Below are 57671 nucleotides of genomic sequence, written 5' to 3'. Positions count from 1 at the left end.
TACCAACAACGTGCCTTGATAATCGTTAATGGCAGTAGTTAAAATTTGAATGTTCTGGATATCTAAGTTGTTGGTAGGCTCGTCTAACACTATAATGTCGGGTGCTTTATTACTAATTGTGAGGCAACAAAGCATTAAGCGCATTTTCTCACCCCCACTTAAGGCAATACAAGGTTTGTCCCAATCATCTTTAATAAACAAAAATCGGTTGAGCCGGATTTTAATTTCGTGTTCCTGTAAGCCAGAAGAATTAAATTGCTGAGCCTGCTCGTAAACCTTTAGGTTGTTATTAATTAAAGAATAATCCTGATCGATGTACACAGTTTTATTGTAAGCTCTTTGTACCGTACCAGCTCGAGGTTCATTTTCACCTAAAATTATCCGGATTAGAGTAGTTTTACCCGAACCATTTAATCCTGTTAGGGCGATGCGCTCCCCACTGGTAATCTGGAAAGTTAAGGCTGGTTGCCAAAGCAGTTGCCCGCCGAAGCTGTAATTTATTTCTTTGGCGGTAAATAATATTTTACCCTTGTGCAAGGTAGATTGGTCGAAGCCGAACTTCATTTTATCGGTAACAGGCAGTTCTTTACGTAATTCATGTAGCTCCTGCGAAATGGCGCCCACTTTTTCAGCATGAATTCCTTTTAATCGCGAGGTGCTGTTTTCTGCGTTATTTTTCATGACGTTCAGCATGATTTTAGGCATACCGGCCTTTACCTGTTTTTTCTTGCCGCGGGCGTCCAGCTTTTGTTGCCGTTCGGCGGTTTCCCGCTCTAGTTCTTTGGCTTTGCGCAAAGCTTTTTCTTTGCTGCGTACCTCCTGGTTCAAGGCCTGGCTTTCCATGTTTTTCTGTTCGACGTAAAAATCATAATTGCCGCCGTATACCGAAATTCCGCGTTTACTTAATTCCATTACCACATCAAGTAGATATAGCAATTTACGGTCGTGGCTTACTACCAGCATGGTGCTGGAACTGGACTGAATAAAGTTGCACAGCAATTGCCGACCGGCAGTGTCCAGGTGGTTGCTGGGTTCGTCGAGTAAAACCAGTTCGGGTTGATGGATGGATATGCCAGCCAGGAAAACTTTGGTTTTTTGACCACCGCTAAGGGTATGCATTTTTTGCTTTAAATTAAAGGCTTCCAGTCCCCAATACGCCAGAGCTTCGGTACAACGCTCTTCCAGAGTCCAGTCGTCGTTTAGTAATTCTAAGTTTACTCCCGTTACATTTCCCTCCAGAATCTGGTAAAATGCTTTTAATTTACCTTCAATCTGCAAAGCCTGGCTAATGGTGAGATGATTATACTGCCCGAAAAGCTGGGGAATGTAATACGGCGTAGCTAAAGTTTGTACTACCCCAGCTGAAGACGGTAGATTGCCCGCGATAATTTTTAGCAAGGTAGATTTCCCAGTTCCATTATTGCCAATTAAGGCGGCTTTATCGTGTTGGGTAAGGGTAAGATTTATGTTATCGAACAGTAAATCTTTATTCGGATGAATATAAGTGAGATTCTGAATAGTAAGCATTATTTCTTTCTTTAAAAAATTGAAAAATCCAGGAAACCGCTCAGCAGTTGCCTATCTATTTTTCCGGAAAGAAATTGGGAATCACATAAAAAAGTGTTTTCTGTTTACGTCTGCAAATATAAAAAAATCTTTTTAGGTGTTAAATATTTGAAGTAGTGCAGCTAAGGAACTGATTTTCTTACATGCGGCCAATAACTTTTAATTTGCTAAAATAAAATGTTGAAAATTTTAAATAATGACTACTATTTAGGGGCCTAATATTTTTCAGAAAGGCTTAAATAACAATTTGTTCTCAATTATTTTTTACAAATAATTGAGCTGCTAACAGTTGGGGGCGGTTACTGGCCGACGAGTTGGTGAGAGCCACAAGTTGCTGATAATATTGTTTGGCTTTTTTGGTATCGCCTAATTCTTCGGCCGCCAGGCCGGCGCCGTATAAGCCATTAAATCGGTGGCGGTGTTTTTGTAAATCAGCTTCGTAAGCCTTAAGAGCATTACCATAGTTACTTATTTCCAGAAACATATCGCCTAATAGTTCTCTGGCCGGAATAATTTCGCCGGGGGTAACGGGATGTTTTGCCGTGGCATCTTCCATTTCCGCTGCTTCGGTCATTAACGCAATGGCCTCCTCTTTTTTACCTTCTCCTAATTTAATCCAGCCTTTAGAAGCTTTAATTTGAATTAATACGAGATTGCTTTTGTAGTCTTCTTTAGCTTGTACCAACCTACCGTGAATTTGTTCCAATTGCTCCAGCTCTGCGCGAGCCTGGTTAAGTTTACGAATATGAACAGCGCCCAGCAAACGGGCAAAGTGAATATTTGCTTTTTCCCAAAGAAATTTTTCCCAGGGCAAGTTAGTAGGCTCCAGGTTTAATTGACCAGCGGCTTTCCAATCTTTCCGTTCTAGGGCGTACCGGGCCGGCATGGCAGCAAAGCAATAGGCAACCTTAAAATTAATGGGAGATACTTCATTCAGGGTTTGTAAGTATCGAATCTGCTCCATGGCTTTTGTATCATTTGCTTTCTGCAAGTAAGCGTAGGTCAGGTAATCTAAGCCATGTAGTTCTTCATCCCAGTGCCCCTTCATACCGGAACTTTCAGCGTAACATTGTGCTGCCGAAACCGATTTAATATTTGATTCAATGGCTTCGTCCCAAAGGCCCAATCGCGTGAAAATGTGAGACGGCATGTGTTGCGCGTGAGCCGAGGCAGTTGCAATGGAGGCATATTTTCGGGCAGCCGGTAAAGCCAATTCGGCCAGTTCCGGATAATCATTAATGTGAATAAGATAATGTACCACACCCGGGTGATTAGGCTTATTCGCAAGTATCTGGTTTAAAATATAACCGGCTTTCTTTTGTTTATGGAAGGTTTTATCTTTTGGATCGGCGGCGGCTCCCAAAGCCAGCGCATAAAAAATGGCTGCTTCGCTATCCAGAGGATATTTCTCAAAAATTTTCCGGGAAGCTTTTTCGTATTTAAGTAACCGCGTGCGGTGGTCGAGGGTATTCCATTGGTCGTAGATGGAAGCAATGGCTTCCAGGTAATCTGCTTCCCGCGAAGATTTATCATTTACAATGGTGCGCGCCAGAGCAATAATTTTCTCTCCCTTTTGTAAATCAACCGGACTGGGTGGGGTCCACAGCGGATGAAAGTTACACATAGCCGCTCCCCAATAAGCCATTACGCACTCCGGATCGGTATCCATTACCCGTGCAAATACTTTCTCGGCCTCAGTATATTCAAAAGAATGCAGCAGGGCAATAGCCAAATTAAAATCCTTTTTTACTTTCTCAGAACAACTCAGGCTAAATGCTACGGACCCAAACTGATCTGATCCGGAACCGCACAAAGTAACTTCACCCCTAGCCAAGGGAAGGTATTGTAATTCTTTTTCCAACTGATCTTGATTTTTCGCCCGGGAACAAGCCAGAAGCAGGAATAAAGTAAGTACCAACGACAGGAATCGAATGAGCGTACAAGAATTCATGGCGGATTGGAGTTAAGAGTTTATAACAATATTGCACCAAACAGTTCGCAAGCGCCTAATTACTAATAGTTCGCCCGGTAGTAGTTTTGTTAAATAAAAGGTATTCTCGTTTTTATCTTTTTTATATAGTTAGTAGTCTGGAAGTACTTATGGTTAACTCTTAAAACTTTTTATTTCAAGAAAATATATTTTCTTTCCCTTATTCTTCGGCTGCATAAGCCGCATGTTGGTGGTTGTAAGGTGCCTTATCCGTCAGAACCGTTTCTAGTATTTCTGAATTTTCTTAGGCTCCAATTTATAAATAAAAGAAGACACCTGAAGCTATATTAAATATAGTAACATAACTGCCTAGTTGTTACTATTCAAAAATCATAAAACTACCTTTTAAAATCAATCCTTCTTAAAGCAGTATGAAAATGCACACTCTTATATGAGCCTAGTAAATTAATTAAAACTAAAAATGGTTTTGATGGTGGTAGCAAATAAGTCTTCCAGGATTCTGGCCTAACACTGGAACTCTTAATCTATTACATATTCCTCATGCTGCTTAGACCACCAATCGAACCTAGTAACTGGCGTTATTGGTTAAATCTTTAAATGCCCTGATAAATTGCATAAATTCTTCCTTAGTCTGGCTATCTTTTATTTCTCCTGTCTCACTTATCTTTCCCTTTATTCCTGGAATAAGCAATGTTGTTTCATCGGTAAACCTGGCCACTACTGTTTTCATTAACAATTGTAGCTCTTCGTGTCCTTTTTGGCCGTGGGCAGAAGCCGTAATCAGGCCAGTGGGTTTTTCACTAAATATGGTTGTGGCAACGCACCACTCAATAACATTTTTCAGACCGCTGGGAATGCTAAACACATATTCGGGCGTGCAAATTACCAAGCCATCTGCCTTTTCAATTGCTTCCCGAAACTCTACAATAGCCTTTGGTGGACTGTTTGCTGATAACTGCGGATCAAAATGAGGTAGGGATTTTAATTCATGAAATACGGTTACGTTGAATTCATTTTGCGTGAGCCTGGCAAACTGATCTATTAATTTCTCATTTGCTGAGTTTTCACTCGCACTGCCTATAATTATAAATATATTTTTCTTAGTTGCCATTGCTTGTTTGTCAAAGATTAGCAAAACTATTTAACTATAAATTAATTAGGGTATCTAACTCGCTCGGCAGGGACTAAAATAAGTTACTTTCTTGAAAAGGATCTTTTCGTCGGTTAAAGTAATTTGAGTATGAAAACTGCGAATATAGGCCTAATCTATGCAGTATATAAGGCAAAAAAATTCTATTTGGTTAATTGCTTAAGAGCCGAAATGCGTTCGGCTAATAGGGTTAAATCAGATTCGTTGTTGGGACAAACCAGAAGAGCTTTTTGGCAACTTATTATGTTACCAGCCATTGTCAGGAAATGAATGAAAAAGTAAAATCAGGTACATGCTTTAAGCACTTCGGCAATGGTTATTTCTAAAAAACTTGAACCCAATTCCAATAATTTAGCAAATACCAGATTTGGTAAAAAAGATAAAAGTAATTTTCACCTATCCGCTTATAGCATATTACCTAATAATACGGGAAATGCTATAAGGCAGATAGGTTCTGAATCATTTTTTATCCGCTTCTTGCCGGGCTTTTTGGAAGAACAATAGATGATAAGGCAAGGCGTTGCCCCAGTAGGCCCAGGTATGCGCTCCCGGTCGCTCGATGTATTCGTGGGGTACTTTTTCGATTACTAGGCGCCGGTGCAACTCGCGGTTACTTTCAATTAAAAAATCGTCTACGCCGCAATCAAACAATATTTTTACCGGACTGGCTTTGATCTGAGGTACCATGTTTACCACCGAATTTTGAATAAACTGACCGTAGTTCTGGCTTTTCGGGCCGAGTAAAGCTTCGATACTCTTTGTTAAATCGCCACCCTGAATAGAAGCAATATCTAACGCGCCGCTCATGCTACCCGCGGCTAAATACATATCCGGATGTCGCGTCGACAAGTACAAAGCTCCGTGGCCTCCCATGCTTAAACCCGAAATAAACCGACCTTCCCGGGCAGTAATCGCCCGGTATTTCGCTTCTACGACCTGCACCAGTTCTTGGGTGATAAAAGTTTCGTACCGGCTGTTTTTATCTATAGGGCTATCCAGGTACCAACTACTAAAGCCGCCATCGGGAGTAACAATAATGGTTTGGTATTGATCGGCCATACTGGTGAGTACGCTTTTATCGGGCACTTTAGTTAACCAATCCCGAAAATCACCGCTGTAACCGTGCAACAAGTAAAGTACCGGGTAAGTCGCCTTTTTTTGCTTTTTGTAACTATCAGGTACTACTATCCCGGCGTGCAGCTTTTGATTCATGGCCGTGCTGGTTATTTCCAAGGTATCAACCTGAGCGGCTTGGGTGGTGTAAAAAGTAAAAAGAGTAAGTAATAAAAGCAGGTATTTGGTATGCATAAATAATAAAAATTTAAAAAATGGATTCCGGATGAATTTACGAAAAGGCTATACTATAAAAAGCCGGTAAATTTTTAAAATTTACCGGCTTTTTAGTTAGGTTAACAAAACAAGAATCTTATTTCGGTAATACCTTCATGGTGCCTTGCATGCTGTAAAAGTGGCCGGGTACCGAACATTCGTAGGTGTAATTACCGGGCTTTTCGGGCGCGGTAAAGTAAATGGTTTCGGTAGATTGTGGCTGCAGCAAATTTGTGTGATACAATACCTTGTTGGTGTTCGGAATGTAGTTTTTCTGCTGACCTTCTAAACCTAATTTCATGGCCAAATTACCTACCTCAATGGCAGTTCCGGGTAACACTACCACAAAGTTGTGCAACATATCGTCGTCGTTCTGGAATACTACCCGGATTTTGCTGCCGGCTTTTACCTGAAATTGCGATGGTTCAAATTTAAGGCCGGGTTTGGTGCCCAGGTTAATGGTGTAATCAGCATTCCCGTTCCAATCAGCTGGCATTTCAGTTACACGTTTGGCAGCCATTTTGGTACCGACTGCATTGCCAGATGTTACGGAAGCAGCCGTGCTAGCTTTATTAGTTGCTTTAGCGCTTCCAGCCGCTTTACCCGCTGCCGCCATCATAGCGGCATGGTCGTGGGATGGGGCAGCCGCTTGGGCAATATTCAGTTTAGCACCATCCGGCAAATTGTTCAGAGTGTAATAGCCAACAGTGTGCAGCAAAGGCTGACCAGACTTAGAGCGAACACCATCCGAATTAATTTCGTGAATGTAGCCTAAACGCAGATCATCTACTACCAGGCGCGCTTTCATGCCGTCTTCCGAAACCACCACACCTCTTATTGAATTTTCTTTGTTATTGATAACGGGGCTACCGTAAGTCGCGTGGTATTTATAGTTAAAACCAGTTACCTTATAAGAAGCCAGATTAGAAGCGGTAGCTTTATCTACGGGTTGGGTAAACTCAATTTCGAAACCATCGGGCATGGCGTGAATGGTTTTCATTTCGAAAGGCGTTCGGCCGGTCCAGACCAATCGCTGTAAGCTGTATAATTCTTTACCGGTCGATGACCAACCGCGACTGGTCATACCCACAAACATGGAGCCATCGTTGCCCCATACCTGCCGTAAAATACCCGATGAAAATCCTTCGCGGAACCCGAAAGCTACACCTTGGTATTCGCCTTTTACTTTTTCCAGGTCTACGCGCATAATTTTGCTTTGGCCCTGGTCGCCTACAAAAATCTGGTTCTGGAACGGACCAAATTTACCGTTGGTATTGTCGTTTAAGAAAGCTGAGGTAGAAATACCAAAAATGCCGTGCGGCATCCAGATGGCCGGGGCTTTTAACTCCGGTACCCGCTTGGCTACATCGTACAATGGTTCGCCAGTATTAGGTACATCCTGCGGTTTTAACTTTAAAGGGGAGCCAGGTAAGCCCGACCAGTTTAAACTTTCGGCGTTACCTAAAAAGTCACCTTTTTCTACGTGCGAAATCCGGCCGGAACCTACCCAGTCGCCTTGGTTTTCGGTGTAGAAGAAATCGCCGGCTGCGTTAAATCCATAACCCGCCGGAGAACGCATGCCCGCCGCAAAAGGTGTCATTTTACCGTCAGGCGTAATTTCTAAAGTCCAGCCACGCCAAGGCACCAAACTTACCCCGTGGCCTAAGCTGTTGCTCCAGCCCACATTAAGCGTTACCAACATATTGCCGTTGGGCAAAAAAGTAGGGCCGTAAGAATATTCGTGGTAATTGCCGGATAAAGGCCAGGAATAGACTTTATCGTACGAATCGGCTTTACCGTCACCGTCGTTATCGCGTAAACGGGTAATTTCGCTGCGTTGCGTAACGTAAATATCGCCGTCTTTATAAGCTAAGCCTAATGGCTCGTGCAGGCCGGAAGCAAAGCGTTTGTAAGTAGGCCGATCTTCGCCCGCAACGGTTGGGTTCGACACTTTCCAAACTTCACCGCGGCGGGTACAGATTGCCAGGCTACCGTCTGGTAAAGTAGCCATCCCACCTACTTCCAAAATAACATCTTCCGGAACTGGCAGCGAAATCAGGGTATAATAGTCATCTTCTTTGGCCGGTGCGGCCTCTACTTTGGCTAAGCCTTTGGGAGCAGGAGCCGGTTGTTTGCTGCCTGTAGCTGGGTTTACCTTAGTTTGCGCCCAACCGATGTTTTGTAAAAATAAAAGCCCGGCCGCTACTAGGGTAACTTTGGCCAGTGAGTTAATTTTATTTACTTTTTTCATGATACTGTTATCTTTCCGAAGTTCTCTTTATCTACCACACAATAGCATATTTTACTACTCCTGCTGCGTCTTTGGCTTTTACAGGCAAGAGCATTTCTTCGGTATTCTGGGCCGTTTTCCGAATAACGGGTTTTTCTTTTTTATCTAATTGTACGAAGTATTCTTTATCCCCAATGGCATATAAGCCATTCGGTAGCTTGGTAATGCTGCTGCCTTCGGCCACCCGGCACCAGATCGCCTGGGTTTCCTGACCCGGAGTTACGGTAAAAGTATGGGTTAACTTACGGCCATTATCTTCAGGTTCTACGGTTTCGCTTACGTTGGCATTACCCAGCGTATATTTAAAAACCGGCCGACCCGCTTTGCTTACATCGTAACCTAAATTGTTGTAGGCAGCGTTAGAATCGGGCCAGGCGGCATTCTGGTCGGCTAAAAACGTGAGCGATGGTTTAGCCGGGAATTGCGTGACGCTACCCATAGGTACTTCTAACTGGGTTTCGCCCCGGCCGTACCACATCGGTGTAGTTTCTAAAAAATCGCCTCGCCAAACTTGCAGGAACTGGCCCCGGCTTAAATCAACGGCGTAATTGGCGCCACCGGGTTCTCCTACCGATATCACATGAGTTCTTTTTTTACCCATATGCTCCAGAAAACCGCGTTGCATTACTGGTTCATCGGCTACCTTCACGGTTATTGCTCCTACTGGTTCCACTACTTTTAAGGGGGCTTTTAGAGTAGTTAAAGCTACCCCCGGTCCACTTACGGTAAGTATGATATCGTTACGGCGGGCGTACCAGTACGACGAGCTTTTAAAATAAAATAAAGTTAAAGGATAAGTACCGGCTGCCAGGTTTACCGTACCAGAAGCTACTCCGGTTTTGCCCGTTACGGTTAAAACTTTTTTATCGCCAATGGTTAGTTCGCCGGCTCCGTTGATGTAGTTCGGATTTGTATCCATCGGAATCCAGGCCAGATTTAAGTTAAAATTATAATCGCCGGAAGTAGGCACTTGAATAGTACTCGTAATTTTCCCGGCAAATTGGTCGCGGGTAGCGGGAGCCAAATGCGCCAGCACGTCAATGTCCATCTCCGATTTAGGCACATTGGTGTTAAAATCCGATAAAGCTTTAATGTTGTCGTAAGACGTTAATTTTAAATCTAGCAGCTTTACTTCTTCGGTGCCGTAGGCCTGATACTTAATATTGCGGATAGCTACCGCTCCGTGATCGCCCTGAATCATTAAAGGGCCCAATGGTTTTTCATCTTCGAAAGCAGCGGCGCGGGTAGGGCCGGTTACTTCTATATTTTTTTGCACTAATACCCCATTTTGGTATACTTCTATAAACCGGGCATTCTCAATTTTTTGACCTTGCGCGTTAAAGCGTGGTGCCCGGAAAATTATTTTGTAATGCTGCCACAAACCCGGCGCTTTGCTTACGTTTACCAACGGTGGGTGGCCTTCGTAGCCTTCCCGGCCTGGTCCGCGTTTTTCGTCCCAACGCTGGTAAATAGCGCCGGCATCCGAATACTTTGGATCGGTTTCGCCCCAGGAATCAAACATTTGCACTTCGTAGCGGCCTTGCAAATACACGCCGGCGTTAGAACCTTTTGCCATCATAAAGTCTAATTCCAACTCTATGTCGCCGTGCTCCATGGTAGTAAATAAATGACCGTTATTGCTTTTGCCCAGTGTATTTACCAGAATGCCGGTACCAGCTGTAATTTTACCGTTACCGCCTTTTATCGGGTCAAAAAAAACGTCTTTGGCTAACTTCCAGTTGTTGGTTACTGGCTTAAAAGCGCTGAGATCGGTTAAAGGAATAGCGGTAAGAGCAGCAGCAGGCGCATTGGATTGAGCAATTCCTTCGGACTGGCAAAAAAGAAAGCACAAAAGGATAAGCGTTACTTTTAAATTACTTTTAAATTTCATGTGATAAAGTAAAGAAAACAAAATAGTTAATGGAACAAATATAGTTATTGTTTTTAGAACAATAAGATTAGAAAATTTTAAAAGTTATCGTTCGTACAGCCGTTGCATTAGCTTAGTTTTAGTGAATTTGTATTATAGTTTAGGCCTTATTTTTTGCGTATTACAACTATGGCGCGGAAGTTACTTCCGTGACTTGCTTGCAATGTAAGCTAGCAAAATTGGAAAAAAATCTTGTTCGCATAGCAGCGGTTGTAGTTGTAATTGTTTAGTGAAGTTGTTTCATTGTTCAGGTTCTGTTCTTTTTGTCTTGACACAAAAAGAACCAAAAAAGTCAAGACGATTTTAAACTCGCTGCCGCTCAAACACAAAATCGTCAGGTTCTGCACTTCGCTTAGGTTGTTTGTTGCATTGTTCATTGTAAAATTCTACTAAATAACTAGACGCTAGACATTAATATTTAGTATATAATGTCTGACTAATTATTGAATGAAAGTAATAGCTGATAACGAAGCTAACTTATCATTCGGTTTTTCGCGCTTTACAAGAATGAAATAAAGGTCGTGCTTGCCCATAATAGGTTTATCAAGGGTGCCGGTTACTTGCTTCGGTCCTTTGTTGCCACCATTTGCATTAAAGGCCGTTCGGCTGATTACTGGTCCGGCGTAAGAGCCAATCCGTAGTTCTATCTCGCCATCTTTATCCGGTGCGGAATAATCGTAAGTAAATCCTTTAATGCCTGTTAAATCAATATTTTTTAGCAAAATAAAAGATTTATGATTACCGGTGCTCAGGTTATTGCCAAACCGCCCAAAACCAGTATAAGCATCGGCATCAATGGCTCTTACTTTCGCGTTACGGAGGGTTACTACTTCAGTGCCAGTAAGCGGCCCTACGGCTTTACCGCCTTTGTCGGTGTAAGTAGCTATTAAGGTATATTGGCCGCGGGGTTCGTCTGCTTTGTGTTCTTTTAAGGTCATGGTGCCTTTTGCCGGTAGATTAGTTTTTTGCTTTTTAGCATCGGTGAGCGAGAAAATATAATTCACCATTTCCTGGGCATCTTTCTCGTTAATTTGTGGGTGCGCGCTCATGACGTGTTCGGTACCCCAGTTACCACCGCCACCATTAATTATTTTTTTTGCTAACATATCTAAGGCGCCGCTTTGTTTTTTGTAGCGGGTGGCCACAGCCACAAAAGCCGGCCCTACCGAAACTTTATCCACGGTATGGCAAGCTTTGCAGTCGCTGTTAGCTACAAGGGTTTTACCTAAAGAGTTATTTTCGATGGTAGTAACTACCTGATGTCCCGCTACTGGTTCTTTGTTTGTAGTGCTTGGCTGCGGATTATAATCGAAATACACTTTTACTTTTTTGGGATCAATGGTTTTGTCTTCTTTGTCTTTTACCTGAACGTTGTAAGTAAAAGGCTTATTCTCCCAGTAAAAAGATTTGTTGCTGGTAGTAGCAATGTTTACTTCGGGCAAGGCATTACCTACTTTTACGGTTACTGTATCGGTAGCGGATGCTCCGGAATTATCGGTAACTTTTAAAATAGCTTGGTAAATACCGGGTTGGGTGTAGGTATACGTAGGATTTGGGGTAGAAGCTCCTGCGGATTTGCCATCGAATAACCACTGGTACGTTAATTTATCGTTATCGTCCAAGTCGCGGGTACCACGGCTGGCAAATTTCACGCGCAGTGGAGCTGAGCCAGTTACCTCAGTTAATTGCGGTCCCATGCGCGGGTCGGAGGTTAAGTAAGAACGCGCACTCGCTTGTGCTATCGCGGCTGAGTCGGTGGCAAAAGCATTGGCGATAGGTGGCCGGTTGTTGGTGTTGTACTCAATTTTGACTAAACGGGCATCTTCGTTATCGGCCCCGTAAACCGAACCGTATTCCAGCATGTACATTACGCCATCTTTCCCGAAAGCCAGATCAATTGGCCGGCGAAAATCGCCGTTTAAAGTCATAAAAGGTTCGGCGCGCACAAAGTTTTCGCTATTATCAAACCGTAGAGCCATTACCCAGTTCCGCATCCAGTCCATCACGAACAAGGTGCCATCGTAAAATTCCGGAAACTTATTTTTAGAAATAGAATTTTTGTCGTAGGTGTAAAATTCGCCGGCCATGGCGCTGCGGCCTCCTATGCCTAATTCCGGAAATTCTTTGGAAGCATCGTACGGGTACCAGATCATAGCTGGTACGGCAGGAGGTAATTGATTTAGACCCGTATTGTTGGGAGAGTTGTTAATAGGGGCTTTGGCATCGTAAAGCGGTCCCGCTTTTTTGGTAGCAAAATCCCATTCGGGGTAAGCGATGTTATTACCCACAAAATACGGCCAGCCGTAATTGCCCGGTTTTTTAGCTTGGTTAAATTCATCGTAGCCTTTGGGGCCGCGCAAGCTATCTACGCCTGCATCTGGACCAATTTCGCCCCAATATAGCACCGACGATTTTGGATTTAAGGCGATGCGATACGGGTTGCGGCAACCCATTACGTAAATTTCAGGCTTGGTTTTAGGCGTGCCTTTCGGGAATAAGTTGCCGTCCGGAATAGTATAAGAACCATCCGGCTCTGGGTGGATGCGCAAAATTTTACCTTTAAAATCGTTGGTGTTGGAAGCAGATCGCTGGGCATCTTCGCTAAAATGTTCCGGTTCCGGGCGTTCATCAATAGGCGCATACCCTAAAGATGGGAAAGGCGTAGTGCCATCGCCGGTAGATAAATACAAGTTGCCTTCTTTATCCCAGGCCAGAGAGCCACCGTGGTGGGCGCCGCTTTTTTCCTGTACCGGTACCTGCAACAATACTTTCTCCGAAGCCGCATCCAGGGTATTATCCGGTTTTAAAGCAAAACGTGATAAATTAAATAAATAAGGTTCTTCGGCTTTAGGCGGGCTGTAGTAAACGTAAAGTTGTTTGTTCGTGGCAAAGTTAGGGTCCAAAGTTAAACCGATTAAACCGGTACCGCCTTTCTGCACGACTTCAAATTTATGTACCTGGGCTACTTGCTTAGTTTGTGGATCGTACATGGATAATTTACCCGCAAATTCCGTATAAAATATCCGTCCGTCCGGTGCAACGGCTAATTCCATAGGCACTGCCAAGTCATTTACCAGAATAGTTTTTACAAAACGGTTTTCTTCGGGCACTACCACGGCGTACGATTTACTGTAATCCAAAGGTTTGCCGCTGCCCATGGCGTACTTAATGCCGCCTAATAAATGATTTAAAAATAAAGGATCGCTGTAGCTTTCGGGAGTGTGGCCGCAGCCGGTATAAAAGGCGCGTCCACCATCAAACTCGTGGTACCACACAATCGGATGGTTGGCGCCATTAGTACCGCCTTCGTAGGAATTTTCATCTAACGAAGCTAAGACTTTAATACCGGGGTAAAAAGAACGGTAATTATACCACTCATCGGTACGTTCCCATTTATCGGGCAGACCGGCAGTTGCCTGGTGCGTTTTATCGGTAACTTCTACAATAGCTTTCCGTTCGCCGGGTTGTAATGGATGGCTCGAAAAATGGGCGCCCATTAACTTATCGTACCAGGGCCATTCGTATTCGGTATCGGCGGCAGAGTGAATACCTAGATAACCACCGCCCGCCTGAATGTAGCGTTCGAAAGCGGCCTGCTGTTCCGGGTTTAATACGTTACCAGTAGTACAGTTGAAAATTACTGTCTGATACTGTTTTAAACTGTCATCGGTGAAATAGTCGGCGTTGCGGGTAGTATCTACCTGCCATTTATTTTCTATTCCCATTTGATAAATAGCCTTATTGGCGTACGGAATAGAAGTATGTTTCCAGCCCATCGTGCGGGAAAAAACCAGTACGCGTGGGGTTGCTTTTGCCAGATCCGTCGTTTGCTGTTGCTTACCGTTTAGACAGGAATTTAAGACCAGACTTACCAGCAATACACTACATAAACGAAGTCCACGGGTGAGGATAGGTGTAAAGTTGATCATGCGGTTAGATATTGTTCCAGATATGTTTTGAGATTTTTAAATGTACTATTTTTTAAGGAATTTTAACTATTACTATTATTCTATTTAAAACTTAAAATGATTTGGTATAAGCTAGTATAAATTACTATAAGCATAACTTACCGTGCTAGTACAAGTACTAAGCAGGAAGTAATTTTTTATGACTAAACTTAATCCACTTACATGAAAATTCTTTCAGCGGCACAAACCCGGGCGGCAGATGCTTTTACGGCTGAACAGGAAAACATTCCTTCTCTTGCTTTAATGGAGCGGGCAGCATCCGCATTTGTTGGTTGGTTCGAAAATAAATTTTATACCAATAGAGTGCAACCGATTTTAATTTTCTGTGGCCCCGGCAATAACGGGGGCGATGGTTTAGCTATTGCCAGGCTATTGTATCAGCACCACTATCCAGTGCAGGTTTTTATTTTACCCGCTGCCCATACGTATGCTCCTGATTTTACGGCTAACCTGCAACGCTTACCCGATGAAATAATTAAAACATATTTGCATACCAAAACAGACTGTCCAGAAATTTCAGATAAGACAATTGTTGTAGATGCGCTTTTCGGAACGGGTCTCAATCGCCCACTTACTGGGTTTATAACCGAACTTATTACGCAAATAAATTCCAGTTCCGCTACCGTTGTAGCAGTTGATATGCCCTCAGGGCTATTCACTGATGCTCACAATAAATTAACAGATTGTATTGTGCAAGCGGACTATACTTTATCTTTTGAATTACCTAAAATAGCTTTTCTTTTACCGGGTAATGCGCGGTACGTAGGCGACTGGACAATAGTACCAATTGGCTTAAATGCCGAATTTATTTCTCAGATTGAATCTCCTTACTTTTTTATTTCTTCGGATATACCCGCAACTATTTTAAAGCCCCGTCCTAAGTATTCCCATAAAGGCACTTTTGGCCATGCTCTGCTTATTAGTGGGAGTTACGGTAAAATAGGCGCTACGGTGTTATCGGCTAAGGCTTGTTTGCGGAGCGGAGTAGGCCTATTAACGGTACATTGCCCAGCCGCTGGCTATACTATTTTACAAACGGCAGTACCGGAAGCCATGACTCTTACTGATAAAGAAGCTGATTTTATCTCCGAACTCCCGGACTTAAGCATTTACAATGCTATTGGTATTGGGCCTGGCTTAGGTAAACACCCTGCTACCCGCCAAATGGTAAAACATTTACTAAATACTACGCAGGTGCCGCTAGTTATAGACGCCGATGCTCTAAACATTATTGCCGAAGATGAAAATTTAAAAAATGCACTGCCACCCAACAGTATTCTAACACCCCATCCTAAAGAATTTGAGCGCTTAACCGGCAAAGCCGAAAACGATTATCACCGTTTGGACTTGTTAAAAGAATTTTGCCAAAAACACTCGTGTTATGTAGTTTTAAAAGGAGCACATTCCTGTATAGGTACTCCGGCAGGTGCATACTATTTTAATGGTACGGGTAATCCGGGTATGGCTACCGGCGGCACTGGTGATGTATTAACCGGCATAATTACAGCTTTAATAGCGCAGCAATACTCAGCTTTAGATGCTTGCATTTTAGGGGTGTACCTACACGGTTCGGCTGGCGATATTGCAAAAATGGAGATGGGAGAACAAGCTTTACTCGCATCCGATTTAATTCAAAACTTAGGTAAGGCTTTCCTAAAGTGCTCCTATCTGACTAAATAAGTAAAAAGACACCGGTAATAAGATATTAGATGTTAGAATTTGTCTTTAAGAAATTAAATATTAGTGCCTTTCTACAATACTCTTGATAATAAATATAAAAATTAAGTTTACTCAGTAACTTAATATTATTGAAGAATGAAGGCCGCTATTTGAATTACGAAATGCTAGAGCTAACTGCCAGGTATACCAGAAAAAACTGAAGTAGCATCATACCATCGGCAAGGATTAGAAAATAATAATCGCTGCGTTTTTCGTGGCTAAACCAAACCACTAAAGCTGCTATTACCGCCGATAGTTCTAAACTTAATAAAACATTTCCTTTTTCGGTAAAATAAGTAAGTACCGCAAAAATCAATAGCAGAAATAAGGAGAAAACTTTGGTTAACCGCACCCCAAATAAGCCCGGAAAGGTAAGTGTGCTGGTTATGCGGTCTTTTTCAAAATCCCGGATATCGAACAAAAGCGTAAGAGCAAACAAGAAACTAAACCGTCGCAGCAATAGAACACCGGTTTCTAAGGTAAATATCGGCAGGTTCACTGTTTGCAAGGGTAATATAACGGTTACGCAACTCCAGACATACGCAATTAAAAATACTTTTACTAGAGGAACATTCCGGAGTGGCATAAACGTACCATTTTTTTGCGGAATTATTCGCAAAGAGTACAACAGAGAAATAATTACTAAATGGGCTATAAACCAAACATGATCGGTTTGGCCGTGACGGATAAACAAGTAAAATGAAATTATCCCTGCCAAGCTAATACTTTCCAATAAAAGGGAACGGTGGTGAACCAGCCATAACTTCCTCTCCGAAATGACTATGTTTTGGTTAAACTTATAAGGCAACAAGCCATCCAAATTATAAATAAGAAAGGTAGCTAAAAATGCTAACCATGCTAACCATAGCTGTACAGGAAGTTGTAATAATAAATACGTTTGCCATACTAAACTAAAAGCGCAGGCAGCTATGAACAGATTACTGAACAAAATACCGCGTCCTACGTTCCGGAAAAAAGTTAGCATATACCGATTGAATACGGATTATTTTAATAATGAAATAGCAAATAAAAATAGTAATTGCTGAAGTTCCTGTCGTAAATTAAAATGTTTAATCCCCTTAAACCAATTAACACGAAACTGCTTTGAAGTTATAAAAAATAAAACCGGTTATTCTTTAAGAACAACCGGTTTTATTTTTTATAACTTCTCCCTAAAAACAATAATTTAAAACTGTTCAGGTTATTTAAAAGATGAAATATTATTTCTCGGTAAGCTCAGGTTTGTTCCGGAAAGTAGTATTATATAACTCAATACTTTTATTGATTATTCCATAAGCCTGTTCCCTGCCTAAAAATTGCTCTACTACTACTTCTTTGTTTTCCAGCTTTTTATAATCTTCAAAAAAGCGACGAATTTCGAGCAAGGTGTGAGGCGGTAATTCCGAAATATCATTAAAGTGGTTAACCGACATGTCATTTTTTGCTACCGCAATAATTTTATCGTCCTCTTCATTATTGTCGATCATTTGCATGACCCCAATTACTTTGGCTTCGATAATACACATGGGGTGTACGTCTATGGAGCAAATCACCAAAATATCCAATGGGTCACTATCGTCGCAATACGTTTGCGGAATAAAACCGTAGTTGGCCGGGTAATGAACTGACGAAAACAATACTCGGTCCAACTTTAACAAACCACTATCTTTATCTAATTCGTATTTAGCTTTGGAGCCCTTCGGAATTTCAATTATTCCAGTAACTACTTCCGGCGCATTATCGCCGAATCTTACACTATGCCAAGGGTTATTTTTTCTAGTCATTTATTATATCTATTTAAAAGTAAATATCTGTACAAAACTCCGCAAAAGTACGATTTATCGCGGATGGGTATATTATTTAACTTACAACTATCTTTCAGTTCAATTTATTGGTAGCGTAAAACGGGTAATAATGGTTACTTTAAATTTGCCCTTCACTGGATAAAAAAGCAAGTATATGCAATAACACAAACCCTGAAACTTTTTTAATTAAGTAGTTATGTTCATTCTATTAATCAGGAGCAGTATCTATTTTAACCGAGGTAAATCTAAATAACCTATCTTTACGCTACACAAAACAGGTTTTAAATGGTTTAGTATATAAAAATTTGCATATTTATAATAGATGAATTACAGAGAATTTATGTTAGTTTTTATTGGGGGTGGATCTGGCAGTTTGGTACGTTATAGCTTAAGTAAGTTAATTAGTAATTATTATCCTTTTTCATTTCCCTTAGCTACTTTGGTAATTAATATTTTAGCCAGTTTAGTTTTAGGTCTTTTTATAGGCTTAACTGCTAAAGATCTTCCAAACTCAAATTTAAAATTATTAATTGCTGTAGGCTTTTGCGGCGGATTTAGTACTTTTTCAACCTTTAGTAACGAAACATTGCAATTATTTCGCTCTGGTCAAAGTAATTTAGCCTTACTTAATATTGTGTTAAGCTTACTACTTTGTATTGGAGTTACCTATTTAGGTTTTCTTCTTACTAAATAGTTTTACAACTATAAGTAAAAAAGTAAATCAACTATAAATTATTAACTTATCGACTTAATTTTTTGATTAAGCCAGTATAAATAAGAAAGGCTCCAGTAGTGGAGCCTTTCTTATTTATAAGAAAAACTAAACATTATCTGCTGGCAGCTAATGCTTCTGCTCCACCTACTATTTCGAGAATTTCGGTAGTAATTGCGGCCTGACGAGAACGGTTGTACGTTAATTTTAATTGCTTTAATAATTCACCGGCATTATCCGTAGCTTTGTCCATCGCCGTCATACGGGCGCCGTGTTCCGAAGCATTAGATTCTAATACTGCTTTGTAAAATTGAATCTTGAGCGACTTTGGAATTAACTCCTCAATAATTTGCTCTTTAGATGGCTCAAAAATATAATCAATATTAGTAGCAGCACTAGAAGAAGCAGCCAGAGCTTGCTCCTGAATAGGTAAAAATTGCTCTACCCGAATTATTTGAGTAGCTACGTTTTTAAATTCGTTATATACAATATCTACCTGGTCGTATTCACCACTACGGAAAGCATCCATTGCATATTCTGCTGCTACCCTAACCGTATCAAACGAAAGTTGGGCAAAAACATGCGTATAGTTTCCGATTAATCGGGAGCCACGTTTAGTTAAAAAATCATGGCCACGCTTGCCAATAGCTAAAAAGTCTACCCGACCAGCTGCCATTTGCCGGCTATAACGCTCCTCTACTAAATTATTTACTGCTTTAAGAACATTACTATTAAAAGCACCGGCTAAGCCCCGGTCAGAAGTAACTACAACCACTAACACCCGGTTAATTTCCCGGCGGGTAGAATATACGTTAGCGGTAGAATCGTCTGTTAATCGGGATAAATTAGTTAAAATGTTACTTAGCCTCTGCGCATATGGCCGCATCCGTATAATATTGTCCTGAGCGCGGCGCAATTTAGCCGCAGCCACCATTTTCATGGCTTTGGTAATTTGCTGAGTCGAGGATACGGAAACTATCCGATTACGTACTTCTTTTAAACTGGCCATTTAGTTTGTAAAGTTTTGTAAAAAGATAAAGACTCAAAGGCATTATAATCTCTTCCTTGGCTCTATCTTGTTTATATAAAAATTAGAGTTTATCTGCTGCTAGCAGCAGATAAACTCTAATTTAATTTACTATTTTTTATATTTTGCTGATACTTCTTTCGCTACTTGTTTAATAGCACTAATAGCAGTGTCCTCTAACTTACCGGCACGTAACAAATCTAGCGCATCTTTATGATTTAATTCCATACTGCGTAAGAACTCTGCTTCAAAAGTTCTTACTTCATTTACCGGAACATCATCAATTAAACCGTTGGTGCAGCAATAAATAATAGCTACTTGTTGCGCTACTGGCACTGGGGAGTACTGTGGCTGCTTTAATACTTCCAGGTTCCGACGACCCCGATCAATCGTTAATTTAGTGGACGCGTCCAGATCCGAGCCAAATTTAGCAAATGCCTCTAATTCCCGGAACTGAGCCTGATCCAGCTTTAGAGTACCGGCAACTTTCCTCATTGATTTAATCTGCGCATTACCTCCTACTCGTGATACCGAAATACCTACGTTAATGGCCGGGCGAATACCAGAGTTAAATAAGTTAGTTTCCAGGAATATCTGACCATCTGTAATTGAAATTACGTTAGTTGGGATGTAAGCCGAAACGTCACCTGCTTGGGTTTCAATTAATGGTAAAGCGGTTAACGATCCCCCTCCTTTTACCAAATGCTTAATAGAATCTGGCAAATCGTTCATATTCCGGGCAATTTCATCGGAAGCATTAATTTTTGCGGCCCGCTCTAACAAACGAGAGTGCAAATAAAATACATCACCGGGATAAGCCTCACGTCCCGGGGGACGACGTAACAATAAGGATACTTCGCGGTAAGCTACTGCTTGTTTCGATAAATCGTCATAAACTACCAATGCCGGACGACCCGTATCGCGGAAGAATTCACCAATAGCGGCACCGGTAAATGGCGCAAAGAACTGCATTGGTGCCGGATCAGAAGCTGAAGCAGATACTACTACAGTATAATCCATAGCACCACCCTGCGTTAAAGCGTTTACTACTTGGGCTACTGTAGAAGCCTTTTGGCCAACCGCCACGTAAATACAATAAACTGGCTCGCCACGGTGATAAAATTCTTTTTGATTGATAATAGTATCAATAGCTACGGCAGATTTGCCTGTTTGACGGTCACCAATGATCAACTCCCGTTGTCCGCGTCCGATTGGAATCATGGAATCAATCGCTTTGATACCCGTTTGCAAGGGTTCGTTTACTGGTTGACGATAAATTACCCCAGGAGCTTTTCTTTCCAAAGGCATATCGTACAAAGGACCGGCAATAGGACCTTTTCCATCTATTGGCTGACCTAAAGTATTTACTACCCGGCCTACCATGGCATCGCCTACCTGAATACTGGCAATTTTGTTGGTGCGTTTTACCGTTGCACCTTCTTTTATTTCGTTGTAGTCGCCGAGCATTACGGCTCCTACGTTATCTTCTTCTAAGTTTAGAACGAGAGCTTGCAGACCATTAGCAAATTCCAATAACTCGCCCGATTGGGCTTTGGATAAGCCGTAAATACGAGCAACCCCGTCGCCTACTTGCAAAACGGTTCCTACTTCCTCTAATTCGGCTTCGGTACGGAAATTGGATAACTGTTCTCTTAATATCGCTGATACTTCATCAGGTCTAACTTCTGCCATAATTATAATGTACTAGTGTAAGAATTATCTTTTAATTGATTTTTTAAGCGCAACAAATTGGTACGAATAGAATCATCAATTTGTATATCGCCAATTCGTAAAACAAATCCGCCGATGATACCTGGATTTATTTTTTCTTCCAAAATAACGGTATTCATACCGGTACGGTTAATCACTAATTGCTTAAATTCTTCCCGCAATGCAGGAGTTAATGAAGTAGCGGTAGTAATTTGCGCTTTTTGTACCCTTTTTAACAAATTGTACTGCGATAAAAATTCCGTGGCAACACTTCCAAGTACTGCTTCCCGGTTTTTTTCGGTAATAATAGTAAAGAACGATAAGGTTAATTCGTTTACTTTACCTGTAAATATTGCTTTTAATACCGTTAACTTCTTGTCATGCTTCACAATTGGGTTCCGGAGCATCAAACCCAAGTCGCGGCTAGATGCTAAAGTTTTCGAAAATAGCAGTATATCCTGGTAAACTTCTTCCAAGATACCCTTCTCTTGCGCTAATTCAATTAATGATTTAGCATAACGTGAAGCAATTCTATAGTCGGACATAATTAAGTTATTGGTTGCGAGTTATTGGTTGCTGGTTATAATTTAACTAAGTTGATGTTTAGCAACTATCACCACACTATTACCAATTAATTAAGTTTTAAATCTTTTAAATAATCTTGTACGAGAGCCTGTTGGGAATTCGTATCACGAAGTTCGTGCTTTAAAATTCTTTCCGCAATCTCAATAGAAACCGTAGCGGCAACATTTTTAACTTCTGCTAAAGCAGCCTTTTTCTCGTTTTCAATTTCATCTTTTGCCTGGGCAAAAATGCGGGTACTTTCGGCGGAAGCACGGTTTTTGGCATCTTCCACAATCGCCCTTCCGTTATCAACAGCTTCTTTTAAAATACGGTCGCGCTCTACTCTAGCTTCCTGCAATAATTTTTCGTTATCTGCTTTTAAGGCTTGCATTTCTAATTTAGCTCTTTCTGCCATGCTAAGAGCCGATTCGATAGATTGTTCCCGCTCACGCAAAGAAGCCATAATTGGCCGCCAGGCAAATTTAGAAAGTAAAAACAGAACAAGAACAAAAGTAATGGTCTGCCAAAAAATAAGTCCGATACCAGGGGTTACTAATTCCATGAGGTAATAAAAATCTTTAAAAGTAGTGGTTTAAACCAAAAAGCTAAATCCTTACTTAATTCTATAATTTAAATGTTTCAATTTATAGTCATTCAATTTCCAGCTGCCCGCGCTAAAAGGCATGCCCTGGAAGCCGGGCAGCCGGAAATAAAAGGCCTTAACCTTTGAATGAAATAAGCAGACAAACTACCACACCAAACAGTGCCACACCTTCAATAAGAGCAGCCGCGATAATCATCGCAGTTTGGATACGAGCAGTAGCTTCTGGCTGACGGGCGATAGATTCCATGGCTGAACCACCGATTCTACCAATACCTAAACCGGCACCTAAAGCAACTAAACCAGCACCGATACCGGCACCCATAATTGCTAAACCCGTACCTTCAGAAAGGCCTTGTACAACTTGAAGCAACAATGCTAACAACATAGAGATAAATTATATAGTGAAAAAAAGTAAAAAAATTCTTAATTAGTATTAATGTCCGCCGTGTCCCATGTCATCGGCGTGGTCGTGTTCTTCTATCGCTCCCCCAAAGTACATGGAGGTAAGCAGAGTAAACACATAGGCTTGCAATAAGGCTACGAACAGTTCCAGAAAGTTCATAAAAATGGCAAATGCCACACTTATTGGACCTATAGCAAAGCTTTTAAATATGAATATGAGAGAAAACAAGCTTAAAATAATAATGTGGCCCGCTGTAATATTAGCAAACAACCGGACCATGAGAGAGAAAGGCTTGGTTAAAATACCCACTAACTCAATCGGAATCATAATAGGTAATAAAGCCGCCGGTACACCGGGCGTTTTAAAAATATGCGACCAATAAGCTTTGTTAGAGCTAAATAAGGTAACTAGTAATGTAAATACTGCCAGAACCAAGGTAACCGCAATATTACCAGTTAAATTAGCGCCGCCGGGCATTAAACCCAGTAAGTTATTAAACCAGATAAAAAAGAAGATAGTTAGTAAATAAGGTAAATAACGCTCGTACTTAGGCCCAATATTAGGTTTTGCAATATCGTCGCGGATAAATAATATAATAGGCTCGAAGAACGACTGAACACCGCTTGGAGCTTTGCCCCGGTTTGTTTTATAGCGCCCGGCTACGGTAAAGAAGATAATTAAAAGCAAAGCCACACTCAAAAACAACGAGGCCACGTTTTTAGTTATGGAGAAATCTAACGGACCAACGTGCTTTTCTTTTCCATCGGCAGTTGTTTCGGTTAAAGGCTCGCCTTCTTCGTTGGCGTAATAAATGTGACCATGTTCGAGCACATAACCTTTATAAGGCACCAGTTGATGATGCTCATCATAGAAATTGCTGGAAGAAAATACTTCCAAGCCATTTTTACCGTAAACAATAACGGGCAGATGTAATACCAGATTATCCGCAAAATGCCACGAGTAATCATCCGTAATGTGATGAGTAATCATACTACCCGGATCAAATTTGGCATCTTCGTGCGTCGGCTCTGCCGCAGAGGCAGCTAAAGTAAAGAAAGAAAACAATAAAATAAGTAACTTATTCATCAAGAGTACTTTATGTAAAAACCCTTTAAAACTAACTAAGGATTATAGCTGCTTTTTTGAATTTCGGCGCAAGTTAGTCAGAATGTGATAAATTTCAAACCCAGTATAAATAAAATAAAGTAAAAAGAAATTTAATGTAAACTGCAATTCGCGCTGGGTAGCAAAGTATACGTACACAAAAACAACTCCCATGCACATTAACACCCGGAATAAGGTAGAACCCAGATAGTACATTTGAAAATTGCCCGGATCACTTTTACTGCCTGCACTAACAATATAATAAGTAAATCCTGTTACGATTAAGAAAAACAAAATCATGTACCAAATGTACGGATGAATCCAGTTATAGCCCTGCAGGTAAACCAAAGCCGCAAAAATCAAACAAAGAACTATTGTAATTAAACCTAAACTTTTAATAAAAGACATATCAATAATTACCTATAACTGTAATTAATTGTAAGAGAAAAAGAATTATAAAGGGCAAAAATCAAAAATTGAGTAACAGAATGCTGATTTTAAAAGGCAAATCTTAGTAAATTACTTATTAAAATGTTTACCTTAATCATCTTAACCAAAGTAGGTAAAAGACTTACTTCATTACTGAAATAATAATTTTGTAAATAGAGCCAATTACTCCCAATAACATAAAAGCAATTGTAAACCATGGGTTTTTATTTCCTAAATAAGCATCCAGCCGCATTCCGGCGTAGGCAGCTATTCCTAATACCATAAGCATCTGGAAAGCTAATCCGGAATATTTAAGGTAGGATTGCAGTTTTCCCTTCTCTGTATCGGAGGTTTCTCTAGGGTTGTCTGGTATCATAGAGTAAAGGACTTCCTCAAAAGTACAACTTAATTTTATTAAATTTCGGAAACTACGTAGCCTGTTTGGTGGTTTATTTTGACAATTCTCTAAAGTAGTTTCTTTATGCAGTAAAATAACCCATAAATTTTTTTACTTTTTTTACTTGCTTAATCAAATAACGTAACAATCAAAAAAATACAAATAGATTGAATAAATACTTTTTACTAATCTTATTATGTTAGGTTAGATAGAAAAAACGTTATTAGAAAATAGATGTAATTAGAACCTTATTTACTTTTGCTGTTTATACTCTCTTACGCCTTGAAGAAAAAACAACTAAATATTTTTATTCTATTTGCCCTTGCCTTTTCTTTTTGGCAATGTGCCAGCAGCGAAAAGTCTGGGTTGCTGGGCCAAGTGTATCATAATACTACTGCTCAATACAATGCTTACTTTTTAGGCAGTGAACGCTTAACCGCTGCGGAGGCTAAACTTACTGCCGCAACTCCCGATGACTACAACCAAATATTAACCTTTTTTCCTAGTTCAGACACTAGCATTACTTCTCAATTTCGTCCACAGTTTGAAGATGTTATCACAAAAGCCTCCTTTGCTATTAAAAAGCACCCTAAAAGTCGCTGGACCGGCGATAGCTATATATTGGTTGGGAAAGCACGCTATTATTTAGGAGATTACGACGAAGCCATCAGAACGTTCCGGTTTGTTAATACCAGTAGCAAAAAGGATCAGGTTCGTTTCCGGTCGCAAGTGTGGTTGATGCGTAGTTTTATAGCGCAACGAGATTTTGAAAGTGCTGATGCCGTATCGGATTTACTAAAAAAAGTGAGGCTGAATAAGAACAATGCCATTCACTTATTTCTAAACCGGGCCGATTATTACTTAATGCAGAAAGATACCAGTTTGGCTATTACCAACTTAAAGTTGGCCATACCAATAATGAAGAACAAGGATTACCGGGCGCGGGCGCGCTTTATTCTGGCTCAACTGTATCAGCAAACCAAGCAGGATAAACAAGCTTACGAAGTTTACACTAAAATTTTAAAAAAGAACCCACCGTACGAACTTGGCTTTTATAGTAAATTAAATCTGGGTCAGGTAACAGAACTATCCGACCCGAATGATAAAGCCCGGATTGAAAAATATTATAGTAAGTTGTTGAAAGACGCGAAGAATATTGATTTTCGGGATAAGATTTATTACGAGATGGCTCAGTTTGCGCTTAAGCAACAGCAACCCGAAAAGGCTCTTGATTATTTACGGCAAGCGATTAAAGCTACTTCCACGAATGAAACTCAAAAATCGTATTCTTATTTACTGGCCGGTAAAATTTATTACGAAAAACTGCAAAAGTATTCTTTAGCTTCCGCTTATTACGATAGCGCCGTACAGGTTATGCCCCCTAATAGTGCTGAGTATTTAGCCGCTTCGGAACGACGCGATATATTAAAAGAGTTTGCTACCCAGTATACTACCATTCAAACGCAGGACAGCTTACAAGCGCTGGCTAAGCTAGATACAGCAAGTTTAAATAAAAAAATTAATGCTATTATAGAAACAGCCGCTAAAAAAGCCCAACAAGAACAGGAACAACAACGCCAACAAAATAATAATGGTAGTGACGTCCGGAATGCCTTTAATTTAAATCCCGGTCAAAACGGCCGTCCGAATAATAGGCCGAATAGTTTTAGTACTAGTTCCGGTGGTACCTGGTATTTTGATAATCCAACATCTGTGGCCCGTGCCCGTGCTGAATTTACCCAACGTTGGGGGAACCGCCAATTGCAAGATAACTGGCGTGTTTCAGACCGCGAAGCATCTGCAGTAGCACAAAATGCCAACGACCCTGCTGCCGGCAATGCGTCAACGGGCGCTACTCCAGATTCAACGGCTACGGCCAATAATTCTGCAAGTTTTCGCAAGGATTTATTACAGAATATTCCTATTGGCGCAGAAAAAATGCAGGCTTCTAACAATCAGGTAGAAGAGGCCATGTTTGGCTTAGCCACCATTTATCAGCAACAATTAAACGAACCAGTTAAAGCAGCCGAAACGTATGAAAAGCTTTTACAGCGTTTTCCTGCCACTAAGCATAAATCGGAAGCGTACTATAGTTTGTTTCTGATTAATCAGGAGCAGAAGAATGACCGGGCTAAAACGTATGCTGATTTAGTAAAGCGGGAGTTCCCGGGTAGTAAATACGCGAAGCTGATCGATCAGCCAGATTATTTAGAGCAAGTTTCGGCAAATAATCAAAGAGCCCGGCAATTATACGATTCTGCTTTTGTTAATTATCGCCGCGAACGCTATCCAGTTGCTTATACTTTAGTAAGCCAGGTACAAAAACAATATCCGGATAATGAATTAGCCGATCGGGTTGCTTTTTTACAAGTATTACTTACGGGTCGTACGCAAAAACCAGCAGTTTTTAAAACAGCGGTACAACAGTTTATAGAGAAATACCCAGGTAGTACCCTGCTGCCAAAAGCCGAAGAAATATTAACCTCATTTGAAGCTTATGAAAGCGGGCAACTATCGGAAGCAGAATTTAATAAAACTCACTCCAAAAAGACAAAAGAACCTTTTACTCCTGAAGAATTAGCCGCGCAGCAAACGAATGAGGAACAAGTGCCTTCTGAAACAGAGGTGCAACCTAATCAAAGAAGAGGTCGTCCACGCAATGAGGCTGTTCCTGAAATAGCAGCAGAGCCTTCTGATTCAGTAATAAGTAACGACTCTATTCCTACGGATTCTGTTGCTGTTGCGGAGGAGCCTGTAGCTGAACAAGAAACACCTTCACCAGATCAGCCACAAGATTCTTTAGCAGAAACTTCGTCAGACCCTGTGCCTAATTCATCGGAACCTGCGCCAAATAATTCAACACCCAAGGCTTCTCCTGCCGTTACAGTTAACTCTCCAGCAACTCCTCCGGTAGTGGCTGCCCCTATTTATGCCATGAATGTGGCCCAACCCCACGTAGTGGTTATTGCGTATCCGAAAACGCACCCGGCGTTTAAAGATGTTTACACTAAAATGGCTGGTTACAACACTAGATTCAATCAGGCTGACAACCTAAGTATTGACTCAACAACTTTTAATGGCACTACAAACCTTTTAGTAATTAAAGAATTTGACACTGGTAAAAAGGCAGTTAATTACGCTACTAAACAAAAAGCGCCACAGTCGCCGTTAAGTAAGATCAGAGGTATAGAATTTGCTACCTTTGCTATCTCTTCTGAAAACTTACCTATTTTGTTAAAAGAAGGTAAACTGGAAGATTATCTTACTTTTTACAAAAATAATTATTTCTAATACATGGCTTCGCCTAAATCGAGTAACTATTATTCTAAAATAATCGCAACAATCTGGTTAGTATTTGTGGCTGGCTTACTGGCCCTGATATTATACGTTTATGCAGTTAGTATCAATTTTTTAAATTTATTCGGCGAACTACCAGATTTCCGTGCTTTAGAAAATCCCAAAAGTGTGTTAGCTTCTGAAGTGTATTCAGAAGACAACGTGTTAATGGGTAAGTATTTTCTGGAAAACCGCTCTCCGGTAGATTACCCCGATTTGCCCCAAAACTTGATTGATGCTCTTATTGCTACCGAAGATATTCGTTTTGAAGAACACTCCGGGATTGATTTTAAAGGCTCTTTTGCGGTAATTTATTATAAGCTCACTGGTAAGCAAGATCGGGGTTCAAGTACGCTCACGCAACAGTTAGCGCGCAATCTTTTTCGTACCCGCACCGATTTAAATAAAGGTTTGCTGAGTTCAGTTCCTGGTTTTCGCATGCTCATTATTAAAACTAAAGAATGGATTATGGCCATTCGGTTGGAGCGGTCTTATTCAAAAAAAGAAATTTTGCTTATGTACCTGAACACGGTTGATTTTGGTTCAGGGGCTTATGGTATAAAATCGGCGGCAAAAACGTTTTTTAATAAAGCACCCAAAGATTTAAAATTACAAGAATCGGCGGTTTTGGTTGGTTTACTAAAAGGTCCGTCTTATTTCAGCCCAGTAAAGAATACGGAACGCTCGCAGTTGCGCCGCAATACCGTAATTGACCAAATGCAGAAATACGGTTTTATTCAACCGGAAGAAGCCGAATCAGCTAAGAATACTAAAATCGCTCTTAACTACCACGTCGAGAATCAGAATAGCGGAATGGCTCCGTACTTCCGGACAGAGTTAGGTAAGTTTTTATTGCGCTGGTGCAAAGAAAATGGCTATAACCTCTACGAAGACGGTCTAAAAATTTATACAACTATTGATTCGCGCATGCAGCAATACGCCGAAGAAGCCGTGCGGGAAAATATGCAAAAGCAACAAAAATTATTTGCCAATTACTGGATGGGCCGCCAACCCTGGACGAATGAAAATGGTGCTACCATAAAAGGTTTTCTGGAGCAACAAATTAAACTGACGGATCGATATAAGAGCCTGGATAACCGGTATGAGGGTAACAAGGATTCAATAAATTATTACTTGCACAAAAAAATACCGATGAAGGTATTTACCTGGGAAGCGCCCGGTGAAAAAGAAGTAGTAATGAGCCCTTTGGATTCGTTAGCTTACTACAAACGCTTTTTAAATACAGGTTTTATGGCCATGAACCCACTCGATGGTCATATTAAAGCTTGGGTAGGTGGCAATAATTATAAGTATTTCAAATACGATCACGTAAAGCAGGGACGGCGCCAACCGGGGTCTACCTTTAAGCCAGTTACCTACTTAGCTGCTATTGATAATGGTTACTCGCCTTGTTACGAAGTAATGGATGTACCCGTAACTTTTCCGGCGCAAGATGGCAGACCAGCTTACACGCCTAAAAATGATGATAATGTTTATTCTGGTCGTTCTTTTAATTTGCGCGAAGCACTGGCTTTTTCTAAAAATACGGTTACCGCTCATTTAGTGCAGAAACTTACGCCACAAGTAATAGTAAATTATGCTAAGCGTCTTGGGTTCTCTTCTGAAATTGATCCGGTACCCGCAGTAGGTTTTGGCTCTAGCGATGTGTCCTTATACGAATTATGTGGTGCCTATGGTACTTTTGTGAACAAAGGCAAATGGATTGAACCAGTTTACTTAACCCGTATAGAAGACAAAAACGGCAATTTACTATTGAATTTTGTTACTAAATCCCGGGATGTAATCAGCGAAGAAACGGCTTATTTAATGGTGCATTTACTAAAAGGAGGCGCTGATATAAAGGGCGGTACTTCTTATTATGGTTTACGTTTCCGGCATAAACTCAAAAACGAAATTGGCGCTAAAACCGGTACTACCAGTAATTATTCGGATGCCTGGTTTATGGCCATTACTCCTGATTTAGTATGTGGGTCGTGGGTAGGAGGCGAGAACCGCAGCATTCACTTCCGGAGTGCCGCTTACGGCCAAGGCAATAAACTAGCGCTACCCACGTATGGTTTATTTATGCAAAAGGTACTCGCCGATAAAAGTATACCCGTTAATACTGGTCCGTTTCCGAAACCTACTGCGCCTCTTTCAGTAGAAATTGATTGTGCCAAATACAATAATCCTGGTATTGCCGGCGATTCGATTAATCAGGAGCAAATATTAAATCCGGAAATTCAATTAGATGAAGGAATCTAGATGTTAGATAGTAAATACTAGCCATTAGACTTTCTATTATCATTGTTTATTCAGGTTGATAGGCGTTGCCTTTTTAGCTTCATCTTCTTTATGATAAGCAAATTTATTAATCTAAAATCCGGCTTTTAGTAACTATAAACTAAAAAAGTATGCCTGCCGACGAGCAAATACGAGAGAAGATAAAGCATTTGCCTAACCGACCCGGCATCTACAAGTTTTTCGACGAGAAAGATGACATTATTTACGTTGGGAAAGCAGTAGATATCCGGAAGCGGGTAAGCAGCTATTTTAATAAATCCACGCAGCACAATAAAAAAACGCAAAAACTAATTTCTCACATCCGTAATATTCAGTTTACCATTGTAGATACCGAAGGGGATGCGTTTTTACTTGAAAACAATTTAATTAAACAATATCAGCCTAAGTATAATATTTTACTAAAGGATGGTAAAACGTACCCGTTTATTTGCATTACTAACGAGCGGTTTCCGCGGGTAATCAGTACCCGCAATAAAATTAACGACGGATCAAAATACTATGGCCCTTACGCCAGCGTAACCAACATGAACGTGGTGTTGGAAATGATTCGGGCCTTATATCCCTTGCGTACCTGCACGTATAATTTATCGCCGGAAAATATTGAAAGGGGTAAGTTTAAAGTATGCCTCGAATACCACATTGGTAATTGCAAAGGTCCCTGCGAGAATTTGTACGATGAGGAATCTTACAACCAGCATATTTTACAAATTCGCAGTATTTTGTCGGGCAACCTGGGAGTAGCTAAAAATTACTTTAAAGATAAAATGTTAGCCGCCGCTCAGGAAATGCAATTTGAACTGGCGCACAGTTTTAAGCAAAAGTTAGATGTGCTGGAAGATTTTCAGGCTAAATCTACGGTGGTGAGTAATACGCTCACCAATATTGATGTTTTTACTATTTCTTCTAACGAAAAATGCGCCTTCATCAACTATTTAAAAGTAATGAATGGAGCCATTATTCAGACGCAATCGCTGGAGATAACCAAAAAACTTGACGAAACAGATGCCGAGATTCTGGCAACCATTATTGTGCAGTTGCGTCACGATTTTGAAAGTGAATCGAAAGAAATACTCACCAACATTGAACTGGAGTTACCTTTAGATAATGTAACCATTACAGTTCCTCAAATTGGCGATAAGCGTAAACTCTTGAATTTGTCGCTTAAAAATGTGCTTTACCTGCGCAAGGAAAAGGAAAGCATGACTGAAAAGTCCAAGGATACTAATGAGGTGCGGATTATGGAAACGCTAAAGAAGGACTTGCGCCTTAGCGAATTGCCTAAACATATCGAATGTTTCGATAATTCAAACATTCAGGGTACTACACCGGTGGCTTCTATGGTCTGTTTCCGGAACGCTAAACCCAGCAAAAAAGATTACCGCCATTTTCACATTAAAACGGTAGTTGGGCCCGATGATTTTGCCTCTATGTACGAGATTGTCACGCGTAGGTATCGTCGGTTAATTGATGAGGGTACTCCTTTGCCACAGTTAATTGTGATTGATGGTGGCAAAGGTCAGTTGGGTATGGCCGTAAAAGCTTTAAAAGATTTAGGTATTTACACCAAAGTAGCGGTTATAAGTATTGCCAAGCGACTGGAAGAGATATTTTATCCCGGAGATACGCTACCTTTATATATTGATAAAAAATCAGAATCTTTACGCTTATTACAACGTATTCGCAACGAAGCGCATCGGTTTGGCATAACTTTTCACCGGGATCGCCGGGATGCGGGTACTTTAAAAACGGAAATAACTGATATTAAAGGCTTAGGTCCTACTACCGCTCAAAAATTACTTACTAAGTATAGATCGGTAAAAAAAATAAAAGAATTATCAGAAGCTGAACTTGTGGCAGAAATTGGTAAAGCTAAAACCAAGATTTTACTCGATTATTTTAATCAGGAAAGCAATGCTTAATTCTTACATCTAAAGCTATAGTTTACTTTATTTACAAAAGGTCCGGTGAATTTTGTAGCGCGAACAAATAAATAAAATACTATTCTCTGCTTTTATTCATTCAGCGAAGCTTATTATTGAAAAACGGAGCATGGTATTCAAAAATATCTTAATTAGATTTCGCTCTTTTCTCCGGCAGGAATACTTTGACCCAGATGTGCTACGAGCTTTGTTGGTAACACTTGGTTTGGTTGTTCCTTTAGTAATTTCGTATGCGTTCAATGTACCGGCTTACGGTAGCTTTGCCGCTATAACGTCGCAGTTGCTACTGGGTGCTAAAATTCAGACCACCTATCTTCAGAAAGCCTTTATTCTAGCTACTAGCCTTATTTTTATAAGTTTGGCTCCTTTTATAGGTACCTTAGTTGGTGGTAATATGTGGTGGGCAATAGTAACTATGGCGCTAATAGCAGGAATATCCTCATTAGCGAAAGAAATTGGTGCCCACGGTCAGGCGCTTAGTTTATGTGCCGTTATTTTGTTCTTGCTTTCTTTAAATGGCCCGCATAATATAGAAACCGGATTGTTCCGAATGATAGCTACCTGGTGCGGTGGTGTTTGGGCATCCATGGTTATCTTGTTCTTTTGGCCAATTCGCCCTGATTTACCTTATTACACCAATTTAGCTTTGCCTTGGGAATTAAGTGGTAATCTGGCCGCTTTATTAGCGAACGATACAAGTAAAGAACTGGAAGATAAGGTTCAGAAAAAAGAAATTGTTCTGCGGAATGCTATTAACAATGTTTTGCCTTTTTTGCGTAAAAAAAAACGTCGCTTATTTTATATCCGCCGCGACTTACTAAAAACCGTTCGGGCATCGTCTAGGTTTGGTGCTACGTTGGTAGCTATGTTTGCCAACCTGGAAACTATCCGCCGTCAAAAACCCAATGGCCCGTGGCTAACGGACTTACAAACCTGTTTAAATTATGCCTGCCAAGCATCTAAAGCTGTTGCGAATCTATTAGTATTAAATCGAAACAAAGACTTTGCTCATCTTGAAAATTGTGTAACCCAGTTCGTGCAGGCCACTCAACAATTGGAACAACATCTTAATACCAATGATTTAGATATAGCCGTTAGATTAGACCTGCACCGGATTTTAATTTTATTTCAATCGGCTATTCATTATTTACAGGATGCACAACTGCTACTTAATAGAATAAAGGAAAAGAAGATTAATTTCCCCAATGAATTTACTTCCACTCCCTCTCAACCAGTAGTTAAGTTAGTATCCATTCAACGGCTTTTCGATTTTCGTAAAGTACCACTTCGGCATACTTTACGGCTTATGCTACTCACGGCTCTTTCAGTAGGTTTATTTTTTGGGTTTAACATTCCGCGCGGATACTGGATTGCTCTTACCATTATGGTGGTTATGCAGCCTGACTATGGTACCACCCAGCAAAAGGCATTGCAACGGGTAACCGGCACCACTATTGGTGCGGCTTTAAGTACTCTGCTTTTAATTCATCTGCTTCCTACGGGTTATTATATCCTGCTTATTGCCCTTTTTTGCTTTTTATTCATCTATCTGCAGCAACGCAACTATACCGTAGCGGTAGTGTTTGTTACTATGCTGCTGGTTGCTATGTTTGAAATTTCGGGTGCTATTGATTGGCATTATGCTGCCTATCGCTTATTTGCGACTAGTTTAGGTGGGATTTTAGCTATTTTAGGAGCTTTTTTACTTTGGCCGGATTGGGAACGTTCGCAAGTACGCGGCATAATGGCCAAAGGCTTTATAGCTAACCGAGACTTGCTTCTACAATTGCAACATGAACTTGTAGCTCAAACGGGTTTTCATGCCCGAATTATTGCTGACCGTAGAAAAGCCGAAATTGCTAATATAACTATCGCCGATTCTGTTGTTCGTTTACAGTTAGAGCCTGGAACAAAAAAACAAAAACTTCAGATTGCCCAGAATATTAGTTACCAGAATAAGCGTTTAACCCGGGAACTTACTTCTTTTGCTGCCTTACTACCTAGTATTGATACAAATGAATTTTTTCCGGAAGTTATTCTAGTTTTGCAAAATTACGCTCAACTGTTAACTCATTATGCTGATTCTATAAAAACAGAAATACCCTTTACGGATACTATTCCTAGGGAGCTGCCTTTTCCGGATATTAAGAGTGTTTTGCAACCTTCTCTTATTGATATATCTACTAAAGTTAAAAAACAGTTGCACCTTGATACGGGTATGTTTAAAGCAGAACTAATACACGAACAAATCAATAAAGTAGCGCTTATTATTCAGGAATTAGGTCAAGCTGTTCAAGCTTTAAACTTGCTCTGAAGAAAACTAATAAAATAAAAAAGGAGGCAAATGCCTCCTTTTTTATTTTATTAGTTTAAAATCCTAGTAGCTCCATAAACTTGATTCCCATTCTATTAATTCTTCCAATGCTTTTTGAGAAGCTAATAAACCCTTCTGAGAGCCTTCGTTAATAGTAGCCAGATCGTCGTCGTTTGCATTCGACACTTTCTTAATATAGGAACTGAACAATCTCAAATCAAAAGCATCGGCTAAGTTCTTATGCTGAGCATCATTCTGCTCGTTATACCAGATAGCCTCGTTTGGATGCGCCCGAAAAACTTTTACTAAATCGCTATATTTGAAAGAAGCAATGCGCTCTTCAACACCTTTCGCAGAATATTTTACCGGTATTACTAAAGTAATAGCCTGGATATCATAATACATGCGAGAGCGTTTTTTATCAAAGACAATGTTTTCTTTCATCTCCAATTGATAAAGCTCTTTCGGGAAGAATTCATTTAAGTTGACTGTTTGTGTGGCAGCAGCAGTGGCTCCTTTTTTGCCTTTGTTATTTAATTTAGCAAAAACATCGTCTTCTTCAGCTGCAGGAGCATTACCAAAAATTTTCTTTTCCTCCTCTGACATGGCATCACCGCTTTCATCCGGCTTAGTTAATTTAACACTAAACTCATTGTTGGATAAGGGCGTAGTCATGGAATCATTTCTGTATGGAATTAATTCACCCCGTTTAACGGCCTCGATAATTACTTTTGTAATTTCTTTATTCACCGAAAACATAGGTTTATTTTGCTTTTCCCGTAAATCCAGACCTCGCCAAACTACTTTTTTATACATGAGATCCGTTTCTGGTATCGGTCTGGCAGAAGCATTACCACTTGTTACAGTAGTAGCTGGCTGATTTGCCCCCCCATTCGCTGATCCACCAGCCGCTGACTGCTGTGTTGCAGCCGACCTTGTATTAGCTGGGTTACCAGTAGCTTTAGGAAGCGCAGGTTGTGTTTGGGCTGGTTTGGTAGGAGTACCAGTAGCTTTTTTTTGTTGAGCATAGGCACTCACTGATATACCAACACTCAAAACCAATATCAGAAGCTTATTCATATTTATTATTTTAATTCAAGGCAATTGTAAAAGATCTATTACCTACTGGCACGTCTTCAAATTGATCTTTGTAATTAGCTCGTTTTAACTCTTTTACTGTTACAATTAACCGATCGCCAGGACGAGCTTGTGCTGCCATTGAGGTAATATTAGCTGCTTTATTACTAAACGATTGTTCTTGCACAATATTTTTACCCCGGGCTAATGTTACTTCAAATTCAGTCACCCGGAAACGGGCATCTTGCGGCAACATATTTTTAAAAGTTTCGTCTGCTATTGCTTCCACTGTGATTTGTCTCGGACCTGGCGAAGGTAATCCTCTTTTTTCATCAACCGGACGGCCATTTGCTAGACAAACAATTTCAGGGCGCGGAACCGGACGAACCTGGAAAGTTTGATTGCCAATAGCAGCACCACCACTACTAACATTCAGAGTTACTTGTCTGGCTGTTGGCAACACCATTACTTCACCTTTTTTAGTTCCTTTAGAAACTTGAGCGCCCGATGCGGAGAAAGCTGGATCATACAAAGCACCTAAAGCAGGTACCTGCACATCTAATTTGTTTCCGCAATTTAAATACAGAGCTTGTACCGAAGCAGATTGGATAGACATTACCGGTTTAGCAACAGTATATTCGCCAGATACATTAAAAGTAGTATCCCGACCATTCTGAGTCATTTTAATCTGACCTTTCCAGGTTTTCTTAGCATTACCATCTTTGTCGTAAGCTCCGGCCGAAGCCAAAAACTCAACTTTACCCCGACCATTTTCTACTTTTACAGGCCGGCCTTCAAAGAACATACGGGGAGCAATTGCACTAGAAGTAGCCGCAATAAACATCTCGGCAGAATATTTGGTACCAGCGGCCACGGTGTTAGAAGCAGCACTGTAGTTACCAAATATTTTATCAAATTTAATAATATCGGCACCTACACGGCTTGCTAGTTCCTGCAGAACATCGGCTTCGTATTTTAATATCTCTGTTTCTTTCTGAGCTAAAACAGCTAAAGCGGCAGTTAAAGGGGTTGCTTCAAAGTTTAACTCGGCAAAATCTTTACTTCTTTGAACTCTGTCTTTTTTAGCAACAGGATCATCTTTTGCATCTAAAGCTAATTGCGGAATATTTGGGTTATATACTCGCATTTCATTCGCATACTTATTTAATCGGTCTTTTAACTCGTAAGCTTTTCCTTTTCCTTTATTTGCACCAATCATATAAGTAGCTACGGCATCTTCTGCACTGGGGTCTTTATAGGTATCGCCTACCATGCCACCCGATCTTTTTATTAATTCAGCCCGCAATCCCTCCACATAATTGATAATATCGGTGGTTTTCGCCCGAACTTCAGACGCTTGATCCAATACTTTTTTATCATTTGGGCGGTTACCGCCTTTTGCTACTGTACTTTCAATTGATTTCCGAACGCCATCGTTATCTGCTTTGGTTTTATTATTAACCGTCATCAAACTGTCGTCCAGAAATTTAAATTTCAAAATAATAGCAGAACTTACTTGTAACGCTAGCAGCGCTGTAAGTACCAAGTACATCATACCAATAAGTTTCTGCCTTGGGGTTTCTTTTGCTCCAGCCATTTCTTATATTAACCTATTTCTTTCGGATTGTTAATTTTTATCTTAAATAATAGTTAAATCAGTATTAAGAACGCATTGCATTTAACATATTACCATACACATTATTTAAAGAGTGCAGGTTTTTAGTTAAGGTGCTTACTTCGTTTTTAAACTGCTCTGTATCTTTAGATGCATCAGTCAGGTTTTGCATGGACACTGTTAAATTGCCATAGAACCTGTTCATTGATTTTAAATGATTATTGGCATCTTGAAGTTCCATTTCGTACACAGCATTTAATGCGCCTAAGTTCTTCGTTATATTTTGTACTTGTTCGTGGTATTCACGAGTGTTAGAAGTGGCACTAGTCATTTGCTTAATAGCATCAACTGTAGTAGCGTAAGCTTCATTAATTTTTTCCAGGGAACCAGCAGCTGTTCTTACTTTAGATGTATACTCTTTAGTAGCTACAGTAGCATCGCTTAAATCAGCCATTTGAGCAGTAGTTTCGCTTAAGCGGTTTAAGCCTTGGCCCAAAGTACTAATAGTAGCAGGAGTAACATTTGCATCACGCAGCATTTTGTCTAAATCGCCGGTAACAGAAGGTGCATTAGGAACCAGAGCGGCTTTCGGCCCGGTGTAATCATCAGCTAATTGCGGATAAACACGAGTCCAGTCTACATCATGGCTTTGCGGTTGAAAAGCACTCAAGAAGAAAATGATGGCCTCCGTTAAAAGACCAACGGTAAGCATAGCTCCAGCGCCTTCCCAGTGTTGGATTTTAAAAAGAGCTCCTACAATTACAACTGCGGCACCAATACCGTATACTTTTGGCATTATCACATCGAAGAGGAAATTGCCACCTTTTGCTTTACTCATTTTGTTTTAGAATTTGTTTTTTTAATAGATGATGGATTAACTGTTTTGCTAAAAATTTAGTTTGAACTAGTCGGGCTTTGTTTTAATTAATTTTATTGTATAATAGAATTCTTAGTTAAATACTATCTGGAGCGTTGGCGATCACCTAACATAATCATTGAGTTACGGAAGCCAATGTAAGAACGGGCAGAATCTTCAAATTCAAAGTTGCGGGTTCCCGTTTCTAGAAAATAAGCAACATCTTTCCAGGAGCCACCTCTTACTACTTTGCGGGGTTCGTTGTCATTGTTATAAACCGGGTTCAAATCCCAAACAACTGGCACAGCGGCATCATAATAAGCATCTGCACACCATTCGGCCACGTTACCTGCCATATCATATAAACCAAAATCGTTCGGGAAATACTGACCTACTGGTCCGGTATAAGAATAACCATCGCTGTAATAATCTCCCCGACCAGGTTTAAAGTTAGCCAGCATACAACCTTTTGCATTTCGCAGGTATGGACCACCCCATGGGTAAGTTACCATATCGCGGCCACCACGAGCCGCATACTCCCACTCGGCTTCGGAAGGTAACCGGAAATCCGGCATAGCTGCCTGGCCATCTTCTACTAAAAATGCATTTTTGCGTTTCGTGCGCCAATCAGAGAAATACTTAGCTGCGTTCCAATCTACCCCTACAACCGGATAATTATCAAAAGCTGGGTGCGTATAATAGTACTGCATCATAGGATCACCCATAGAATAAGTAAAATCCCGCATCCAAACAGTAGTATCCGGATATAATTGGGTCATCACAAATTCTTCGCCTAATATATCTAATGAATCTTCCCGGATTGCATTAACGAATTCCCGGTATTCATTATTGGTTATTTCGGTTTCATCCATGTAAAAACCACGGATGGTTACTTGTTTATTTAAATTAGACATAGTGGCCGCAATATCTTGATCGGTTTGCCCCATGTGGAATGTTCCACCAGGACAAGGAACCATCCCGTAAGGAACTTCCTGCGGATTGAATTCCGGACGATCCTGCACCCCTATAACGTCTCCTTCAGGTCCGCCACGCATACCACAGCCGCCTAGAATTATTACTGACACAGCAATAAAAGACAATTTTAGAAATTTATTCATAACGAAGGTAAAAAAAGAAGTAATATCAAATATAACTATTACAATTTTAGTACTTGGCAAAGGTACAGAAGAGAAATATCAAAAACAATACCCATTATTTAGTATTCCTCCAATTTTTCAACGCTCAAGCAAAGTATTTATTATAAAGGCACTAAATTATTTATCTTATTGAAAATCACTATTTTAATATTAAAGTATCTAATCTTATATTTTATTGTATATATCCTAGAAACTATACCTTGGAGTCCTAATAATTGGTTTTATAATATTTGCAGGCCGGGGAATCGAGTACGAAAGAATTATTTCGTGTGAAGTAAGTGCTTTTGCCTCAGGATTAAAAGTTGTTAAATCAAATGCATATCCTAATTGTAAAGCATTATTTCTAAGTAAATAAATTCCTGCCATTCCGGTTACTGCTTCCTGGTGCCGATACCCAACACCTGCATAGTACTTTTCGTTCAAAATAGCTCTACCTCCTGCTTCTACCGACAACTTATTTAAATCATATTTTACTATAGCAGTGGGTACTACGGTTACAGCAGGAGAAACGTTGAGGTAATAACCGGCTGTAAGATAGGCGTGGTTACGTGCCGTAAACAAACCAAAGCCAGAAGTCTCATTACGGGCACTGTCTTCAAATCTAAATTTTGACTGCAACAAGTTATTTATACCTCCGCCAATGTACAATATTGAAGACTGGTACCAGAGCCCGGCACCAATATCATATTTACTATCTGAACTGTTCTCCGGAACACTTGGATCACCTGGATCGTTCGGCCGATAATCACCTTTTTTTATATTAGTTAAATTCCCTTGTATACCTATACCAAGCTTACCAGTACCTACTTTAATGTGAGCTGAATAAGCTAACGCAGCACTAGTGGATTCTGTTGCTCCCAACCGGTCATTAGTTGCGTATAATCCTACTCCGCCACCCAAAAACCGTACCGGAAGAGAAATAGAAATTAACCCAGTTTTGGGAGCTCCGCCTCCGTCAAAGCTAGCATTATATCCCGCCCATTGGTAACGATATAACATGTTTATTTCTGTTTTATCTGTAATCCCAGCGTAAGCAGGGCTCAAATACATGCCATTAAAACTATAATGACTAAACTGAGGCTGCTGCTGAGCGAAAGTACTTATGCGAACAGTAAATAAAATTGTTAAAACGTAAAGATATTTCCTCATAGTACGGTTTACAGATAAATATGGTCTACTAGGTACTATTTGCGTATACAGTACCTAACCAAAAATAGATAAAAATATAATGCAAAAACAAAGCAGCACAAAATCATAACGATTTTTTGCTCGCTTCTTATATTTTCAACCGTACGTTTTTTTGTAGAAGAAAGGCTATTTTTTACCGGCTTGTTTTTGAATGTATAATTCAATTGCTCCCGTCATAGAAGGAGCATTAGGCATAGGGGCAACAATATCTAACTCCAGGTTAGCATCTAATACTGCTTGAGCTGTAGTAGGGCCAAAGGCTGCAATCCGGGTATTATTTTGCTTAAAGTCTGGGAAGTTAATAAACAAGGAGCTAATTCCGGATGGACTGAAGAAGGCAATACAGTCGTATTTTACTTCGGCCAGATCAGATAAATCGGCCGGAACGGTTTTATAGATAACCGCTTCCGTAAAATTAAAGTTATTAGCCCGCATAAACTCCGGAATATCATCCTTGCGGATATTCGAACAAGGATATAAGAATTTCTCGTTTTTATGTTTCTTAATAACTTCAAATAAATCAGAAGCAGTTTTTTCTCCGGTAAATAATTTTCTTTTACGGAGTACAATATATTTCTGCAAGTAATACGCTGTTTGTTCCGAAATGCAAAAATATTTCATTTCGGCTGGCATCTCAATTTTACTTTCTGCACAAATCCGGAAGAAATGGTCTACCGCATTGCGACTAGTAAAAATAATAGCAGTATGCTCGAGAATATTAACTTTATCTTTGCGGAATTCTTTATAAGGTACCGGCTCTACTTGAATAAACTCGCGGAAGTCAACCTTAATACCATATTTTTGAGCAAGTGTTAAATACGGTGAATTATCATTGGTTGGTTTCGGCTGGGTAACTAAAATACTTTTAATTTTAATGGAATGTTTATCAGTACCCGGCTTTTCTGTACTCTCGGCCATAAATTACTCCTATTAATCTAATATATTTTTAAGGTCGCTTTTAGTAAGAACAGCTTATTTTAAGTTATTAATAGGTAAAAACAATCAACTTAATAAGTATAATAAGCGGTATTACTTCTGTGGCGCAAATGTACGAAAACAAATGAAGATTACGAAGAGAGACTTTTTTATTTAGCGTGTAAAATATTCTTAAGACTGTAAAAACCAGAATACTGGCCACTGCTATGTTTGAAACTAATAATACTGTCTTCGGATTAACGGTATTCAGCACTAAATACAACAGCATTATTACCGGAAAAAATAGCCCCATAAACAATATAGTACGCAAAAACTCCCGGTATTGCGTTAGTACTAATGACTTTAAACCGAATATTACTCCCATTACCCTTAAAAAGATATACTTCAACAGAATAAAAATAAAAATCAGGAAGGTATAAAAAAGTATTCTAGAGGTAATATCCGCTTCGGAAACCAAAAACAAGCGATTGAAGATAACATTGTTCTGCACATTGGTATGAATAGCAACAATTACCAGAGCAAAAGACAACGAAAAGGAAAGCACAAATAAAATGCTCGACCAGCTGCTAATTGGTTTGGCCAAAAACCCTTCATCTAATCCAGTCCGGCGTAAAAAAGTGTTTAGCCGGAATATACTATAAAAATCGGCCGTGTAATTGGTACGCAGACTACCATAGATTAAGCCTATGCAAAGCAGAAATAAAATAAACACATTTTGGTTAGGCAAATTTTTAGGCTTAATTGCTAATCCGGCACTTACTGGCTTTACATCAATTTGTATATTAGCTGCTTCTTCCGGGGTAAGTACTGCATTTCGAAATGTTTGGTAATTTAATAAACCTCCCGGATGCCAGATGCATAATAAATACCGATGTTGGGTATTTGGATAAGGTATTAATTTAGCTAAATCTATTTCGTAGCTCGCCACTGAATCGGCGGTAAATATTAATTGATTATCTACGAACAAACATAAATCTTGGCGGGCGGTGAAAGAAATTCTAAAAGGCTGCCCCGGCCGAATGCTGATCCACTGATATAAAGTATTTACCGGCCCATGATAATCGGGTAAATATAAGGTAAGGCGATTTTGATTAGGTTTAAAAACCAGCCAGTCGGAAGTTAACTGATTTTTGTTTTTCAGGTTTATACTTCGTCCGTCCTGCGCCAGCAAATTGCCAGGCAGCCAGAGCATTCCCAATAGTAACCCGACGATAAAAGCCTGATATAATCCATCAAGCCGAAATACGAGCCGGGCTTTTAGTTTTGTATACACCTAAAACGAAACTTAACAAAACAGAAAAAAGTATCAGCGAACTTAACAAGTACAAGTTACCCAGTTCATCCAGAAGAACAACGTAGCCAATAACGGCAATGTTAATGAAAGCTAAAATAAGTACCGTATTTATTTGGCTGAAACCTATTGCTAATAACCGGTGATGGATATGATTTTTATCAGGTGAAAAAGGCGATATACCTTTTGAAATACGAATAATAAAAACGCGTACGGTATCAAACAAGGGCACAAATAATATACCCAAGGTAATAGCCGGCGACGAATTTACTACCCTCATTTCAATAAACTGAATGGCTAGTACTGATATAATAAATCCGCATAGCAAAGAACCCGTATCCCCCATAAAAATAGTGGCCTTATGAAAATTATAGCGTAGAAATCCTAATATTCCGCCTATGAGGCAAACGGCTACAAAAGAATAGTTGCTATTGTACATAAAAAAGAACCAGGCAAAGGTGCTGGTTATAATTAATACAATAGTGCCGGCTAAACCATCTAAACCATCTATTAAGTTTATAGCGTTGGTAATTCCTACAATCATTATAAAGGTAAAAGCAAAACTAACTCCTATCGGTAACACATCAATACCAAAAATACCCTGAAAACTAGTAATCCGGATATCGGCCATTACCATTACTATACCGCTGGCGAGTAACTGCACGGCAAATTTTTTAAACGGTGAAATAGTTACTAAATCATCTTTTAACCCAATAAAGAAAAGAATTACACAACCTGCCAGGAGCTGCTGTACGCCATTACTTAAATCTCCGAATATAGTTAATGCCGACATAAAACCAGCAAATACTGCTAAACCGCCCAATCGGGGAGTTAGAGATTCGTGTACAGTTCTAAGATTAGGTTGGTCCAGAATATTTTTTAAATGCGCCACATAAATAATAGAAGGCACCGCAAATAAAGCAATTAAGAATGACCAACTAAAAGAAAGCAACAATGAAATCATAAAGTGTTTAAAAAAGTAATGTGCTTACTTTTAAATTTTAAGCCTAAGTATTTGCTAGCAATAGAATTTTATAGTACAAAAATCAGGCTTATTTTTTATTTATTATTCCATGCAGTTCAGAACAATAATTTAACTGTGTAAAACCCCTTTACGGCCCAGCATAGAAATATAAATAAGATTTTCTTCTACAATAGAATCTGGTACGAAAACGAATCTTTTATCGTAAATCTTGCGGCCAATGTAGTAACTAACCCAATACTCGTTATAAATATGGAAAATGGCAGGATCGATTGGTTCAATCTTAGCGAAGCTTTTTGGCTGTATTTGCTCGAACATATGGCGCAGAATAGAAGTTTTTATGTCTTCGCCTTTATACTCACCATAGCCTTTGGATGAAACCAATACATTGTCGAGGTAAACATCGTTCTGATTTAGGAGATAAACGTTCCAAACCGGTTCATTTACCTCATTCATCTCGGTAACGATAGCAATAGATACTCCTTCTACCGGATCAAAATTAATATCTTCTCTCATGAGACAGTATATGGCAGGAGGCTCCAAAAAGTTTTGCAAAATAAAATAACAGTTTTTCTTCTACTTCGGCCAACGAAACTATTGCGTTTAACTCTTGCTGCATAGAAGTAACTGCTTTATCGGGTATGCCGCAGGGTATAATGTGGTTAAAATAACTTAAATCAGTATTTACGTTTAAAGCCAAACCATGCATGGTTACCCAGCGGCTGCACTTAACTCCCATAGCGCAAATTTTTCGGGGATTTTTTTGTTCTTCAAAATCCAGCCAAACTCCGGTTAACCCCGCAATACGTCCGGCCACCATGCCATAATCGGCTAAGGTTAAAATTACAGCTTCTTCTAAAAACCGCAGATATTTATGGATGTCCGTAAAAAAATTATCTAAATCCAGAATAGGATAAGCCACCAGTTGCCCTGGGCCATGATAAGTAATATCGCCCCCTCGGTTTATTTTGTAAAATTTCGCTTGATGATCTTGTAAGCTTTGTTCATTAAGCAACAAATGACTTTCTTTCCCGCTTTTACCTAAAGTATAAACGTGCGGATGCTGGCAATATATTAAATAGTTAGAAGTTAATTTGCGCTCCGATGGCTCCAGGTTACGGTTAGCTGTTTTAATAGCAATCGTATCAGCAAATAATTTTTCCTGATAATCCCAGGCTTCCTGGTAATCAATAACGCCTAATGAAATTACCTCAACTTCTTTATTAATCACAGATTTTAGCAAATTAGTAAATAACGCAGCTTTCTTTAAAGCCTTTTAACTCTGCAAACATATAAGCCAACCTTAAATAGATGTTTATTATGAAATTACTACCTTAAAAAGTTAAATTTTAAAGTTTGTTAACTTAGTAATACCCCGCGTGCCTTTACTTAACAATAAAAAATTATTAAAAAGTTTAAAAGGATTAAGCTGAGAGTTCTAAATAATGCGTTATCGACTATTAGCTTTTGAAAAACTGATTACACATGTTCTTATAAGCGTTTATCAGCCCATTAGTAGAACAATCGTGCGACGTAATTTCTTCGGTATTTTGCAGTTCGGGCAACACTTTTTTGGCTAGTTGTTTACCTAATTCTACGCCCCACTGATCAAAACTGAATATGTTCCAGATAACTCCTTGCACAAATATTTTATGTTCGTACATGGCAATTAAGCTACCCAGCGTACGAGGGTCGAGTATTTTAAACAGTATAGAATTAGTTGGTTTATTACCCGCAAATACTTTTACCGGGGCCAACTCTTTTATTTCCTCTTCAGACAAGCCTTCGTTTTTTAACTCGTCTATTACTTCCTGCAAGCTTTTGCCGTTCATTAAGGCCTCAGTTTGCGCAAAGAAGTTAGATAATAACTTTACGTGATGGTCGCCGATAGGATTGTGACTAATAGCGGGAGCTAAAAAATCGCAGGGAATAATTTGGGTACCCTGGTGAATAAGTTGATAAAAAGCGTGTTGCCCGTTAGTGCCGGGTTCGCCCCAGATAACGGGGCCGGTTTGGTATGTAACGCGGTCGCCATTACGGTCTACGGATTTACCGTTACTTTCCATATTCCCTTGTTGAAAATACGCCGGAAAGCGATGCATGTATTGATCGTAAGGTAAAATAGCCTCGGTTTGAGCCCCAAAAAAATTAATGTACCAAATACTAATTAAGGCAAGCAATACCGGAATATTCTTTTCGAAGTGCGTCATCCGGAAATGTTTGTCCATAGCATGGGCACCTTCCAGCAATTGAATGTAATTTTCGTAGCCAATGAAACAGGCAATAGATAACCCGATAGACGACCAAAGCGAATAACGCCCGCCTACCCAATCCCAGAAAACGAACATATTTTCTTCTGCAATCCCAAACTCTTTAACCGCCTTTAAATTTGTAGAAATGGCTACAAAATGCTTTGCTACTTCGGCTTCGTTTTGAGCATGCTCTAAAAACCAGCTTTTAGCCGTTTCGGCATTGGTCATGGTTTCCTGGGTAGTAAAAGTTTTAGAGGCAATCATGAAAAGAGTAGTTTCCGGATCTACTTCTTTCAGGGTTTCAGCAATGTGCGTACCATCTATGTTCGATACAAAATGTACTTTTAAATTAGGCTTTTGATAGGGTTTAAGCGCCTCCGTAACCATGTACGGGCCTAGATCCGAACCGCCAATGCCAATATTTACTAAATGCGTAATAGGTTTACCCGAATACCCCAACCATTGACCGGAAATTATTTTTTCAGAAAAACTCTTTATCTGATCCAGAACATGGTTTATTTCGGGCATTACATCTTCCCCATCTTCGTAAATAGGTTCATTCGAACGATTACGTAAAGCAACGTGCAGTACTGCCCGATTTTCCCGCAGATTTATTTTATCGCCGCCAAACATTTGCTCAATGGCATCTTTTAGTTGTGCCTCATTGGCCAACTCCAACAATGCTTCTATAGTCTGCTCGTTGATAATATTTTTCGAAAAATCAACCACTATATCCTCAAAATGTAACGAGAATGTAGCAAACCGGCTTGGATCTACGGCAAACATATCTACCATGTGGTTATCTTTCATGATAGTGTAGTGCTGTTCTAATTTTCTCCAAGCATTAGTGGTAACCGGATTAATATTTTGTAGCATAACGTTAATAGCTTGACCTTGGGCGAAATTAATAACATTCGGTAAAAGAAAGGTTAGGAAAATTTAAAATATTACCAATTAATATTTAAATAGTTGGTGAGAAAGCAAGAGCCCATGAAAAAAGAAGGCGTACATGGCACAGCATAACCATACCGGAGCGACCGGCGAAAAATTAGCCGCTACTTATTTAATAGAGCATGGCTTTACGATACTAGCTCAAAATTACCGTTACCAAAGAGCCGAAATTGATATTATTGCTCAAAAAGGCACTCTGTTAATTTTTGTGGAAGTTAAAACGCGTACTAGTAATCAATTTGGGTTTCCGGAAGAAGCGATTACCCCAAAGAAAATAGATTTGTTTTTACTGGCGGCCGAAGAATATATTCACCAATTAAACTGGCAACACGACATTCGGTTTGATGTTATTGCCATTAGCGGCCGTTCGCCCGCACCTTTTCAGATCCATCATATAGAAGATGCTTTTCATTAATTGATGGTCGATGGTCCATGGACGATAGACCACAGTCAACGGGTTATTAGATAAATAGCAGTTTCTTGGCAGAAATAAGGTATAAATCTTAAACTTAACCCCTAATTAATAAGCAGTTAATTTAATGACTTATTAACTATTAAATCTCAACTTTGAATTCAGGGTCTATGGACAGTGAACTATCGACTACAAACTAAATTACATTTTCGGGCGTTTATCAATTTTACCTTTCTCGAAAATAATATTGCCGTTGCGATCGTATTCTTTAATCAAGAAAGCTTCAAAAGGCTTATCGTTGGCTGATTCGGGATATTGATATTCAAAATGCTTGCGGTTCCGGAAATCGTAAAATTCTATCCAAACCCCCACTTTTTTTCCTTTTTCATACTGGCCTTCCCAAGCTAATAAGCCATTAGGGTGAAACATTACGTAGTCGCCTTCTACTTTATTGTTCACGTAAGGAATTACTTCTTTCATTTTTTTCTGGCCCGCATCGTAGTAATTAATTACGGCATCGCGCGGGAAACCTTTCTCAAAGTGCGATTTACTTAATAGAATTCCATCTTTATTGTACGACTCCCAACGCAAATGGCGCGTGCCAATGTAAAAGTAACCTTCTGCTACTACTTTATTGCCTACCATTTTTTTGTAAGGCCCATGTACAATACGGGCTCTTTTAGGATCAATGGTACGTGCTTTGAAAATGCGGTGCCGCTTGGTATCGTAGTAATACTTAGCCGGCGCGTAAACGCTAGGCTCAATGTATTCTTTTAAGTAAGAGAATTTTTCTATTGTAGCTCTATTTCCCTTGCCAGATTTCACGTATCCTTTCCGGATGGGATACCCAAGGAATTCTTTCTTGCTTCTTTTTTGTTTCTTGCGTTTTTTAGTTGCTGCCTGTACCGTATCCGGAACAGGAGTTGTGGCCAAAGAAGGTCTGGTGGTATCAATGGATGCTGTGGTAACAGGCTCCATTATTTTCCTTTTAAATAAACCCGATTTAGAGTTTACCAAAGGTGCCGTTTCGGCATCAACGTTATAATTACGTTTACTACAACTTGTAATTACTAAAATTAAAACCAGACCTACCAATCCAATATTCAATCTGTATTGGCGCATAATAAAATAGTTAGATAAAGAAAACTTCTCCATCAGAAAACAAAAAACACAAGTTTAAAATCCATAATATTTTCCAGAAAAGCAGTATCAATTTAAGCAGAGTCTTTTTAACAACGATTTTAACATTTAATTTCTTATTTGTTCAATTACTTAAATTCAATTTGTATCGTACAGTTGTTAAAGCATTATCTATCAGATTAAAACGCACCTATTTATTCCGTAAGTATCTGATTTTATTAGTAAATTATTCTGATTGCAAATTACTAAATACCAAAAACTCAGAACTTATCATAAACTTTATAAAAGAATAATATTCAATTAAAATAAAGTAAACTAAAATTAAATGTATTTAACTTTGTCCTGAAAACAATTGCTATTGTGAGCTTATTCCGGAAGATAACGGTTTATTTTATGCTCCTGCTCTTCTGCCGGATTATAACCCCAGATGAGTTGGTCCTGGCATTGCACGCTCACCAGCATACTATTCATAAGCAAACTTCTAAAACCGATGCGGTAAAACTGGAGCAAAAACATATCCACTGCCCTACCGATCATTTGTTTGATAGTCCTTTTTATTCTACCCAAACCCCATTGCGGGTACAAATAGTTTCCTTTCCAATAACGTACCAGGTAGCCTTTGCCTCGGTATGGAAATTTACTTTCCCTAATACCCAACCCCATCGGGGACCTCCTGTAGCTTAATTTCTCTTTACTGCGCTTTTCTCCTATCTGCTATTACTTAGCAGCGGGTTCAGGCATTTACAAGATTTTTTTTAAAGCTACCATCTTGGTAAGCTCTTTTGGAGCAAACCTTTTATTTTACTTAACTTTTATGACTAAACTCATTATATATACCTTATTTATTTTTGGGGCAATGCCTGTTTTAGCCCAGAATACTTTATTCGGCAAAGTTGTGGATCAGGCTACTCAGGAACCTTTAATTGGTGCCACTGTTTACCTGCCGGACCTTAGAAAAGGAGCCGCAACCACCGAAACTGGCAATTTTCAAATCCGAAATTTACCACGGGGCCGGTTTTTAGTGCAAATTAGTTATGTAGGGTACGTGAGCACAGCTCGCTCTATTACTATTAGCGGCGAAACTACCCTTGATTTTCCGCTTGCTGCTTCCGCTACCGAAATAAACACGGTAGTTATAACCGGCGTATCGGCTTCCACGGAAATGCGCCGTAATCCGGTACCAACATCGGTTATAGAAGGCACCCAGCTTCGGCAACGATCTGCCAATAATATTATTGATGCTATTGCGCATTCCCCAGGTATTTCTCAAATCTCTACGGGTGCAGCTATCTCCAAACCAGTTATCCGTGGACTTAGTGCTAACCGGGTGATAACGCTAAATAATGGCATGCGGCAGGAAGGGCAACAATGGGGCGATGAACACGGCATTGAAATCGACGAAGCATCCGTAGACCGGGCTGAAATAGTAAAGGGTCCGGGTAGCATTATGTACGGCTCTGATGCCATGGCTGGAGTTATAAATTTTCTAGCCGCTGACCCTGTAGAAGAAGGCCGGATTATTGGCAACGTAAGTGCGGGATATCAAACGAACAACCGGTTACAAGCTTACTCATTATTTAACGCAGGTAACATTAACGGTTTTAACTGGCAAGCTCGTTTAAGCAACAAGCAAGCAGGTAATTACCGTAACCGTTACGATGGACCGGTATACAACTCTGGCTTTAACGAACTAAACGCCAGCGGTTATATTGGTCTAAATAAAAGTTGGGGATTTTCTCACTTAAATTTCAGCACGTTTAACCAGGAAGTTGGTTTAGTGGAAGGCGAACGCGATGCCGATGGTAATTTTCTGAAATTAGTACCAGAAACGGATACTAGTTTTACAGAACAAGCTGTAATGCCAGCCGACCTAAAAGGATATCACCTGGATATTCCAAAACAAAGTATAAACCACCGCCGGATTGCCTCACAGAATAATTTTATTATTGGTGCATCGCGCTTAAACGTGAATGTCGATTGGCAGCAAAATCTTCGGAAAGAATTTGGTAATATTTTAGATGAAAATGAAAAATCCTTATTCTTCGATTTGCAAACTATAAGCTACGATGCTAAGTATTTTCTGCCGGAAGCACATGGTTGGGAAACTACGTTTGGCATAAGCGGCATGCACCAGCAAAACAAAAACAAGGGCGTAGAATTTCTAATTCCGGAATACCAGATGCGCGATGCTGGAGTATTTGCTTTTACCCGAAAAACAATGGGCGCTTTAAATATAAGCGGCGGTTTGCGCCTAGATGAGCGTTGGCTAACTTCCGATGCCCTTTATTTAAACGAAAATGAAGAGCCGGTAACCAATCTATTGGATGCAACTACCACAAAGTTTGCCGGCTTTAAAACCCGCTTCTCCAATATATCCGGTAGTGTGGGCGGTACGTACGCCTTCTCCGAAAATGTATCGGTTAAAGTAAATGCGGCCCGCGGTTTTCGGGCGCCAAATATTTCCGAATTAGCGGCTAATGGTATTCATGAAGGTACTATTCGTTACGAAGTTGGTAATCCTGCTTTAAATCCTGAAACCAGTTTTCAGGTAGATGCAGGCTTAAATGTGAATACCGAGCACATTACCTTAGATATTAGTGGCTTTCATAATGCGGTACAACAATACATTTTTGCCGAAAAGCTGGAAAGCAGGTTTGGTGGCGATTCACTCAGCGGTGACCCTAATGATCTGGCTTCTACGTTCAAGTACGTACAAGGTAATGCCCGCCTGCTGGGTGGCGAATTAAGTTTAGATATTCACCCGCACCCGCTGGATTGGTTGCATTTTGAAAATACTTTTTCGCTGGTGCGGGGCCATCAGGTAAACCAGCCCGATTCTACCCGGAATTTACCTTTTATTCCTGCGACCCGATTGCAGTCTGAAATCCGGATTAACTTTAAAAAAGTAGGGCCAGTGTTTCGTAATGTTTATGCCCGTCTAGAATTAGAACATAATTTTAGGCAAAACCGTTTTTACAGTGCCTTTGGTACCGAAACGGCTACCCCTGCTTACTCGCTGGTAAATGGCGGCTTAGGTACTGATATAACCAATGGCAAACGTATACTAGGTACTCTTTCTATTATGTCCAGTAACATATTTGATGTTGCCTACCAAAATCATTTGAGTCGGTTAAAATACGCTGCTTTAAATGAGGTTACTGGTCGTCGAGGAGTATTTAATATGGGTCGCAACTTTGGGGTGCGTTTAGCTATACCTTTAACTTTCTCCAGTCATCGCCATTAAAGTGACTAGCTAGCATTTATGCTTATAAAGCAGCCTAATACATTCCTTTTAATACCAAGTAGTTATTTACTAATTACCCTAAGAGGATATTATAAAGAAGCCAATCCGGTAGGTATTGAAAACAGAAATGTTGGAAACCTGCCGGATCAGTAATCTGATGATGGCTACTTCTTTTACTATTGTCATCCTGAAAGGAACTAACCGGCAGAAAAGAAGAACGAATTGTTGAAAGTAAAGGAGATTACCTGCTATAACTTTCTAGAAAACACTTCGGAATTCACTCTCAATTGGTTAGATCCTTCCAAGAGAACGGAAGTAAATAGAAAAAACTGTTTTAAACTTTTATTTCCGACAATAATGTTTTTAAAACCTGTTGGGTTTGAACAATCGAAGGTTCTTTTTACTATTTGTATAAGTTCTTAACTACAACTGACTTCCTTCATTAAAAAGGTTATAAAATAAAAAAGCAGCCCAAGGGGCTGCTCCTTTATAGTATACTTATTGGTTGTTGTTACTCTTTCAGTAGTATTTTAAAGATACAAATTAATCTTTAAATTTACTAACACACTTTTAACCTTGTAAGGGCATTGATTGCACTGGTTAAATTCGAAATGATAATGGTTGTTTTTATTAGTTATTTAGCTTTCCTGTAATGAGCCAGCCGAATTTTTCTTCAGCTATTTTCATTATTCAGCTTCTTAACAACCTCTTTCGTTATTGTGATGTACAAATATAAAGCAAATAAAATTTGCTTTGTTTAGATTTTCGGTGAGCGTCACCTTTTGCTAGTTTAATCAACATCCACGCACGCCGAATGAATATTTTTATATATAAATTCATTAATACTAATTAAGAGAAAAAAGCTGCTTCTATTTTTCAGAACGTTGCAAACGGAAAATCATTATTTTTACGTATGATTTTATATAATGTAACCATAAATATTGACAATACTGTTGCTGAGGATTGGCTAACGTGGATGAAGGAAGTACATATTCCTGAAATAATGGCTACTACTTATTTTATTAAGTACCAGATTTGTAAAATGCTGACGGAGTACGAAGACAATGGCGGCACTACCTACGCAGTACAATACTTTGCCCGCCACATAGCCGATTTAGAAGAATTTCAACGCGATTTTGAAACGGAGCTGCAGAAAAAACACAACGCACGTTACCCTAATAAATACGTCACGTTTCATTCTATTTTAGAAATTATGGATTGATTTAGATACTGGATGTGTACAATTCTAAACCATTTTTGAAAGCCTGTAGAAATCAAAAAGCATTTGCCTTTACCAGAGGTAAAAGAGCTAATTTTGTGAGACTTAGCTTTATTAATCGAGGAATGTGATTGTTGTTTTTAGCAACTTAATGGTTCAACTATAAAATGCCTCAACCATTCGCGGCTACGTAATCAGCTATTTGTTCAGCTGTCATGTTGCAGTTAATCCATTCTGGGTCGAGGTTGGCATTAAGCTTACGGTAGAATTTAATGGCTGGCTCGTTCCATTCCAGTACTTGCCATTTTAAACGTTTTACGTTTAGTTCTAACGCCCGACGAGCAAATGCATCGAACAGCTTTTTGCCTACTCCGTAGCGGCGGTAAGCTTCGGTTATTACTAAATCTTCCAGGTACAACATCCGGCCTTTCCAGGTAGAATAAGCCATGTAATACAAACAAATGCCAACGACGGTATTATCGGCTTCGGCTACAAAAAATTCAAATACCGGGTTTGGGCCAAAACCATCTTCCTGCATATCAACAAGAGTATTGGTTACCTCATCGGGTGCTTTTTCGTAAATAGCTAACTCCTGAATTAAAGCATACACCTGCGGCAAATCGGTTGCAATACCCCGACGAATAGAAATGTTCATTTAAATTTGATTCGTAAGAAGGGGCAAGTTATCATTTTAGGTATTACAAGTAAAGCCCGTATTGCCTAATATTCTGGCTTTACTTTTTGGTTACCCAAATAACAACTACAAGGAACTATTTACTTTTTCCGTTACAGATTTTTTGGCTATAAGTTACGCCGGTAAATTTTTGTTTTTTCAGGAGCCGCTAAAATATAGATAAGGACGCCAAACAAAGAAATTGTGAGACTAATTTGATCATCGGGTAAGTTATAAATCCGCATAACAATACCACCTACTATTAACAAAATAGCCAGTAGGTTAACAAGGGTAGAGATTGTTTTCATTTGCGTAAACTTAAATGATTAAAATACCTAGGTAATATAATCAAAAACTAATATTACGCAAAAATATATTAGATAATTTACACTTTTTTACCCCTATACGGGTTCAGACCCATATTATAGTAAATAAAAGACCAAATATCGGTGGCTTCGTTAATGAGCAAAGAAGTAGCTTTACCTGCTCCGTGCCCTGCATTTACATCTACCCGAATTAAGTAAGGATTGGGTCCTGCACCTTTTTCCTGCAAGGTAGCAATGTATTTAAAAGAATGCGCCGGCACTACCCGGTCGTCGTGGTCGGCAGTAGTAACAAGCGTGGCAGGGTAACTAACACCTTCTTTAATATTATGCAGCGGCGAAATAGCTAATAAGTTTTTAAATTGCTCGGGATTATCGCTGGAGCCATATTCTTCTACCCAGGCCCAACCAATAGTAAATTTATGAAACCGCAACATGTCCATAACGCCAACAGCGGGCAGGGCTACTTTAAATAAATCCGGACGCTGGTTACTTACGGCACCAATTAATAAGCCACCGTTAGAACCACCGGCAATTGCCAATCGGGCCGGACTCGTATACTTTTCATTAATTAAATATTCTGCTGCTGCAATAAAATCATCAAAAACGTTTTGTTTGTAAGGCAGCATTCCCGCCTTATGCCAATCTTCGCCAAACTCCCCTCCGCCCCGGATGTTAGGAATAGCCAGAACTCCATTATTTTCGAGCCATAACATGCGCGAAATACTGAAACCCGGTAAAATGGAAACATTAAAGCCGCCGTATCCATATAAATAGGTTGGGTTTTTACCATCTAAGGTTAAGCCTTTTTTATGCACAATAAACATCGGAATTTTAGTCCCATCCTTACTGGTATAAAATATCTGCTTGGTTTCGTAACTATCCATCTGTACCGCTACCTGAGGTTTGCGGTATAATTCTGATTTATTAGTAGCTACGGTGTATTTATAAATAGTACTTGGGTAGGTAAAAGAATTAAAAGTATAAAAAATTTCCTTGTCCGTTTTTTTACCTCCAAAGCCAGTTACCGTGCCTAGCGTTGGTAATTTTACCTGACTCAAAAGTTTACCTTTAGTATCGTGCACTAACAAATGACTGGAGGCATTGCGCATGTAGGTAACCAACAATTTATTATTTACTAAAGACACATTATCCAGCACATCTTCCGATTCCGGAATAACTACTTGCCAATTATCTGGGTTGGGTTTGTCCGGATCAATAAGGACTAACTGATAATGCGGGGCATTTTTATTGGTTCGAACCAGCAATTTATCGCCTAAGTTTTCTACTAATACATACTCGGCCTCGAAATTATTTACTAAAGGTTTAATTTCGGCTTTGTCGCTGGTAAGATCTTTATAGTACAAGGCATTAATGGAACTAGCTCCTTCCGTAGCACTAATAACCAAAAAACGTTCATCTTCGGTAGTTTGGGCAAAAAACAAACGGTTCGAATGATTTTTGTCTTCGTAAATTAATTGATCTTCGGCTTGGGTGGTACCTATTTTATGGTAATACACTTTATGGTTCTCGTTTTTATTCGCCATTTTAGAACCGGTTTTTGGTTCGTTGTAGCGGCTATAAAAGAACCCGTCTTTAAACCAGGCGGCATCCGAAAACTTAATCCACTGCAAAGAATCAGCAAGTTTCTTCTTACTAGCCGTTTCTATTACGTAAAATTCGTTCCAATCAGAACCTCCACCCGAAGTACCATAGGCCATGTAATCGCCGTTAGCCGAAAAGCTTATTGTACTTATTGCGGTGGTACCATCTTCGGATAGTTTGTTTGGGTCTAAAAAAACCGTAGGAGTACCTTTTAAACCATCCTGCACGTAAAGTATTTTCTGGTTTTGCAAGCCATTATTTTTAAAATAATAATATTTATTTCCTTCTTTAAAGGGGGCTTCGTATTTCGGATAATTCCAGATTTTAGTTAGCCGTTGCCTAATTTTTTGCCGGAAAGGAATTTTTTCTAAATAGCCAAACGTAAGTTCATTCTGCGCCTCTACCCATTCTTTTACTACTTTAGCCGTATCATTTTCGAGCCAACGGTACGGATCTGCTACAGTTGTGCCGTGATAGTTATCTACCTGATTAATTTTAGATGTAACGGAATGCGGGAAACTTAACTTGCGCATGGGTTCCACAACTTCTTGTACGGGTGTTTCGGTAACCATTTCGGTTTTTATATTCTGATTATTATTTTCGGAAGATTTACAAGCTGTTAGCAGGCCCAATCCGCTGGCTAATACTATCAAAGGTATTTTATTCATATCACGCTAATCGAAAATAGAATTCTACTTCTTAAGGTAACGAAAAAACAGAAAATTAGCTTCGCCCCCAACTGCAAATACTTTATTAAGTAAAGAGACACAAGTATTAAGATATCAGATATTAGACTTTTGTGGGTATAAGTAACAGAATACCAATATTATAATTTGTTGATTTCGACATCCAGTATATTAAACTAATTTTATCCAGTTATTTAATAATTACAATTAATAAATTTTTACGTCTCATTCGCTATTCAGATGTTGATTGTAAGCAAGTAAACCAGGCAAAAAAGTAAACCAATAAAATAGGAGAACGTAGGTAAGCCGCCGGGTAATGCTTCCTGGTCGGTTAACTTCTACTATCTTTGCCGCTTATTATTACCATTACCCCATGACTCGCCAAAAATACTTTTCGCTTATCCTGATTTTAGGTACCCTTACTGCGCTTGGCCCTTTTTCCATTGATATGTATTTGCCCGGTTTTCCGGCCATTGCTCAAGATTTACGCACTACCGTGGCGGATGTGGCTCTTTCTTTATCCAGCTTTTTTATTGGTATTTCAGCGGGGCAGCTTTTGTACGGTCCCTTATTAGACCGCTTTGGACGAAAAAGTCCGTTATACGCCGGCTTGTTCATATATGTACTTTCTTCGGTGGCTTGTGCCTTTGCTACCTCCATCGACAGTTTAATAGTATTGCGCTTTATTCAGGCAATTGGCAGTTGCGCCGCAGCAGTAGCTTCGGTAGCCATGGTGCGCGATTTATTTCCGATTGAAGACAATGCTAAAGTTTTTTCGCTGCTCATGCTGGTAGTAGGAGTTTCGCCGATGGTAGCTCCTACGGTAGGCGGTTATGTAACGGCTGATTTTGGCTGGCAAATGGTATTTTTAATTTTAGCAGCTATGGGAGCAGCCATTTTAGTGGCAGTTTATTTTGGCCTACCAGAAAGCAGTTCACCCGACCCTACTTATTCTCTAAAACCCAAACCTATACTTACTAATTTCTTTGCCGTTTTAAAAGTACCACAATTTTATACGTATGCGTTCTCGGGGGCTATATCGTTTGCTGGCCTGCTCGCCTATGTATCGGGTTCGCCTTTGCTTTTTATGGAAATATTTAAAGTAAGTGAAAAACAATACGGTTGGATTTTCGCCTTCCTTTCCATTGGTTTAATTGGGGCCAGTCAGGTAAACAGCATTTTACTAAAGAAATACCGCAGCGAACAAATTATTTTAACCGCTCTGTTTTGCCAGGCCCTTACTGCACTTTTATTTGTAATTGCCACTAACCTAGGCTGGCTGGGATTGTTTGAGACCATTGCTTTTATTTTTGTTTACCTGTGCTGTTTAGGCTTTACCTTTCCCAATGCTTCGGCCTTATCCATGCGCCCTTTTTCTAAAAATGCCGGTAGTGCCTCTGCTTTAATGGGCGCATCTCAAATGGGTTTTGGTGCCTTAGCTACAGTTTTATTAAGTTTATTCGAAGCTCGTTCGGCCGTGCCCATGACAAGCCTTATGTTAGGCTCCACTTT

General features: G+C 39.8%; 43 protein-coding genes (2 of these 43 cut by a window edge). 11 read left to right on the top strand and 32 right to left on the bottom strand.

Annotated elements, in window-relative coordinates; all coding sequences use genetic code 11:
• From abc-f to HUW48_RS02160, 7 genes are all read right to left on the bottom strand, one after another.
• Positions 1 to 1527, bottom strand: partial view of a ribosomal protection-like ABC-F family protein gene (gene abc-f, locus HUW48_RS02190; protein WP_182414116.1) — the 5' portion only. 63 nt of this gene lie to the left of the window's left edge; 1527 of the gene's 1590 nt are visible here — the first part of the coding sequence; it begins with the start codon at positions 1525 to 1527; its stop codon lies off the left edge, out of view.
• 292 nt (positions 1528 to 1819) lie between these two features.
• A complete protein-coding gene (locus HUW48_RS02185; RefSeq protein WP_182414115.1) occupies positions 1820 to 3517 on the bottom strand; it encodes a tetratricopeptide repeat protein in 1698 nt (565 codons plus the stop codon).
• A gap of 565 nt (positions 3518 to 4082) precedes the next feature.
• Positions 4083 to 4628 carry an NADPH-dependent FMN reductase gene (locus tag HUW48_RS02180; protein WP_182414114.1) on the bottom strand — a complete coding sequence of 182 codons (546 nt, stop codon included), beginning with the start codon at positions 4626 to 4628 and terminating at the stop codon, positions 4083 to 4085.
• Between the two features lie 498 nt (positions 4629 to 5126).
• Positions 5127 to 5975, bottom strand: a complete 849-nt coding sequence (locus tag HUW48_RS02175) for an alpha/beta hydrolase (RefSeq protein ID WP_182414113.1) — start codon at positions 5973 to 5975, stop codon at positions 5127 to 5129.
• Positions 5976 to 6093: 118 nt separating this feature from the next.
• Entirely contained in the window at positions 6094 to 8247 is a 2154-nt protein-coding gene (locus HUW48_RS02170) for a plastocyanin/azurin family copper-binding protein (RefSeq protein WP_182414112.1), read from the bottom strand.
• Between the two features lie 31 nt (positions 8248 to 8278).
• Positions 8279 to 10177 carry a 3-keto-disaccharide hydrolase gene (locus HUW48_RS02165; RefSeq protein ID WP_182414111.1) on the bottom strand — a complete coding sequence of 633 codons (1899 nt, stop codon included), beginning with the start codon at positions 10175 to 10177 and terminating at the stop codon, positions 8279 to 8281.
• A gap of 479 nt (positions 10178 to 10656) precedes the next feature.
• Positions 10657 to 14145 carry a ThuA domain-containing protein gene (locus HUW48_RS02160; protein ID WP_182414110.1) on the bottom strand — a complete coding sequence of 1163 codons (3489 nt, stop codon included), beginning with the start codon at positions 14143 to 14145 and terminating at the stop codon, positions 10657 to 10659.
• A 201-nt stretch (positions 14146 to 14346) separates the two neighbouring features.
• Between HUW48_RS02160 and HUW48_RS02155 the strand changes: the two genes are divergently transcribed.
• Complete coding sequence (locus HUW48_RS02155; protein ID WP_182414109.1) at positions 14347 to 15864, top strand: NAD(P)H-hydrate dehydratase; 1518 nt, start codon at positions 14347 to 14349, stop codon at positions 15862 to 15864.
• A 154-nt stretch (positions 15865 to 16018) separates the two neighbouring features.
• Here HUW48_RS02155 and HUW48_RS02150 read toward each other — a convergent pair whose 3' ends face one another.
• Complete coding sequence (locus HUW48_RS02150) at positions 16019 to 16888, bottom strand: UbiA prenyltransferase family protein (RefSeq protein WP_182414108.1); 870 nt, start codon at positions 16886 to 16888, stop codon at positions 16019 to 16021.
• 235 nt (positions 16889 to 17123) lie between these two features.
• Complete coding sequence (locus HUW48_RS02145) at positions 17124 to 17687, bottom strand: inorganic diphosphatase (RefSeq protein WP_182414107.1); 564 nt, start codon at positions 17685 to 17687, stop codon at positions 17124 to 17126.
• Positions 17688 to 18030: 343 nt separating this feature from the next.
• Here HUW48_RS02145 and crcB point away from each other — a divergent pair, with 343 nt between their 5' ends.
• A complete protein-coding gene (crcB, locus tag HUW48_RS02140) occupies positions 18031 to 18402 on the top strand; it encodes a fluoride efflux transporter CrcB (RefSeq protein ID WP_246343655.1) in 372 nt (123 codons plus the stop codon).
• A 133-nt stretch (positions 18403 to 18535) separates the two neighbouring features.
• On the opposite strand, the gene atpG is transcribed toward crcB, so the two are convergent.
• The 8 genes from atpG to HUW48_RS02100 all read right to left on the bottom strand — a co-directional run bounded on the left by atpG (position 18536) and on the right by HUW48_RS02100 (position 24637).
• Positions 18536 to 19429, bottom strand: a complete 894-nt coding sequence (atpG, locus tag HUW48_RS02135) for an ATP synthase F1 subunit gamma (RefSeq protein ID WP_182414106.1) — start codon at positions 19427 to 19429, stop codon at positions 18536 to 18538.
• 129 nt (positions 19430 to 19558) lie between these two features.
• Complete coding sequence (atpA, locus tag HUW48_RS02130; protein WP_182414105.1) at positions 19559 to 21139, bottom strand: F0F1 ATP synthase subunit alpha; 1581 nt, start codon at positions 21137 to 21139, stop codon at positions 19559 to 19561.
• Positions 21140 to 21141: 2 nt separating this feature from the next.
• On the bottom strand, positions 21142 to 21702 hold the full coding sequence (atpH, locus tag HUW48_RS02125) for an ATP synthase F1 subunit delta (protein ID WP_182414104.1): 561 nt from the start codon (positions 21700 to 21702) through the stop codon (positions 21142 to 21144).
• 86 nt (positions 21703 to 21788) lie between these two features.
• Positions 21789 to 22283: a F0F1 ATP synthase subunit B gene (locus HUW48_RS02120; RefSeq protein ID WP_182414103.1), complete on the bottom strand. Its 495-nt coding sequence runs from the start codon at positions 22281 to 22283 to the stop codon at positions 21789 to 21791.
• A gap of 157 nt (positions 22284 to 22440) precedes the next feature.
• Positions 22441 to 22710: an ATP synthase F0 subunit C gene (atpE, locus tag HUW48_RS02115; protein ID WP_182414102.1), complete on the bottom strand. Its 270-nt coding sequence runs from the start codon at positions 22708 to 22710 to the stop codon at positions 22441 to 22443.
• 48 nt (positions 22711 to 22758) lie between these two features.
• Complete coding sequence (atpB, locus tag HUW48_RS02110) at positions 22759 to 23814, bottom strand: F0F1 ATP synthase subunit A (RefSeq protein ID WP_182414101.1); 1056 nt, start codon at positions 23812 to 23814, stop codon at positions 22759 to 22761.
• A 42-nt stretch (positions 23815 to 23856) separates the two neighbouring features.
• Positions 23857 to 24240 (bottom strand): hypothetical protein, encoded by a 384-nt coding sequence (locus HUW48_RS02105; RefSeq protein ID WP_182414100.1) that lies wholly within the window; start codon positions 24238 to 24240, stop codon positions 23857 to 23859.
• Between the two features lie 163 nt (positions 24241 to 24403).
• Entirely contained in the window at positions 24404 to 24637 is a 234-nt protein-coding gene (locus HUW48_RS02100; RefSeq protein WP_182414099.1) for an AtpZ/AtpI family protein, read from the bottom strand.
• A 303-nt stretch (positions 24638 to 24940) separates the two neighbouring features.
• On the opposite strand from HUW48_RS02100, the gene porW reads away from it, so the two are divergent.
• The 4 genes from porW (at position 24941) to HUW48_RS02080 (ending at position 34552) form a co-directional block, all read left to right on the top strand.
• On the top strand, positions 24941 to 27949 hold the full coding sequence (gene porW, locus HUW48_RS02095; protein ID WP_182414098.1) for a type IX secretion system periplasmic lipoprotein PorW/SprE: 3009 nt from the start codon (positions 24941 to 24943) through the stop codon (positions 27947 to 27949).
• Positions 27950 to 27952: 3 nt separating this feature from the next.
• Positions 27953 to 30259 carry a penicillin-binding protein 1A gene (locus tag HUW48_RS02090; RefSeq protein WP_182414097.1) on the top strand — a complete coding sequence of 769 codons (2307 nt, stop codon included), beginning with the start codon at positions 27953 to 27955 and terminating at the stop codon, positions 30257 to 30259.
• Between the two features lie 149 nt (positions 30260 to 30408).
• Positions 30409 to 32217, top strand: a complete 1809-nt coding sequence (uvrC, locus tag HUW48_RS02085; RefSeq protein WP_182414096.1) for an excinuclease ABC subunit UvrC — start codon at positions 30409 to 30411, stop codon at positions 32215 to 32217.
• 130 nt (positions 32218 to 32347) lie between these two features.
• On the top strand, positions 32348 to 34552 hold the full coding sequence (locus HUW48_RS02080; protein ID WP_182414095.1) for an FUSC family protein: 2205 nt from the start codon (positions 32348 to 32350) through the stop codon (positions 34550 to 34552).
• 63 nt (positions 34553 to 34615) lie between these two features.
• Here the strand turns inward: HUW48_RS02080 and porN are convergent, their stop codons facing one another.
• The 11 genes from porN to pgi all read right to left on the bottom strand — a co-directional run bounded on the left by porN (position 34616) and on the right by pgi (position 46782).
• On the bottom strand, positions 34616 to 35632 hold the full coding sequence (gene porN, locus HUW48_RS02075) for a type IX secretion system ring subunit PorN/GldN (RefSeq protein WP_182414094.1): 1017 nt from the start codon (positions 35630 to 35632) through the stop codon (positions 34616 to 34618).
• Positions 35633 to 35642: 10 nt separating this feature from the next.
• Complete coding sequence (porM, locus tag HUW48_RS02070; RefSeq protein WP_182414093.1) at positions 35643 to 37226, bottom strand: type IX secretion system motor protein PorM/GldM; 1584 nt, start codon at positions 37224 to 37226, stop codon at positions 35643 to 35645.
• A gap of 64 nt (positions 37227 to 37290) precedes the next feature.
• Complete coding sequence (gene porL, locus HUW48_RS02065) at positions 37291 to 38082, bottom strand: type IX secretion system motor protein PorL/GldL (RefSeq protein ID WP_182414092.1); 792 nt, start codon at positions 38080 to 38082, stop codon at positions 37291 to 37293.
• Between the two features lie 122 nt (positions 38083 to 38204).
• Complete coding sequence (gene porK / locus HUW48_RS02060; RefSeq protein WP_182414091.1) at positions 38205 to 39218, bottom strand: T9SS ring complex lipoprotein PorK/GldK; 1014 nt, start codon at positions 39216 to 39218, stop codon at positions 38205 to 38207.
• Between the two features lie 225 nt (positions 39219 to 39443).
• Positions 39444 to 40406, bottom strand: coding sequence for a PorP/SprF family type IX secretion system membrane protein (locus tag HUW48_RS02055; protein WP_182414090.1), 963 nt, complete (start codon positions 40404 to 40406; stop codon positions 39444 to 39446).
• A gap of 165 nt (positions 40407 to 40571) precedes the next feature.
• Positions 40572 to 41363 carry a uroporphyrinogen-III synthase gene (locus HUW48_RS02050; protein WP_106930784.1) on the bottom strand — a complete coding sequence of 264 codons (792 nt, stop codon included), beginning with the start codon at positions 41361 to 41363 and terminating at the stop codon, positions 40572 to 40574.
• 67 nt (positions 41364 to 41430) lie between these two features.
• Entirely contained in the window at positions 41431 to 42654 is a 1224-nt protein-coding gene (locus tag HUW48_RS02045) for a DUF4271 domain-containing protein (RefSeq protein WP_246343653.1), read from the bottom strand.
• Complete coding sequence (locus tag HUW48_RS02040) at positions 42614 to 43636, bottom strand: MraY family glycosyltransferase (RefSeq protein WP_182414089.1); 1023 nt, start codon at positions 43634 to 43636, stop codon at positions 42614 to 42616. The genes HUW48_RS02045 and HUW48_RS02040 overlap by 41 nt, the downstream gene beginning before the upstream one ends.
• Positions 43637 to 43765: 129 nt before the next feature.
• Complete coding sequence (locus tag HUW48_RS02035; RefSeq protein ID WP_182414088.1) at positions 43766 to 44170, bottom strand: hypothetical protein; 405 nt, start codon at positions 44168 to 44170, stop codon at positions 43766 to 43768.
• Positions 44154 to 44885 carry a lipoyl(octanoyl) transferase LipB gene (gene lipB, locus HUW48_RS02030; RefSeq protein WP_246343651.1) on the bottom strand — a complete coding sequence of 244 codons (732 nt, stop codon included), beginning with the start codon at positions 44883 to 44885 and terminating at the stop codon, positions 44154 to 44156. Before lipB ends, HUW48_RS02035 begins: the two co-directional genes overlap by 17 nt.
• A 229-nt stretch (positions 44886 to 45114) precedes the next feature.
• Positions 45115 to 46782 carry a glucose-6-phosphate isomerase gene (gene pgi / locus HUW48_RS02025; RefSeq protein WP_182414086.1) on the bottom strand — a complete coding sequence of 556 codons (1668 nt, stop codon included), beginning with the start codon at positions 46780 to 46782 and terminating at the stop codon, positions 45115 to 45117.
• A 133-nt stretch (positions 46783 to 46915) separates the two neighbouring features.
• Here pgi and HUW48_RS02020 point away from each other — a divergent pair, with 133 nt between their 5' ends.
• On the top strand, positions 46916 to 47272 hold the full coding sequence (locus HUW48_RS02020; RefSeq protein ID WP_182414085.1) for a YraN family protein: 357 nt from the start codon (positions 46916 to 46918) through the stop codon (positions 47270 to 47272).
• Positions 47273 to 47470: 198 nt separating this feature from the next.
• On the opposite strand, the gene HUW48_RS02015 is transcribed toward HUW48_RS02020, so the two are convergent.
• Positions 47471 to 48391, bottom strand: a complete 921-nt coding sequence (locus HUW48_RS02015) for a toxin-antitoxin system YwqK family antitoxin (protein ID WP_182414084.1) — start codon at positions 48389 to 48391, stop codon at positions 47471 to 47473.
• Between the two features lie 411 nt (positions 48392 to 48802).
• On the opposite strand from HUW48_RS02015, the gene HUW48_RS02010 reads away from it, so the two are divergent.
• From HUW48_RS02010 to HUW48_RS02000, 3 genes are all read left to right on the top strand, one after another.
• A complete protein-coding gene (locus HUW48_RS02010; RefSeq protein WP_182414083.1) occupies positions 48803 to 49093 on the top strand; it encodes a hypothetical protein in 291 nt (96 codons plus the stop codon).
• A 130-nt stretch (positions 49094 to 49223) separates the two neighbouring features.
• Complete coding sequence (locus HUW48_RS02005; RefSeq protein ID WP_182414082.1) at positions 49224 to 51653, top strand: TonB-dependent receptor; 2430 nt, start codon at positions 49224 to 49226, stop codon at positions 51651 to 51653.
• A 913-nt stretch (positions 51654 to 52566) separates the two neighbouring features.
• On the top strand, positions 52567 to 52875 hold the full coding sequence (locus tag HUW48_RS02000; RefSeq protein ID WP_182414081.1) for a DUF4286 family protein: 309 nt from the start codon (positions 52567 to 52569) through the stop codon (positions 52873 to 52875).
• 169 nt (positions 52876 to 53044) lie between these two features.
• Here HUW48_RS02000 and HUW48_RS01995 read toward each other — a convergent pair whose 3' ends face one another.
• The 3 genes from HUW48_RS01995 to HUW48_RS01985 all read right to left on the bottom strand — a co-directional run bounded on the left by HUW48_RS01995 (position 53045) and on the right by HUW48_RS01985 (position 56141).
• Positions 53045 to 53527: a GNAT family N-acetyltransferase gene (locus HUW48_RS01995; protein WP_182414080.1), complete on the bottom strand. Its 483-nt coding sequence runs from the start codon at positions 53525 to 53527 to the stop codon at positions 53045 to 53047.
• 146 nt (positions 53528 to 53673) lie between these two features.
• Positions 53674 to 53853, bottom strand: a complete 180-nt coding sequence (locus HUW48_RS01990; protein ID WP_182414079.1) for a hypothetical protein — start codon at positions 53851 to 53853, stop codon at positions 53674 to 53676.
• Between the two features lie 77 nt (positions 53854 to 53930).
• A complete protein-coding gene (locus HUW48_RS01985) occupies positions 53931 to 56141 on the bottom strand; it encodes a prolyl oligopeptidase family serine peptidase (RefSeq protein WP_182414078.1) in 2211 nt (736 codons plus the stop codon).
• 334 nt (positions 56142 to 56475) lie between these two features.
• Between HUW48_RS01985 and HUW48_RS01980 the strand changes: the two genes are divergently transcribed.
• Positions 56476 to 57671: the 5' portion of a multidrug effflux MFS transporter gene (locus tag HUW48_RS01980; RefSeq protein ID WP_317173744.1), read on the top strand. 94 nt of this gene lie beyond the right edge of the window; 1196 of the gene's 1290 nt are visible here — the first part of the coding sequence; its start codon is at positions 56476 to 56478; the stop codon falls past the right edge of the window.

The sequence above is a fragment of the Adhaeribacter radiodurans genome (assembly GCF_014075995.1).
GTDB lineage: Bacteria > Bacteroidota > Bacteroidia > Cytophagales > Hymenobacteraceae > Adhaeribacter > Adhaeribacter radiodurans.
Note: the sequence above shows the minus strand (reverse complement) of the source record. Positions and strands in the feature narration are given on the sequence as shown.

What these genes read in the sequence shown, in the direction of transcription:
- HUW48_RS02185 (WP_182414115.1), bottom strand. Translation starts at nt 3,517, where the DNA reads ATGAATTCTTGTACGCTCATTCGATTCCTGTCGTTGGTACTTACTTTA.
- HUW48_RS02180 (WP_182414114.1), bottom strand. Translation starts at nt 4,628, where the DNA reads ATGGCAACTAAGAAAAATATATTTATAATTATAGGCAGTGCGAGTGAA.
- HUW48_RS02175 (WP_182414113.1), bottom strand. Translation starts at nt 5,975, where the DNA reads ATGCATACCAAATACCTGCTTTTATTACTTACTCTTTTTACTTTTTAC.
- HUW48_RS02170 (WP_182414112.1), bottom strand. Translation starts at nt 8,247, where the DNA reads ATGAAAAAAGTAAATAAAATTAACTCACTGGCCAAAGTTACCCTAGTA.
- HUW48_RS02165 (WP_182414111.1), bottom strand. Translation starts at nt 10,177, where the DNA reads ATGAAATTTAAAAGTAATTTAAAAGTAACGCTTATCCTTTTGTGCTTT.
- HUW48_RS02160 (WP_182414110.1), bottom strand. Translation starts at nt 14,145, where the DNA reads ATGATCAACTTTACACCTATCCTCACCCGTGGACTTCGTTTATGTAGT.
- HUW48_RS02155 (WP_182414109.1), top strand. Translation starts at nt 14,347, where the DNA reads ATGAAAATTCTTTCAGCGGCACAAACCCGGGCGGCAGATGCTTTTACG.
- HUW48_RS02150 (WP_182414108.1), bottom strand. Translation starts at nt 16,888, where the DNA reads ATGCTAACTTTTTTCCGGAACGTAGGACGCGGTATTTTGTTCAGTAAT.
- HUW48_RS02145 (WP_182414107.1), bottom strand. Translation starts at nt 17,687, where the DNA reads ATGACTAGAAAAAATAACCCTTGGCATAGTGTAAGATTCGGCGATAAT.
- crcB (WP_246343655.1), top strand. Translation starts at nt 18,031, where the DNA reads ATGAATTACAGAGAATTTATGTTAGTTTTTATTGGGGGTGGATCTGGC.
- atpG (WP_182414106.1), bottom strand. Translation starts at nt 19,429, where the DNA reads ATGGCCAGTTTAAAAGAAGTACGTAATCGGATAGTTTCCGTATCCTCG.
- atpA (WP_182414105.1), bottom strand. Translation starts at nt 21,139, where the DNA reads ATGGCAGAAGTTAGACCTGATGAAGTATCAGCGATATTAAGAGAACAG.
- atpH (WP_182414104.1), bottom strand. Translation starts at nt 21,702, where the DNA reads ATGTCCGACTATAGAATTGCTTCACGTTATGCTAAATCATTAATTGAA.
- HUW48_RS02120 (WP_182414103.1), bottom strand. Translation starts at nt 22,283, where the DNA reads ATGGAATTAGTAACCCCTGGTATCGGACTTATTTTTTGGCAGACCATT.
- atpE (WP_182414102.1), bottom strand. Translation starts at nt 22,710, where the DNA reads ATGTTGTTAGCATTGTTGCTTCAAGTTGTACAAGGCCTTTCTGAAGGT.
- atpB (WP_182414101.1), bottom strand. Translation starts at nt 23,814, where the DNA reads ATGAATAAGTTACTTATTTTATTGTTTTCTTTCTTTACTTTAGCTGCC.
- HUW48_RS02105 (WP_182414100.1), bottom strand. Translation starts at nt 24,240, where the DNA reads ATGTCTTTTATTAAAAGTTTAGGTTTAATTACAATAGTTCTTTGTTTG.
- HUW48_RS02100 (WP_182414099.1), bottom strand. Translation starts at nt 24,637, where the DNA reads ATGATACCAGACAACCCTAGAGAAACCTCCGATACAGAGAAGGGAAAA.
- HUW48_RS02090 (WP_182414097.1), top strand. Translation starts at nt 27,953, where the DNA reads ATGGCTTCGCCTAAATCGAGTAACTATTATTCTAAAATAATCGCAACA.
- uvrC (WP_182414096.1), top strand. Translation starts at nt 30,409, where the DNA reads ATGCCTGCCGACGAGCAAATACGAGAGAAGATAAAGCATTTGCCTAAC.
- HUW48_RS02080 (WP_182414095.1), top strand. Translation starts at nt 32,348, where the DNA reads ATGGTATTCAAAAATATCTTAATTAGATTTCGCTCTTTTCTCCGGCAG.
- porN (WP_182414094.1), bottom strand. Translation starts at nt 35,632, where the DNA reads ATGAATAAGCTTCTGATATTGGTTTTGAGTGTTGGTATATCAGTGAGT.
- porM (WP_182414093.1), bottom strand. Translation starts at nt 37,226, where the DNA reads ATGGCTGGAGCAAAAGAAACCCCAAGGCAGAAACTTATTGGTATGATG.
- porL (WP_182414092.1), bottom strand. Translation starts at nt 38,082, where the DNA reads ATGAGTAAAGCAAAAGGTGGCAATTTCCTCTTCGATGTGATAATGCCA.
- porK (WP_182414091.1), bottom strand. Translation starts at nt 39,218, where the DNA reads ATGAATAAATTTCTAAAATTGTCTTTTATTGCTGTGTCAGTAATAATT.
- HUW48_RS02055 (WP_182414090.1), bottom strand. Translation starts at nt 40,406, where the DNA reads ATGAGGAAATATCTTTACGTTTTAACAATTTTATTTACTGTTCGCATA.
- HUW48_RS02050 (WP_106930784.1), bottom strand. Translation starts at nt 41,363, where the DNA reads ATGGCCGAGAGTACAGAAAAGCCGGGTACTGATAAACATTCCATTAAA.
- HUW48_RS02040 (WP_182414089.1), bottom strand. Translation starts at nt 43,636, where the DNA reads ATGATTTCATTGTTGCTTTCTTTTAGTTGGTCATTCTTAATTGCTTTA.
- HUW48_RS02035 (WP_182414088.1), bottom strand. Translation starts at nt 44,170, where the DNA reads ATGAGAGAAGATATTAATTTTGATCCGGTAGAAGGAGTATCTATTGCT.
- pgi (WP_182414086.1), bottom strand. Translation starts at nt 46,782, where the DNA reads ATGCTACAAAATATTAATCCGGTTACCACTAATGCTTGGAGAAAATTA.
- HUW48_RS02020 (WP_182414085.1), top strand. Translation starts at nt 46,916, where the DNA reads ATGGCACAGCATAACCATACCGGAGCGACCGGCGAAAAATTAGCCGCT.
- HUW48_RS02015 (WP_182414084.1), bottom strand. Translation starts at nt 48,391, where the DNA reads ATGCGCCAATACAGATTGAATATTGGATTGGTAGGTCTGGTTTTAATT.
- HUW48_RS02010 (WP_182414083.1), top strand. Translation starts at nt 48,803, where the DNA reads ATGCTCCTGCTCTTCTGCCGGATTATAACCCCAGATGAGTTGGTCCTG.
- HUW48_RS02005 (WP_182414082.1), top strand. Translation starts at nt 49,224, where the DNA reads ATGACTAAACTCATTATATATACCTTATTTATTTTTGGGGCAATGCCT.
- HUW48_RS02000 (WP_182414081.1), top strand. Translation starts at nt 52,567, where the DNA reads ATGATTTTATATAATGTAACCATAAATATTGACAATACTGTTGCTGAG.
- HUW48_RS01995 (WP_182414080.1), bottom strand. Translation starts at nt 53,527, where the DNA reads ATGAACATTTCTATTCGTCGGGGTATTGCAACCGATTTGCCGCAGGTG.
- HUW48_RS01990 (WP_182414079.1), bottom strand. Translation starts at nt 53,853, where the DNA reads ATGAAAACAATCTCTACCCTTGTTAACCTACTGGCTATTTTGTTAATA.
- HUW48_RS01985 (WP_182414078.1), bottom strand. Translation starts at nt 56,141, where the DNA reads ATGAATAAAATACCTTTGATAGTATTAGCCAGCGGATTGGGCCTGCTA.